At 69.7% G+C, this 56,633-nt stretch carries 48 protein-coding genes (2 of these 48 cut by a window edge); 25 read left to right on the plus strand and 23 right to left on the minus strand.

Going from position 1 to position 56,633, the window contains the following annotated elements; genetic code table 11:
* On the minus strand, positions 1–232 hold the start of the coding sequence (locus HSO01S_RS16060) for an LLM class flavin-dependent oxidoreductase (RefSeq protein WP_066043327.1). 1,112 nt of this gene lie to the left of the window's left edge; the window shows 232 of its 1,344 coding nt (coding positions 1–232); it begins with the start codon at positions 230–232; its stop codon lies beyond the left edge, outside the window.
* Positions 233–234: 2 nt separating this feature from the next.
* Complete coding sequence (locus HSO01S_RS16065; protein WP_066043329.1) at positions 235–1,665, minus strand: O-acetylhomoserine aminocarboxypropyltransferase/cysteine synthase family protein; 1,431 nt, start codon at positions 1,663–1,665, stop codon at positions 235–237.
* Positions 1,666–1,828: 163 nt separating this feature from the next.
* On the opposite strand from HSO01S_RS16065, the gene HSO01S_RS16070 reads away from it, so the two are divergent.
* From HSO01S_RS16070 to HSO01S_RS16095, 6 genes are all read left to right on the plus strand, one after another.
* Positions 1,829–3,022 (plus strand): ROK family transcriptional regulator, encoded by a 1,194-nt coding sequence (locus tag HSO01S_RS16070; protein WP_066043330.1) that lies wholly within the window; start codon positions 1,829–1,831, stop codon positions 3,020–3,022.
* A gap of 156 nt (positions 3,023–3,178) precedes the next feature.
* Positions 3,179–4,702, plus strand: a complete 1,524-nt coding sequence (gene mmsA / locus HSO01S_RS16075) for a multiple monosaccharide ABC transporter ATP-binding protein (RefSeq protein ID WP_066043332.1) — start codon at positions 3,179–3,181, stop codon at positions 4,700–4,702.
* A gap of 56 nt (positions 4,703–4,758) precedes the next feature.
* On the plus strand, positions 4,759–6,081 hold the full coding sequence (gene mmsB / locus HSO01S_RS16080; RefSeq protein ID WP_066043385.1) for a multiple monosaccharide ABC transporter permease: 1,323 nt from the start codon (positions 4,759–4,761) through the stop codon (positions 6,079–6,081).
* A gap of 57 nt (positions 6,082–6,138) precedes the next feature.
* Entirely contained in the window at positions 6,139–7,245 is a 1,107-nt protein-coding gene (locus HSO01S_RS16085; protein ID WP_066043334.1) for a substrate-binding domain-containing protein, read from the plus strand.
* A 190-nt stretch (positions 7,246–7,435) separates the two neighbouring features.
* Positions 7,436–8,950, plus strand: a complete 1,515-nt coding sequence (locus HSO01S_RS16090; protein WP_066043335.1) for a glycoside hydrolase family 1 protein — start codon at positions 7,436–7,438, stop codon at positions 8,948–8,950.
* Between the two features lie 41 nt (positions 8,951–8,991).
* Complete coding sequence (locus tag HSO01S_RS16095) at positions 8,992–9,999, plus strand: LacI family DNA-binding transcriptional regulator (protein ID WP_066043386.1); 1,008 nt, start codon at positions 8,992–8,994, stop codon at positions 9,997–9,999.
* 95 nt (positions 10,000–10,094) lie between these two features.
* Here HSO01S_RS16095 and HSO01S_RS16100 read toward each other — a convergent pair whose 3' ends face one another.
* Entirely contained in the window at positions 10,095–10,991 is an 897-nt protein-coding gene (locus tag HSO01S_RS16100) for a DNA-methyltransferase (protein ID WP_084361760.1), read from the minus strand.
* Positions 10,992–11,038: 47 nt separating this feature from the next.
* On the opposite strand from HSO01S_RS16100, the gene HSO01S_RS16105 reads away from it, so the two are divergent.
* The 3 genes from HSO01S_RS16105 to HSO01S_RS16115 all read left to right on the plus strand — a co-directional run bounded on the left by HSO01S_RS16105 (position 11,039) and on the right by HSO01S_RS16115 (position 13,248).
* Positions 11,039–11,326, plus strand: coding sequence for a GNAT family N-acetyltransferase (locus HSO01S_RS16105; RefSeq protein ID WP_066043337.1), 288 nt, complete (start codon positions 11,039–11,041; stop codon positions 11,324–11,326).
* A gap of 91 nt (positions 11,327–11,417) precedes the next feature.
* Positions 11,418–12,062, plus strand: a complete 645-nt coding sequence (locus HSO01S_RS16110; RefSeq protein ID WP_066043339.1) for a cyclodeaminase/cyclohydrolase family protein — start codon at positions 11,418–11,420, stop codon at positions 12,060–12,062.
* Positions 12,063–12,174: 112 nt separating this feature from the next.
* Positions 12,175–13,248: a TIGR03617 family F420-dependent LLM class oxidoreductase gene (locus HSO01S_RS16115; RefSeq protein ID WP_084361761.1), complete on the plus strand. Its 1,074-nt coding sequence runs from the start codon at positions 12,175–12,177 to the stop codon at positions 13,246–13,248.
* A gap of 27 nt (positions 13,249–13,275) precedes the next feature.
* Here the strand turns inward: HSO01S_RS16115 and HSO01S_RS16120 are convergent, their stop codons facing one another.
* Together HSO01S_RS16120 and lplAB are read right to left on the minus strand one after the other, a co-directional pair.
* Complete coding sequence (locus tag HSO01S_RS16120) at positions 13,276–13,773, minus strand: heme-binding protein (RefSeq protein ID WP_066043340.1); 498 nt, start codon at positions 13,771–13,773, stop codon at positions 13,276–13,278.
* Positions 13,770–14,819: a lipoate-protein ligase LplAB gene (lplAB, locus tag HSO01S_RS16125; protein WP_066043342.1), complete on the minus strand. Its 1,050-nt coding sequence runs from the start codon at positions 14,817–14,819 to the stop codon at positions 13,770–13,772. Before lplAB ends, HSO01S_RS16120 begins: the two co-directional genes overlap by 4 nt.
* 77 nt (positions 14,820–14,896) lie before the next feature.
* Between lplAB and HSO01S_RS16130 the strand changes: the two genes are divergently transcribed.
* Entirely contained in the window at positions 14,897–15,643 is a 747-nt protein-coding gene (locus HSO01S_RS16130; protein ID WP_066043344.1) for an HAD family hydrolase, read from the plus strand.
* Between the two features lie 53 nt (positions 15,644–15,696).
* Positions 15,697–18,216: a glycoside hydrolase family 65 protein gene (locus HSO01S_RS16135; protein ID WP_066043346.1), complete on the plus strand. Its 2,520-nt coding sequence runs from the start codon at positions 15,697–15,699 to the stop codon at positions 18,214–18,216.
* Between the two features lie 16 nt (positions 18,217–18,232).
* Here HSO01S_RS16135 and HSO01S_RS16140 read toward each other — a convergent pair whose 3' ends face one another.
* The 4 genes from HSO01S_RS16140 to HSO01S_RS16155 all read right to left on the minus strand — a co-directional run bounded on the left by HSO01S_RS16140 (position 18,233) and on the right by HSO01S_RS16155 (position 22,768).
* Complete coding sequence (locus HSO01S_RS16140) at positions 18,233–19,186, minus strand: alpha/beta fold hydrolase (RefSeq protein ID WP_066043348.1); 954 nt, start codon at positions 19,184–19,186, stop codon at positions 18,233–18,235.
* A gap of 103 nt (positions 19,187–19,289) precedes the next feature.
* Positions 19,290–20,135 (minus strand): transglutaminase family protein, encoded by an 846-nt coding sequence (locus HSO01S_RS16145; RefSeq protein WP_066043350.1) that lies wholly within the window; start codon positions 20,133–20,135, stop codon positions 19,290–19,292.
* Positions 20,132–21,064 (minus strand): alpha-E domain-containing protein, encoded by a 933-nt coding sequence (locus tag HSO01S_RS16150; protein WP_066043389.1) that lies wholly within the window; start codon positions 21,062–21,064, stop codon positions 20,132–20,134. The genes HSO01S_RS16145 and HSO01S_RS16150 overlap by 4 nt, the downstream gene beginning before the upstream one ends.
* A 6-nt stretch (positions 21,065–21,070) precedes the next feature.
* A complete protein-coding gene (locus HSO01S_RS16155) occupies positions 21,071–22,768 on the minus strand; it encodes a circularly permuted type 2 ATP-grasp protein (protein ID WP_066043351.1) in 1,698 nt (565 codons plus the stop codon).
* 116 nt (positions 22,769–22,884) lie between these two features.
* Here HSO01S_RS16155 and HSO01S_RS16160 point away from each other — a divergent pair, with 116 nt between their 5' ends.
* Positions 22,885–24,789, plus strand: coding sequence for a putative Ig domain-containing protein (locus HSO01S_RS16160; protein WP_066043352.1), 1,905 nt, complete (start codon positions 22,885–22,887; stop codon positions 24,787–24,789).
* A gap of 106 nt (positions 24,790–24,895) precedes the next feature.
* On the opposite strand, the gene rhaI is transcribed toward HSO01S_RS16160, so the two are convergent.
* The 6 genes from rhaI to HSO01S_RS16190 all read right to left on the minus strand — a co-directional run bounded on the left by rhaI (position 24,896) and on the right by HSO01S_RS16190 (position 31,309).
* Positions 24,896–26,062: an L-rhamnose isomerase gene (rhaI, locus tag HSO01S_RS16165; protein ID WP_066043353.1), complete on the minus strand. Its 1,167-nt coding sequence runs from the start codon at positions 26,060–26,062 to the stop codon at positions 24,896–24,898.
* Positions 26,063–26,091: 29 nt separating this feature from the next.
* Entirely contained in the window at positions 26,092–26,421 is a 330-nt protein-coding gene (locus tag HSO01S_RS16170; protein ID WP_066043354.1) for an L-rhamnose mutarotase, read from the minus strand.
* A gap of 112 nt (positions 26,422–26,533) precedes the next feature.
* Entirely contained in the window at positions 26,534–27,592 is a 1,059-nt protein-coding gene (gene rhaS / locus HSO01S_RS16175) for a rhamnose ABC transporter substrate-binding protein (protein WP_066043355.1), read from the minus strand.
* 56 nt (positions 27,593–27,648) lie between these two features.
* Positions 27,649–28,740 carry an ABC transporter permease gene (locus tag HSO01S_RS16180; protein WP_066043356.1) on the minus strand — a complete coding sequence of 364 codons (1,092 nt, stop codon included), beginning with the start codon at positions 28,738–28,740 and terminating at the stop codon, positions 27,649–27,651.
* Positions 28,737–29,729, minus strand: a complete 993-nt coding sequence (locus HSO01S_RS16185; protein WP_066043390.1) for an ABC transporter permease — start codon at positions 29,727–29,729, stop codon at positions 28,737–28,739. The genes HSO01S_RS16180 and HSO01S_RS16185 overlap by 4 nt, the downstream gene beginning before the upstream one ends.
* Positions 29,730–29,785: 56 nt before the next feature.
* Entirely contained in the window at positions 29,786–31,309 is a 1,524-nt protein-coding gene (locus HSO01S_RS16190) for a sugar ABC transporter ATP-binding protein (RefSeq protein WP_066043357.1), read from the minus strand.
* Positions 31,310–31,494: 185 nt separating this feature from the next.
* On the opposite strand from HSO01S_RS16190, the gene HSO01S_RS16195 reads away from it, so the two are divergent.
* Entirely contained in the window at positions 31,495–32,511 is a 1,017-nt protein-coding gene (locus tag HSO01S_RS16195; RefSeq protein WP_066043358.1) for a LacI family DNA-binding transcriptional regulator, read from the plus strand.
* Between the two features lie 314 nt (positions 32,512–32,825).
* The gene (locus HSO01S_RS16200; RefSeq protein WP_066043359.1) at positions 32,826–33,548 is read left to right on the plus strand and encodes a hypothetical protein; all 723 of its coding nucleotides are present in this window, start codon (positions 32,826–32,828) and stop codon (positions 33,546–33,548) included.
* A gap of 81 nt (positions 33,549–33,629) precedes the next feature.
* Here the strand turns inward: HSO01S_RS16200 and HSO01S_RS16205 are convergent, their stop codons facing one another.
* The 3 genes from HSO01S_RS16205 to HSO01S_RS16215 all read right to left on the minus strand — a co-directional run bounded on the left by HSO01S_RS16205 (position 33,630) and on the right by HSO01S_RS16215 (position 36,322).
* The gene (locus tag HSO01S_RS16205) at positions 33,630–34,235 is read right to left on the minus strand and encodes a hypothetical protein (protein ID WP_066043360.1); all 606 of its coding nucleotides are present in this window, start codon (positions 34,233–34,235) and stop codon (positions 33,630–33,632) included.
* Positions 34,232–35,335 carry a hypothetical protein gene (locus HSO01S_RS16210; protein ID WP_066043361.1) on the minus strand — a complete coding sequence of 368 codons (1,104 nt, stop codon included), beginning with the start codon at positions 35,333–35,335 and terminating at the stop codon, positions 34,232–34,234. Before HSO01S_RS16210 ends, HSO01S_RS16205 begins: the two co-directional genes overlap by 4 nt.
* 93 nt (positions 35,336–35,428) lie before the next feature.
* Positions 35,429–36,322 (minus strand): SDR family NAD(P)-dependent oxidoreductase, encoded by an 894-nt coding sequence (locus HSO01S_RS16215; protein WP_066043362.1) that lies wholly within the window; start codon positions 36,320–36,322, stop codon positions 35,429–35,431.
* 58 nt (positions 36,323–36,380) lie between these two features.
* Here HSO01S_RS16215 and HSO01S_RS16220 point away from each other — a divergent pair, with 58 nt between their 5' ends.
* Both HSO01S_RS16220 and HSO01S_RS16225 read left to right on the plus strand, forming a co-directional pair.
* Positions 36,381–37,055 (plus strand): TetR/AcrR family transcriptional regulator, encoded by a 675-nt coding sequence (locus HSO01S_RS16220; protein WP_066043363.1) that lies wholly within the window; start codon positions 36,381–36,383, stop codon positions 37,053–37,055.
* Positions 37,056–37,132: 77 nt separating this feature from the next.
* Positions 37,133–38,038, plus strand: a complete 906-nt coding sequence (locus HSO01S_RS16225; protein WP_066043364.1) for an EamA family transporter — start codon at positions 37,133–37,135, stop codon at positions 38,036–38,038.
* Between the two features lie 237 nt (positions 38,039–38,275).
* On the opposite strand, the gene HSO01S_RS16230 is transcribed toward HSO01S_RS16225, so the two are convergent.
* The 3 genes from HSO01S_RS16230 to HSO01S_RS16240 all read right to left on the minus strand — a co-directional run bounded on the left by HSO01S_RS16230 (position 38,276) and on the right by HSO01S_RS16240 (position 41,345).
* Positions 38,276–39,496, minus strand: coding sequence for a nitrate ABC transporter substrate-binding protein (locus HSO01S_RS16230; protein WP_066043365.1), 1,221 nt, complete (start codon positions 39,494–39,496; stop codon positions 38,276–38,278).
* 120 nt (positions 39,497–39,616) lie between these two features.
* Positions 39,617–40,240 (minus strand): flavin reductase family protein, encoded by a 624-nt coding sequence (locus HSO01S_RS16235; RefSeq protein WP_218003825.1) that lies wholly within the window; start codon positions 40,238–40,240, stop codon positions 39,617–39,619.
* Positions 40,233–41,345 (minus strand): DUF1989 domain-containing protein, encoded by a 1,113-nt coding sequence (locus tag HSO01S_RS16240; RefSeq protein ID WP_066043366.1) that lies wholly within the window; start codon positions 41,343–41,345, stop codon positions 40,233–40,235. Before HSO01S_RS16240 ends, HSO01S_RS16235 begins: the two co-directional genes overlap by 8 nt.
* Before the next feature lie 99 nt (positions 41,346–41,444).
* Between HSO01S_RS16240 and HSO01S_RS16245 the strand changes: the two genes are divergently transcribed.
* From HSO01S_RS16245 to HSO01S_RS16265, 5 genes are all read left to right on the plus strand, one after another.
* On the plus strand, positions 41,445–42,161 hold the full coding sequence (locus HSO01S_RS16245; RefSeq protein ID WP_066043367.1) for a GntR family transcriptional regulator: 717 nt from the start codon (positions 41,445–41,447) through the stop codon (positions 42,159–42,161).
* A 154-nt stretch (positions 42,162–42,315) separates the two neighbouring features.
* The gene (locus HSO01S_RS16250) at positions 42,316–43,068 is read left to right on the plus strand and encodes a DeoR/GlpR family DNA-binding transcription regulator (RefSeq protein ID WP_066043368.1); all 753 of its coding nucleotides are present in this window, start codon (positions 42,316–42,318) and stop codon (positions 43,066–43,068) included.
* A gap of 43 nt (positions 43,069–43,111) precedes the next feature.
* The gene (locus HSO01S_RS16255) at positions 43,112–45,169 is read left to right on the plus strand and encodes a bifunctional aldolase/short-chain dehydrogenase (protein WP_373280214.1); all 2,058 of its coding nucleotides are present in this window, start codon (positions 43,112–43,114) and stop codon (positions 45,167–45,169) included.
* A gap of 10 nt (positions 45,170–45,179) precedes the next feature.
* Positions 45,180–46,607 carry a rhamnulokinase gene (locus HSO01S_RS16260; protein WP_066043370.1) on the plus strand — a complete coding sequence of 476 codons (1,428 nt, stop codon included), beginning with the start codon at positions 45,180–45,182 and terminating at the stop codon, positions 46,605–46,607.
* A 90-nt stretch (positions 46,608–46,697) separates the two neighbouring features.
* Positions 46,698–47,381 carry an endonuclease/exonuclease/phosphatase family protein gene (locus HSO01S_RS16265; protein ID WP_066043371.1) on the plus strand — a complete coding sequence of 228 codons (684 nt, stop codon included), beginning with the start codon at positions 46,698–46,700 and terminating at the stop codon, positions 47,379–47,381.
* Here HSO01S_RS16265 and HSO01S_RS16270 read toward each other — a convergent pair.
* Positions 47,378–48,436, minus strand: coding sequence for an Ig-like domain repeat protein (locus HSO01S_RS16270; protein ID WP_157079120.1), 1,059 nt, complete (start codon positions 48,434–48,436; stop codon positions 47,378–47,380). The two genes, HSO01S_RS16265 and HSO01S_RS16270, sit on opposite strands and share 4 nt — an antisense overlap.
* Before the next feature lie 237 nt (positions 48,437–48,673).
* On the opposite strand from HSO01S_RS16270, the gene HSO01S_RS16275 reads away from it, so the two are divergent.
* From HSO01S_RS16275 to HSO01S_RS16285, 3 genes are read left to right on the plus strand one after another with little or no spacing between them, the layout of a single operon-like run.
* Positions 48,674–49,885 carry a sensor histidine kinase gene (locus HSO01S_RS16275; protein WP_066043373.1) on the plus strand — a complete coding sequence of 404 codons (1,212 nt, stop codon included), beginning with the start codon at positions 48,674–48,676 and terminating at the stop codon, positions 49,883–49,885.
* Entirely contained in the window at positions 49,873–50,532 is a 660-nt protein-coding gene (locus HSO01S_RS16280) for a response regulator transcription factor (RefSeq protein ID WP_066043374.1), read from the plus strand. The genes HSO01S_RS16275 and HSO01S_RS16280 overlap by 13 nt, the downstream gene beginning before the upstream one ends.
* A 43-nt stretch (positions 50,533–50,575) precedes the next feature.
* Entirely contained in the window at positions 50,576–51,403 is an 828-nt protein-coding gene (locus HSO01S_RS16285) for a DUF4097 family beta strand repeat-containing protein (RefSeq protein WP_066043375.1), read from the plus strand.
* Between the two features lie 133 nt (positions 51,404–51,536).
* Here HSO01S_RS16285 and HSO01S_RS16290 read toward each other — a convergent pair whose 3' ends face one another.
* Positions 51,537–56,225 carry a discoidin domain-containing protein gene (locus HSO01S_RS16290; protein WP_066043376.1) on the minus strand — a complete coding sequence of 1,563 codons (4,689 nt, stop codon included), beginning with the start codon at positions 56,223–56,225 and terminating at the stop codon, positions 51,537–51,539.
* 165 nt (positions 56,226–56,390) lie between these two features.
* On the opposite strand from HSO01S_RS16290, the gene HSO01S_RS16295 reads away from it, so the two are divergent.
* On the plus strand, positions 56,391–56,633 hold the start of the coding sequence (locus tag HSO01S_RS16295) for a ribonuclease H family protein (RefSeq protein ID WP_084361765.1). Its footprint extends 312 nt past the window's final position; the window shows 243 of its 555 coding nt (coding positions 1–243); its start codon is at positions 56,391–56,393; its stop codon lies off the right edge, out of view.

Consider the following 56,633-nt stretch of genomic DNA (forward strand, 5'->3'; position numbering starts at 1 on the left):
TCGGCCCGCCGTAGGCGCTCCGAATGCGCAGGTCGAGCGTGTCCGCGTTGCCGAGCGAGAGAGCGTCCTCGATGATCACGAGGTCGAAGCCCGCCTGCTCCAGGGTCTTCGCCGACTGCTGGTAGAGGTCGGGGCGGGTCCAGTCGTGGTTCCACTCCCAGTACGGGTGGCCCCAGCCGTGCGGGCCGAAGCCGCGCGAGAGGAACCAGCCGAAGTGCTGCAGTCGCGACATCCTCAGCCCACCTCGGCGAGATCGGGCGCCGAGGGCGCGGGCGCCGAGACCGCGGATGCCGAGAGCACGGTCGGGGCTGTGGGTTCGGCTGCGACTGCGGCTGCGGCGGGCCGCACTGCACGGCGCACGGCGGCGAGCCCCCGCTCGAGGTCGGCGATCAGGTCGTCCGGGTCCTCGACCCCCACCGACAGGCGGATGAGCCCCGGCCCGATCCCGGCTGCGTCGCGCTGCTCCTGGGTGCGCGCCGCGTGCGTGGTCGACGCCGGGTGGATGACGAGCGAGCGCACGTCGCCGAGGTGCGTCATGCGCGTGAACAGCTCCACCGCGTCGAAGAAGGCCACGGCCGCCGGCAAACCACCCCGCAGCGTGAACGAGAACACCGACCCCTGCCCGTCCGGCAGGTACCGCTCGGCGAGCGCGTGGAACGGACTCGACGCGAGCCCGGAGTAGTCGACCCCCTCGACCTCGGGCTGCTGCTCGAGCCAGCCGGCGAGCCGGGCGGCGGTCGCCGACTGCCGGTCGACCCGGAGCGACAGCGTCTCGATCCCCTGCTGGATGAGGAAGGCGTTGAGCGGGGACGGCGTCGGTCCGAACCGCGAGGCCACGACGTCGCGCGCGTACGCCGCGAATGCTCCGCCGCCGAACCGCTCCGTGAAGCTCGCGCCCCCCAGGCTCCGTGCCGGCTCGACCAGGTGCGGGAAGGCCGGGGTCGCCCAGTCGAAGCCGTCCCCGCTCACGATCACACCGCCGAGCACCGCCCCGTGCCCGGCCAGGAACTTGCTCGCCGAGTGCACGACCACATCGGCCCCGTGCTCGAGCGGACGGAGGAGGTACGGCGTCGCGAAGGTGTTGTCGACGATCAGCGGGATCCCGTGCCGGTGCGCGACCCCGGCCACCAGCGCAAGGTCGACGAGGTCGTTGCGCGGATTTGGGATCGACTCGACGAACAGCGCCCGCGTCTCCGGCCGGATGGCCAGCTCCCAGGCGAGCGGATCGTTCGCCTCGCGCACGAACGAGGTCTCGATGCCGAGCCGGCCGAAGTTCTCCAGGAACAGCCCGCGCGACCCCTCGTAGATGCTCTCGGCCGAGACGAGGTGGTCGCCGGCCTGCAGCAGGGCGAGCACGGCGACCGACACGGCCGCCTGGCCGCTGCCGACCAGGATGGCGTCGGTGCCGCCCTCCAGGTCGGCGATCCTCCGCTCGAGCGCCGAGTTCGTGGGATTGCCGATCCGCGTGTAGGTGAAACCATCCTCCGCACCCTGGAAGCGGTCGCGCGCTTGGCCGAAGTCCTCGAACACGAAACCCGCGGTGAGGTGGATCGGGGTCGCCCGGGCGTTGACGCCGTCGGCAGCCGCGGTGCGGCCGGCGTGCACCTGACGGGTGGCGAAACCCGGGGCGCTGCGGCGCGCATCCGGTGTCCTCGGCTCGGTCATCGGCGTCTCCTCTCGATCGTGGGGACAGGTTCGCACGGGCTCGCGCCCCGCAGCCCTTATACGAAGTTGTGTTACGGCCAGGCGAACGCAGGGGGATCACGAGATGGACTCGATGTTGCGTTAACTAGTTGACGACAACGGTGCGCTGAGGCACGATACGAGGATGACGCCCGGCACCACCTTCTCGCGCCGCTCCGCGAACCCGGGATCACAGGCAGCGCTGCGGAAGCTCAACCAGCAACGGATCGTGCACACGCTGCTGCAGGCCGGCAGCCTCACGCAGGCCGAACTCTCGCGCCAGACCGGGCTGTCGACCGCCACCGTGTCCAACATCGTGAAGTCGATGGTCGAGCGCGGACTGCTCACCACGGCCCCCACCACGAGCTCCGGCCGCCGCGCCCTCTCGGTCAGCCTCTCGGGCGACGACACGATCGCCGCCGGCATCGACATCGGCCGCAGCCACGTGCGCGTGGTCCTCTGCACGATCGACCACAAGGTGGTCGCCGAGCGGTGGCAGCCGCTGCCGCTGGGCCACGAGGCCGACTTCGCCCTCGAGGTCGCGTCCGGCATCCTCGACGAACTGCTCGGCACCTGCGGGCGCAGCCGTTCCGCGGTGATCGGCGTGGGGCTCGGCGTGCCCGGGCCGATCGACAGCCGCAGCCACACCGTGATCGACGGCACGATCCTCCCGCAGTGGGTGGGCATCACGGTCGACGAGATCCAGGACAGGCTCAAGCTGCCCGTGAGGCTGGAGAACGACGCCAACCTCGGAGCCATCGCCGAGATCACCTGGGGGCCGCACAAAGGTGTGGACAACCTCATCTTCGTCAAGGTCGGGACCGGCATCGGCTCGGGCCTCATCCTCGACGGCGAGATCTTCGGCGGCAACGTCGGCATCAGCGGCGAGATCGGCCACCTGCCGATCCACGAGCACGGGCTGATCTGCCGCTGCGGCAACCGCGGCTGCCTCGAGACCATCGCCTCGACCGCCATCCTGATCGAGCTGCTCAGCCGCGAGCCCCAGAACGTGCGCTCGACCGCCGACATCGTGCGGCTCGCCGAGGAGGGCGACAAGGCCACGCTGCGGGTCGTCGACGACGCCGGGCAGGCCCTCGGCCGTGCCCTCGCGGCCATCGCGAACCTGCTGAACCCGCGGATGGTCGTGATCGGCGGCCCGCTCGCCGGCCTCGGCAACCGGATGCTCGAACCGGTCAGGACGGGCTTCATGCGGTACAGCTCTCCCGTGGTCTTCGACACCACCGAGCTCGCCGTCTCGAGCTTCACCGACCGCGCCGAAGCCCTGGGGGCGGCCGCCATCGTCATCCAGGAATTCGAGGCCGTCGGATTCGACACCTAAGCGTTATCTCAACGTTGCGTTCACAACTTGACCGCAAGCCTCCGACGATGCAGACTTTCTCAGTCAGACGAAGCAGTTGGAAACGACGAGGAGGTCGGCTTGTTGGAAACAGGTCCGGACACGAGGGACACACGGGACAATCCCGTCATCCTCGAGATGCGTTCGATCACCAAGGAGTTCCCCGGGGTCAAGGCCCTCTCGGACGTCTCCATCACGGTGCGTGCGAACGAGATCCACGCGATCTGCGGTGAGAACGGAGCCGGCAAGTCGACCCTGATGAAGGTCCTCTCCGGTGTGTACCCCTACGGGACGTACACCGGCGACATCCTGTTCCAGGGTTCGGAGATGCGCTTCCGCGACATCAAGTCCAGCGAGTCAGCCGGCATCGTCATCATCCACCAGGAGCTCGCGCTCATCCCGGAGCTGTCGATCACCGAGAACATCTTCCTCGGCAACGAGCCCACCCGCTTTGGCGCGATCGACTGGGTCACCGCCAAGAAGCGCGCGATCGAGCTCCTCGCCCGCGTCGGCCTGTCGGACGACCCGGACACGCAGATCAAGAACATCGGTGTCGGCAAGCAGCAGCTGGTCGAGATCGCGAAGGCGCTCAACAAGTCGGTGAAGCTCCTCATCCTCGACGAGCCCACCGCGGCGCTGAACGAGGCCGACTCCCAGCACCTGCTCGACCTGATCCTGGGGCTGAAGAGCCGCGGCATCTCGTCGATCATGATCTCCCACAAGCTCAACGAGATCGAGCGTGTGTCGGATGCGATCACCATCATCCGCGACGGCAAGACGATCGAGACGCTCGACGTCAAGGCCGACGGCGTGAACGAGGACCGCATCATCCGCGGCATGGTCGGCCGCACGCTCGAGAACCGGTTCCCGGAGCGCTCGTCGAACATCGGCGAGGTCTTCTTCGAGATCAAGAACTGGAACGTGCAGCACCCGCAGGTCGCCGAGCGCATGGTCGTGAAGAACTCCAGCTTCTACGTGCGCCGCGGCGAGGTCGTCGGCTTCGCGGGCCTCATGGGCGCCGGCCGCACCGAGCTCGCGATGAGCATCTTCGGCCGCTCCTACGGCAACTTCATCTCCGGTGAGATCGTCAAGGACGGCAAGGAGATCCAGATCCGCAACGTCACCGAGGCGATCAACAACGGTCTCGCCTACGTGAGCGAGGACCGCAAGGCGCTCGGGCTCAACCTGCTCGACGACATCAAGCGCTCCGTCGTCTCGGCCAAGCTCAAGAAGATCGCCAAGGCCGAGGTCGTCAACGACATCGCCGAGTTCCAGATCGCCGAGCAGTACCGCAAGAGCCTGCGGATCAAGACCCCCACGGTCAACGAGGGCGTCGGCAAGCTCTCCGGCGGCAACCAGCAGAAGGTCGTCCTGGCCAAGTGGATGTTCACCGATCCCGACCTGCTGATCCTCGACGAGCCCACCCGCGGCATCGACGTCGGCGCCAAGACCGAGATCTACGGCATCATCCGCGACCTGGCCGCCCAGGGCAAGGGCGTCATCATGATCTCGTCCGAACTGCCGGAGCTCCTCGGCGTCTCCGACCGCATCTACACGATCTTCGAGGGTGCCATCACCAATGACATCCCGGCCGAAGAAGCCGATCCCGAAACCCTGATGAGGAGCATGACCTCCATGAAGACGAAGGCTGTGACCAAGTGACCGCATCGACCGAGGCGCCCGCGAAGAAGCGATTCTCATTCCGAGACCTGGGCAAGATGTTCGGGGGCGGCTCCTCGAACGTCCGCCAGTTCGGCATCCTGTTCAGCCTGATCGCGATCATCGTGCTGTTCCAGATCCTGACGGACGGCCTGACGCTCTCCTCCGGCAACCTGATCAACCTGGTCAGCCAGTACGCCTACATCCTGATCCTCGCGATCGGCATGGTGATGGTGATCATCGCCGGCCACATCGACCTGTCGGTCGGTTCGGTGGCGGCCTTCGTCGGCATCGTCGTCGCGACCGCGATGCAGCAGTGGAACCTCCCCTGGCCGCTCGGCATCGTGCTCGGCCTGGTCGTCGGCGCCCTGATCGGCGCCTGGCAGGGCTGGTGGGTCGCCTTCGTCGGCGTCCCCGCGTTCATCGTGACGCTGGCCGGCATGCTCATCTTCCGAGGCGGCAACCAGCTCATCGGTAACGCGAACACGATCCCGGTGCCCCAGGGCTTCACCGAGATCGGCGCCGGCTACCTCCCCGAGGTCGGCCCGGACACCGGCTACAACAACCTCACGCTGCTGCTCGGCCTCATCATCGCCCTCGCCGTGATCTTCATGGAGTTCCGCGCCCGCCGCGTGCAGCGCACCATGGGCTCGCAGCCGGCTCCGCTCTGGGTCAGCATCATCAAGGTCGTCGTGCTCGTCGTCGTGATCGGCTTCGCCTCGGTGCTGTTCGCCGGTGGCCGTGTGGGCACCAGCTTCCCGATCTCGGGCATCATCCTCGGTGTCCTGGTGCTCGTGTACTCCTTCGTCACCCGCAACACGATCTTCGGCCGTCACATCTACTCGGTCGGTGGCAACAAGCACGCCGCCGAGCTGTCGGGTGTGAAGTCCCGCCGCATCGACTTCCTCGTGATGATGAACATGTCGACCCTGGCGGCCCTGGCCGGCATGATCTTCGTGGCCCGCTCGCAGGCCTCCGGCCCGCAGGACGGCATCGGCTGGGAGCTCGACGCGATCGCCGCCGTCTTCATCGGTGGCGCCGCGGTGGCCGGTGGTATCGGCACCGTCGGCGGTTCGATCATCGGTGGTCTGGTCATGGCCGTCCTCAACAACGGCCTCCAGCTGCTGGGTGTCGGCGCCGACCGCGTGCAGATCATCAAGGGCCTCGTGCTCCTCGTGGCCGTCGGCCTGGATGTCTGGAACAAGTCGCAGGGTCGCCCGTCGATCATCGGCTTCCTCACCAAGAACCGGCGGAAGGACAAGCTCGACCTCGAGCCCACGTCCAGCTCGCCGTCCGTCGGCGCCGGCGAGGCCCCCTCGGAGGACCCGCAGGGCCTCGTGCCCACGGCGGGTACCCCCGACACGTCCCGCCCCCGCGGCTGACACCCCTCTACTCAATTCCCTATCACCACAACCCCAACCGAGAGAAAGTACTCAACGATGAAGAAAATGCTCATAGCAACGGCAGCGATCGCCGCCGCAACGGCCCTCGCACTGTCCGGCTGCTCCAGCCGTGACGGCGGATCGACCGGTGGCTCCAGCGACGCCGCTGCCGCCGGCTTCCCCGCCGACTCCCTGATCGGTGTCGCGCTGCCCTCGAAGACCTCGGAGAACTGGGTTCTCGCCGGTGGCCTCTTCGAAGACGACCTGTCGGCTGCGGGCTTCAAGTCCGACATCCAGTACGCCGGCGCCTCCACCACGGTGAAGGACCAGCAGGACCAGATCTCCGCCATGATCACCAAGGGCGCGAAGGCCATCATCATCGGCGCTGCCGACGGTGGCCAGCTCGCCACGCAGGTGCAGGCCGCTGCCGACGCCGGCATCCCGGTCATCGCCTACGACCGCCTGATCCTGAACACGCCGAACGTCGACTACTACGTCGCGTACGACAACTTCAAGGTCGGCGAGCTCCAGGGCCAGGCCCTGCTCGACGGAATGAAGGCCAAGAAGCCCACCGGCCCGTACAACATCGAGCTGTTCTCGGGCTCGTCGGACGACGCCAACTCGGCCGTCTTCTTCGACGGCGCGATGAGCGTCCTGCAGCCGGCCATCGACTCGGGCGACGTCAAGGTCGTCTCGGGCCAGACCGACATCAAGCAGACCGCCACCGCCGGCTGGAAGGCTGAGAACGCCCAGAGCCGCATGGACTCGCTGCTCACCTCGAGCTACGGCTCGACCGAGCTCGACGGCGTCCTGTCGCCCAACGACACCCTCGCCCGCGCGATCATCACCTCGGTGAAGGCCGCCGGAAAGCCGATCCCGGTCGTCACCGGTCAGGACTCCGAGGTCGAGTCCGTCAAGTCGATCATGGCCGGCGAGCAGTACTCGACGATCAACAAGGACACCCGCAACCTGGTCCAGCAGGCCGTCGACATGGTCTCGCAGCTCCAGAAGGGCGAGAAGGTCACCACCAACGACGACGAGTCGTACAACAACGGCGTCAAGGTCGTCCCGGCCTTCCTGCTCGACCCGGTGATCGTCACCAAGGAGAACGCGGCTGAGGCATACGCCAACGACCCGACCCTCCTCCCGCTGACCCAGGGCTAAATCCCCCGGTCTTCGGACACAGCACCACAGCACCACGAACGGCCCGGGCTTCTGCCCGGGCCGTTCGGCTTTTCCGGATCGCGATTTACCGCGACACCGCCGACCTGGGATACTGGGTCGGGAGAGCGCTCTCACGCACGGGGGACGCGCTCCGCACCACGCACACCACGCAAAGGAGCAGTGCAGCCGCATGACCACCCCGCCGTTCCCCCCAGTCTTCCCGCCCGGCTTCCTCTGGGGCTCGGCCACCGCCGCCGCCCAGATCGAGGGCGCCGCCTTCGAAGACGGCAAGCAGGCCTCCATCTGGGACGCCTTCGCCCGCGTCCCCGGCGCGGTGCTGAACGGCGACACCCTCGACGTCGCCGTCGACCACTACCACCGGATGCCCGCCGACGTCGCCCTGATGAAGGAGCTCGGCCTCGGGTCGTACCGGTTCTCGACCAGCTGGTCGCGCATCCGCCCCGCCGACGCCGACGTCAACCCGGCCGGCCTCGACTTCTACTCGCGCCTGGTCGACGAGCTTCTCGCGAACGGCATCCTGCCCTGGCTCACGCTCTACCACTGGGACCTGCCGCAGGCCGTCGAGGAGAAGGGCGGCTGGGCGAACCGCGACACCGCCTACCGCTTCCGCGACTACGCCGAGATCGTCTACGAGGCCCTCGGCGACCGCGTCACGCACTGGACCACGTTCAACGAGCCGTTCTGCTCGTCGCTGCTCGGCTACGCCTCGGGCGTGCACGCTCCCGGCCGCCAGGAGCCAGCCGCCGCGATCGCCGCCGTGCACCACCAGCACCTCGCCCACGGGCTCGCCGTGCAGCGCCTGCGCGAGCTCGGCGCCCAGGAGCTCGGCATCACGCTCAACCTGACCAACGCGGTGCCGAAGGATCCGACCGACCCGGTCGACCTCGAGGCGGCCCGGCGGATCGACGCCCTCAACAACCGCATCTTCCTCGACCCGATCCTGCGCGGCGAGTACCCGGCCGACATCCGCCGCGACCTCGCCGAGTTCGGGCTCGACGAGGTGAGCGAGACCGGGATCGTGCGGCCCGGCGACCTCGAGACGATCGCCCAGCCGCTCGAGTTCCTGGGCGTCAACCACTACCACGACGACCAGGTGAGCGGGCATCCGCTCGAAGGGCCGGCCGACCCCGAGTTCGTGCCCGTCGACCCGCACGCGGTCGCGGGCGGGCGGGCCACCCGGTCGCCGTTCGTGGGGTCGGAGGACGTCACCTTCCCGCTGCGCGGCATCCCGCTCACGGGCATGGGCTGGGAGGTGCACCCGGCCGGGCTCCGCACGCTCCTCGTGCGCCTCGGGCACGAGTACCCGACGCTGCCGCCGCTCTACGTCACCGAGAACGGCGCGGCCTACGACGACACCGTCTCGCCCGACGGCGCGGTGCACGACGAGCTGCGCACCCGGTACATCCTCGATCACATCGCGGCCGTGTCGGCCGCCATCCAGGACGGGGCGGATGTGCGGGGCTACTTCGTCTGGTCGCTGCTGGACAACTTCGAGTGGGCCTGGGGCTACGGCAAGCGCTTCGGGATCGTGCGGGTCGACTACGACACGCTCGAGCGGACGCCCAAGGACAGCGCGCTGACGTACGCGGGGCTGATCGAGGCGGTGCGGGGGGCTTCCGGGGCCGCCGAGCCGACCGTCGGTGCTGCTTCGGGCCGCGCCGCATCCGCCTCCGCCGGGGCCTGAGGGTGATCGGAGGCCCGGCGGGCCGCACGCCGACCCTCGAGATGGTGGCGGCGGCGGCGGGCGTCTCGCGTGCCACCGTCTCCCGCGTGGTCAACGGCTCGACCTCGGTCACGCCCGAGATCGTCGAGGCGGTCAACGCTGCCATCGCCGACCTCGACTACGTGCCGAACCGGATGGCCCGCTCGCTCGCGAGCCGGCGGACCGACGTGATCGCGCTGATCGTGCCGGAATCCACCTCGACCGTCTTCGCCGACCCGTTCTTCGCACCGGTGGTGCGCGGGGTCGCGCGGACGCTGGCCGACACGGACTACACGCTGAACCTCTTGATCGCGTCGGAGTCGCGGCCGGACAAGACCCGGCGCTACCTGCTCGGCGGCAACGTCGACGGAGCGCTCGTGGTCTCGCACCACGTCGACGACCACTCCTACGTCGGCCTCGGCGACCAGCTGCCGATCGTCTACGGCGGTCGGCCGCTCAACCCCGAGCTCGCCGCCTCGTACCACGTCGACGTCGACAACGTCGCGAGCGCCCGCACCGCGACCGAGCACCTCGTGGGCCTCGGGCGGCGACGCATCGCGATGATCGCCGGGCGTCAGGACATGCCTGCGGGCGTCGACCGGCTCGACGGCTGGCGGCAGGCGCTCGAGGCGGCCGGGCTCGACGCCGATCAGGCTCCGGTGGAGTTCGGCGACTTCTCGCAGCTCTCGGGGAGCCAGGCGATGGAGCGGCTGCTGGGGCGTGCATCCGGTGCCCCGTCGTCCGACGGAGTGCCGATCGACGCGGTGTTCGCGGCGAACGACCAGATGGCGGCCGGGGCGATCCAGGTGCTGCAGGCGCGCGGGATCGCGGTGCCGGACGAGGTGGCCGTCGTGGGCTTCGACGACGACTCGTTCGCGGCGAGCTTCACGCCGGCGCTCACGACCATCCACCAGCCGGCCGCCGAGCTCGGGGCCGCGATGGCCGACGTGCTCGTGCGCCGGATCGCGGGCGAGGACCCGCCGCGGCGCACCCTCATCCCGACCCGCCTCATCCGCCGAGCCTCCGCCTGACCGGTCCCCGAAGGTCGCCGACCCGTCAGTTGTTGTCGCTATCGGAGGCGAATAGCGACAACAACTGACGGATCGCGGACAGTCGGCGGGGGGGATCAGAGGTAGCGGGCGGTGGGGAGGCGGGTGCGGATGACCTCGATCGCCTCGGGGTTCTGGTCGACGAGCACGTAGTTGCGGCCCAGGGCGCGCGCGACGGCACCCGTCGTTCCGCTGCCGGCGAAGAAGTCGAGCACCCAGTCACCCTCGCGGCTCGACGCCTGCACGATCCGGCGCAGGATGCCTTCGGGCTTCTGCGTGGGGTAGCCGGTCTTCTCGCGGCCGGTGGGCGACACGATCGTGTGCCACCAGACATCCGTCGGCAGCTTGCCCCGGGCCGCGCGCTCGGCGGTCACGAGGCCCGGCGCCATGTACGGCTCGCGGTCGACGGTCTCGGAGTCGAAGTGGTACCTCTTCGGATCCTTGACGTAGACCAGGATCGTGTCGTGCTTCGTCGGCCAGCGGTTCTTCGACTTCGCGCCGTAGTCGTAGGCCCAGATGATCTCGTTGAGGAAGCTCTCGCGGCCGAACAGCGCATCCAGCAGCACCTTCGCGTAGTGCGCCTCGCGGTAGTCGAGGTGCAGATAGAGCGTGCCGTCGTCGGCGAGCAGGCGCCAGGCCTCGACGATGCGGGGCTCGAGGAACTCCCAGTAGTCGTCGAAGCGGTCGTCGTAGCTCAGCAGGTCGCCCTTGATGCGGTCGTACTGGCGGCCCTTGAACCCGGTCACCCGGCCCGGGCGCTTCTCGGCGGGATCCACGTCTTCGGGCAGCCGGGTCGACGTCGTCGACCGCCGCCCCTGCGACCGGCCGGTGTTGAACGGCGGGTCGAGGTAGATGACGGTGAAGGATGCGTCGGGGAACGACGGCAGCACGGTCAGGTTGTCGGCGTGGTAGACCAGACCCTCGCCCCGGGCGTCGTCGCCGAAATCGGCGAGGGGCGGATGGTCGACAGGCATTGTGCAATTGTGGCAGTTCCAAGATGGCGGGCGTATCGTGCGAGGCGATGAGCACCTCGATCCGCAATGAACCACGGCAGAACCGCTACACGATCGCCCTCGACGACCAGGTGGCCGGCTTCGCCGACTACCGGCTCGAAGGCACGCGGATCATCTTCACCCGCACCGAGGTCGACCCGGCCCGGCGACAGGGCGGGATCGCGGGCCAGCTCGTGGAGTACGCCCTCGACGACGTGCGCACGGGCAGCGCGCTGACGGTCGTCCCGGAGTGCACGTACGTCGCGCACTTCATCGACGCGCACCCGGACTACCAGGAGCTCGTCGACCGGGGCTGAGTCGTGGCGCGCTGAGTCTCGCTGCGCTGACGTGGCGCGCTGGAGGGCGGCGCTGAGTCGTGCCGTCGCCCGTTCGTGGTGGGATGGGGTCATGGCGGAGAACGGGACGGGCGAGGGCGCCGAGCGCGTCGAGACCGGCGATTCGACGGTCACCGAGTGGATGCGCCGGCTGGCGCTCCCGGTCGGCGACCCGGGCGGCGGCGCGGCGTCGGCGGTGATGCTCGGTGTCGCGTGCGCGCTGACCGCGATGGTGGCGCGGTACTCGGGTGGGCGGCGTGGCGGCGGGGACGACGTCGATGGCGACTGGCTCGAGGAGCTGGCGGCGCGCGCCGACGAGCGACGGGCCAAGGCGCTCGCGCTGGCCGACGTGGATGCCGAACGGTCGCGCGAGTACGGAGCCGCGTTCCACGTGCCGGCCGGTCCCGAGCACGACGAAGCGGTGCGCACCGCGGGTGAGCGCGCCGCCGAGTCCTCCGAGACGATCGGCGACCTCGCGCTCGAGGCCCGCCACGACCTGCGGGAGGTGGCGGGCGTGACCGCACGCTTCCTGCTGCCGGACGCGCTCGTGGCCACGGCGGCTCTGCGCGCTGCGATCGTCGGAGCCCGCACCAACCTCGAGGCCGACGCCGGCGGGCTGCCCGAGGCCGAGGTCGCCGAGCACGTCGGGCGGTACGACGAGGCTGTCGAGCACCTCGACCGGCTGGAGACGGAGCTGCGCGAGCGGCTGCGGGGCTGACTCCGCTGGTTGTCGACGCCGGGCCACGATCCTCGGCCGGTCGCCCTGCTCCGTTGTCGATCAGCGACAGGCGGCACGGGACGGTCGCAGCCGGTGTGCTTCGATGAGGACCATGCTCGACGACGAGACCACCGCATCCACCCAGCCCACCGCATCCGCCCCCGGAAGCTTCGCTATCGACGCCGGCGGCGATCTCGCGGTCGGACCGCTCGAGCTCGAGGCCGCCGCGGTGCTGGCCGAGCAGACCGGGTTCGACGGCGTGCTGATGACCGAGACGCGGCACGACCCCTTCGTGGCGCTGGCCCTCGCCGCGCGCGCGACCCGGAGCATCCGATTGTCGACGGCCATCGCCGTGGCCTTCGCCCGCAACCCGATGACCACGGCCGTGCTCGCCAACGACCTGCAGCTCGTGTCGGGCGGCCGGTTCGTGCTGGGGCTCGGCTCGCAGGTGAAGCCGCACATCGAGCGCCGCTTCTCGATGCCCTGGGGGCACCCGGCGAAGCGCATGCGCGAGTACGTCGCCGCCCTGCGCGCGATCTGGGCGAGCTGGGAGACCGGCGGGCGGCTCGACTTCCGCGGCGAGTTCTACGGTCACACGCTCATGTCGCCGATGTTCAGTCCGGGGCCGAACCCGCACGGCAACCCGCGGATCACGCTGGCCGCGGTGGGCACGCTGATGACGGAGACCGCGGGCGAGGTGGCCGACGGGTTCCTCGCCCACAGCTTCACGACGCCGAGGTACCTGCGCGAGGTGAGCCTGCCCGCGCTCGCCCGCGGCCGCGAGCGGGCCGACGGCACCCGCGCAGCCGGCCCCGTCGAGGTCAGCCTGCCCGCCTTCGTCGCCCTCGGCACCACGGATGCGGAGCTCGACACCGCGATCGCGGCCGTGCGCAAGCAGATCGCCTTCTACGGCTCGACGCCGGCGTACAAGGGTGTGCTCGAGCTGCACGGCTGGGACGGCCTGCACGACGGGCTGCACGCCCTGTCGGTGAAGGGCGAGTGGGATGCGATGACGGGCCTGGTCACGGACGAGGTGCTCGCCGAGTTCGCCGCGGTGGGCACGCCGGTCGAGGTCGCAGGGCAGCTCGGCGAGCGCTACGCGGGGCTCGTGCAGCGACTGTCGTTCTCGACCCCGTATGCGGCCGAGCCGGGCCTGTGGCCCGAGCTGCTCGGAGCGCTACGGTAGCTGCTCGGGGCGCTCCGTAGCGGCTCGCTAGGCCAGCGACTGCTCCCCGCGCGACTCGAGGAAGGCGGCCAGGGCATCGGCCGAGGTCTGGTGATCGATGACGTCGGGCTCGCCCGAGGTCGTGATCGTGCCCTCGAACTCGCCGCGCACGAAGATCGGGATCGAGCCGCCATGCGCCTTGAGGAGGTCGTGGTCGATCGACGGATCGTCGAGCTCGGCGAACGGCGTGCCCGCCTCCTCGTGACGGCGCCGCACGAGCAGCGACGGCTCGAGGTAGCGGTCGACCACCGCGGCCTTGCCGGCCAGCCACGGGTCGTTGCCCGGGCCGGTGCTGCCGAAGCGCGCCCGGAACACCAGGTACCCGCCGAGCACGATGTCGACCGCGAGGTCGAGCCCGCGGCTGCGGATGAGGTCGCCGGCGATCACACCGAGGTCGAAGGCGTCGTTGGCCGTGAAGGAGACGACGTCGAACGGCGGCACCTCGACGAGGTCGGCGACGGTGAAGACGGGCAGCTCGGCGCTCACGGAACGCGGCCGATCCACTCGGGGGTCGCGAACTTGGTGCGCACGAGTTCCTCGGCTTTCTCCCGCTCGGCGGGGGTGATCTCGGAGGGGGTGGCTCCGTAGAGCCGGGTGAAGGTCTCGATCAGGCGGTCGATGATCTCGGCGCGCGAGAGGCCGGTCTGGCTGCGGAGCGGGTCGACGCGCTTGGCGGCCGACTTGGTGCCCTTGTCGCTCATCTTCTCGCGGCCGATGCGCAGCACCTGCGTCATCTTCTCGCCGTCCATGTCGTAGCTGAGGGTCGCGTGGTGCATGACGGCCCCGTTGCCCAGACGCTTCTGCGCGGCGCCGCCGATCTTGCCCTTGGCCGATGAGATGTCGTTGAGGGGCTGGTAGAACGCATCGATGCCGAGCGACTTGAGGGCCGTGATGACCCACTCGTCGAGGTAGGCGTAGGAGTCGGCGAAGGTCATCCCCTGCACGAGCGCGGCGGGGGCGTAGATCGAGTAGGTGACGACCGAGTTCGCATCCATGAACATCGCGCCGCCGCCGGAGATCCGGCGAACCACCTCGAAGCCGTTCGCGGCCGCGTTCCCGAGGTCGACCTCGTTCTTCACCGACTGGAAGCTGCCGATCACGACCGCGGGCTGCTCCCACTCCCAGATCCGCAGCGTCGGGGCGCGGCGCCCCTCCCCCACCTCGATCGCCAGCACCTCGTCGAGGGCCAGCTGCATCTGGGGCGACTCGGAGCCGGAGTGGATGAGCTGCCACTCGTACGCATCCCAGCTCGTCGCCCGCGCGAGCGACCGGCGCACCGCGACCGCGACCGCCTCGGGCGAGAAGCCGAGCAGCTGCGCACCCTCGGGCAGTGCCGCCCGCACCGCGGCGGCGATCGTCGCGGCGTCGCTGTCGGTCAGCAGGCCCTCCACGGCCCCGTCGATCAGGGGCAGGGCGTCGTCCGGCTCGAGGAAGAAATCCCCGGCCAGACGGAAGTTTCGGATGCGTCCGTCGACGTCGTCGAGGTCGACCACGACGAGCTTGCCACCGGGCACCTTGTATTCTCCGTGCATGGCTCCAGCGTAGTCACGTGCGCCACTGGAAACGCCCCGATAACACGGTGTTCACGCCCACCCCGTAACGTGGAGGCATGACCGATACCGTCATCCGCGACCGAAGCCGCCTGGCGACCGCCAAGGCGGTCCTGTTCGACCTCGACGGAGTACTCACCCCGACCGTCGACGTGCACATGCGCGCCTGGGCGCGACTGTTCACCGACTACCTCGCGGCCCGCGGCGCCGCCCCGTACACGGACGACGACTACTACCTCCACATCGACGGCAAACCGCGCGTCGACGGGGTGCGCTCGATGCTCGCCTCGCGCGGCCTGACCCTGCCTGAGGGCACGGCGGACGACCCGGCGGGCGACGGCACGGTCTGGGCGCTCGGCAACCGCAAGAACGACGCCTTCGCCGCCGAACTGGCCGAGGACGGCATCGCCGCGTACCCGGGCTCGCTCGAGTTCCTCACCGCGGCGATCGACGCGGGCTACGAGGTGGCCGTCGTGTCGAGCTCGCGCAACGCCGAGCCCGTGCTCGCCGCCGCCGGCATCCGCGACCGGTTCACCGTGATCGTCGACGGCCTGCGGTCGGCTGCCGAGGGTCTGCAGGGCAAGCCCTCGCCCGAGACCTACCGGCGCGCCGCCGAGCTGCTCGGCCTCACCCCGTCGGAGTGCGTCGTGATCGAGGATGCGCACTCCGGCGTGCAGGCCGGCCGCGACGGCGACTTCGGCCTCGTCGTAGGGGTCGACCGGGGTGTCGGGGCGCAGGAGCTGCTCGACTCGGGGGCGGACGTCGTCGTGGACGACCTGGTCGAGCTCGTGCCCTTCCTGCGTTAGGGCATCGCTCCGCTAGCATCGATCGACCCGCCCCTCATCCGAGAAGGATCCCGATGAACCCGATCGCCGCCGACCCGCTCGACCGCTCGCAGTTCCCGCTCGACGAGTGGGCGCTGACCGAGGCCGAGTTCCACACCTCGACCCAGGGCCGCACCGAGACGCTCTTCGCCGTCGGCAACGGCTACCTGGGCCTCCGCGGCAACTTCGAGGAGGGCCACAAGGCGCACGCCGAGGGCACCTTCATCAACGGCTTCCACGACACCTGGCAGATCCGCCACGCCGAGGAAGCCTACGGCTTCGCCCGCGTCGGCCAGACGATCGTCAACGCACCGGATGCGCGGGTCATCCGCCTCTACGTCGACGACGAGCCCTTCGTGATCGCGGATGCGGACATGAGCGAGTACGCCCGCACCCTCGACTTCCGCGCCGGTGTGCTCGAGCGGGTCGTGGAGTGGCGCACCTCGTCGGGCAAGTGCGTCCTCATCCGCTCGCGCCGGCTGGTCTCGTTCACCGACCGCCACCTCGCCGTGATCGACTACGAGGTCACGATGCTCGACTCGGACGCCTCGGTGCTCATCTCGAGCCAGCTGCTCAACCGTCAGGACCGGGTCGACGAATTCGTCGCCTCCCCCGTCGGCGGCGGGACGATCGCCGACCCCCGGAAGGCCTCCGGGTTCAGCGACCGCGTGCTGCTGCCCCGGGTGAAGACCGTCAACGACGGCCGGTTCATCCTCGGCTACCGCACCGCCAACTCGGGCATGACGATCGCCGTCGCGGCCCAGCACCGGCTCGAGACCGAGAACGAGTGGGACCAGACGTCACAGATCGACGACGACATCGCGAAGCAGGTCTACCGGGTGCGCGCGAAGGCCGGCCGTCGCATCCGCCTGGTCAAGACCATCGCGTACCACACGTCCGCGACGGTGCCCACGTCGGAGCTGGCCGACCGCTGCAACCGCACGCTCGACCGCATCGGCGAGGCGCCGATCGAGGAGGTCTTCGAGCGCCAGCGCGAGTGGCTCGACGACTTCTGGCGCCGGTCGGACGTCGTGATCGAGGGCCAGCCGGACCTGCAGCAGGCCGTGCGGTGGAACATCTTCCAGCTCGCACAGTCGACCGCCCGCACCGACGGCGGCGGCATCGCGGCCAAGGGCGTCTCGGGCTCGGGCTACGGCGGGCACTACTTCTGGGACACCGAGATCTACGTGCTCCCGTTCCTGACCTACACCTCGCCGCACGTGGCACGGAACGCACTCCGCTTCCGACAGGGGATGCTGGATGCGGCCCGCGACCGCGCGGTCGAGCTCAACCAGCGCGGCGCCCTGTTCCCGTGGCGCACCATCAACGGCCTCGAGTCCTCGGCGTACTACGCGGCCGGCACGGCTCAGTACCACATCGACGCCGACATCTCCCATGCGCTCTCGCAGTACGTGTCGGCGAGCGGCGACGACGACTTCCTCTACCGCGGAGCCATCGACATCCTGGTCGAGACCGCGCGGATGTGGGCCGACCTCGGGTTCTGGCGTGGGCGCGGGACCAGCGGCGTGCAGACCTTCCACATCCACGGTGTCACAGGTCCCGACGAGTACACGACGGTCGTCAACGACAACCTCTTCACGAACGTGATGGCGCGCGCCAACCTGCGGGCAGCCGTGCGGCAGACGCGCAAGATGCAGCAGGTCGACCCGGCCGCGTACGCCTCGATGATCAAGCGCCTCGACCTCTCGCAGGACGAGGTCGAGGAGTGGGCCGCGGCGGCCGAGGCCATGCACATCCTGTTCGACGCGGATCTCGGCATCCACCCGCAGGACGCGCAGTTCCTCGAGAAGGAGCTCTGGGACCTCGAGAACACGCCCGACTCCAAGCGCCCGCTGCTGCTGCACTTCCACCCGCTGGTGATCTACCGCTTCCAGGTGATCAAGCAGGCCGACGTCGTGCTCGCGCTGCTGCTGCAGGGCGACGAGTTCACGACCGAGGAGAAGCGCGCCGACTTCGAGTACTACGACGCCCTGACCACCGGCGACTCGACCCTCTCGGCGTCGACCCAGTCGATCATCGCGGCCGAGGTCGGCTACCGCGAGCTCGCGCTCGGCTACTTCCGGGCCGCCCTGTTCGTGGATCTCGGCGACCTGCACAACAACACCGCCGACGGCATCCACGTGGCCTCCACCGGCGGCGTCTGGAGCGCGCTGGCGTTCGGCTTCGGCGGGATGCGCGACTACCTCGGCAAATTCACCTTCGACCCGCGGCTACCGGATGACTGGACCTCCCTGGTCTTCCACGTCACGATCCACGGCTCCCTGATCCAGGTCGATCTGCGCTCGGATCGGATGACCTTCACGATCGTCGAGGGGTCGACCGTGACGCTGTGGGTGCGCGGCGAGCGGATCTCGGTCGGTCTCGGCGCGCCGGTCACGGTCGCCCTGGCCGACGACCGCCCCATCATCGAGGGTGCGCCGACCACCTCTGACATCGAGGGCACGGTGCGGGCCGACGGCTCGGTCATCACGGCGTCGATGCCGACGATCGTGTCGGAGCTGGATGAGCCCGAGGGGCTCGTCGGGATGGACTGAGGCCTTCGCCCTCGCGCTACTCCCTCTCGGGGAGGACGCGGGACAGCCAGGTGAGGAGGTCGGCGACGACCTCGGTGCGGTTGGACTCGTTGAGGACCTCGTGGCGGGCCTCGGGGTAGACGTGGAGCTCGACGTCGGTGAGTCGGGAGCGGTGGAGGTAGGCGTCGCGGAGGCGCTCGGCACTACGGGCGCCTCCGAGCGTGTCGTCGGAGCCGACGAGAATGAGGATCGGGACGTCGAAGGCCAGGCGGCGGGCGGGACGGCCGTAGAGACGGAGGCCATCGAGGGGGCCGAAGAGCTTCAGGACCTCTGCCGGGAACATCATGGGATCGGTCGACGCGCGGCGCTGCGCCTCGGGGTCGCGGGAGAGCCACTCGAAGCCGGTGCCCGGCTTGACGCGGGCATTCTTCGGCACTGCCGGGGCTGCGGCGGTGCCGTCGGAGGAGGGGGCGGGGCGGTGGTTGCGGGTGAGGTCGCCGGCGTCCATGGAGCCGGGCATGCGATAGGCGGTGCCCGAGAGGACCACGGCCGCGTAGTGCGCGAGCGCCGGGGAGTTCACGAGCTTCTGCACCATCAGCGAGCCCCAGCTGTGGCCCAGGAGGACGAGGGGAACATCCGGATGCTCGCGCGCGATGCGGATGCCGAGCTGGCGGATGTCGTCGACGGTGGCGCGGAGTCCGCCGCGGCCGAGGCGGCCGAGCAGGGCACGGTCGCCGTTGTGCTGGGCGAGGCCGGTCGCTCCGTGTCCGCGCTGGTCTGCGGCGTAGACCGCGTAGCCCGCCGCATTCAGCTCGGCGGCCACCGTGGCGTAGCGCTGCGCGTGCTCACCGAGGCCGTGGCTGATCTGGATCACGCCGCGGGGGTGCTCGACGGTCCAGCCGTAGTAGGTGATCTCGACGCCGAAGTCGTCGGTGAAGCTGTCGGTGAAGTGGGCTCCACCGGAGTGGGCGGCACCGGGCTCGTGAGGCATACGTGATTGTCGCACGCCGTCCGAGGGAAGGCCCGCGAGACGTCAGTTGTGGTCGCTAGAACGCGCTGGTAGCGGCGACAAGTGACGGATCGAGGGCAGTCGGTCAGGACTCTCGGGTGATCTCGACCTTGACGAAGAGGGAGGAGCGGAAGGGGCCCGAGTAGACGCCACGGAGGGGGGCGACGTCGTTGTAGTCGCGACCGCGTCCGACCGTGACGTGCCGGTCGCCGATGTCGATCAGGTTGGTGGGGTCGAAACCGCGCCAGTCGCCGCAGAACCACTCGACCCAGGCGTGGGACTCGCCGGTGACCGTCTCGCCGACCGCCGCATCCGGTTTCGGATGCAGGTAACCCGAGACGTAGCGCGCCGGGATCCCCACCGAGCGCAGGGCGCCGAGGGCGATGTGCGTGATGTCCTGACAGACTCCGCGCTTGTCGAGCCAGGACTCGCGCGCGGTCGACTGCACGCCGGTCACGCCCTGCACGTACTCGACCTGGCGGCCGATCTCGGTGCAGATCTCGAGCGCCGCGTCGCAGGGGCTCGCGTGCCGGGCCGCGATCTCCTCGGCCATCACGACCAGGTCGGTGGCGGGTTCGGTGAGGCGGGTCTGCTTGGTCTGCTCGACGTAGGTCGTCGAGGCTTGCGCCTGGTTCGCCAGCAGCTCCCAGTCGGCCGAATGCGGGGCGTGCGTGCGGTTGCGCACCTCGACCAGCGAGGTGGCCGTCAGCGAGAGCTCGTTGTGCGGGGTGAGCACCTCGAACGACGAGACGCGGGTGCCCCAGTAGTCGACGTAGTGGTGGCTCGACGACACCGGCGAGATGTCGAGCGAGGAGTGCAGCACGAACTGGCCCTCGGAGCTGACGGGCAGCATCCGCGCCTCGTTGTACGAGGCCTGGACCTCGCCCTCGTAGCGGTAACCGGTGATGTGCCGGATGCGCAACCGGTTCATGCGCTCTCTCCGATCCAGCTCGGTGCGGTGTTGGTCGGGAAGTAGCGCTGCCGCACGGCCTCGGAGGCCGCGCTCGTCGCATCCTGGACGCTGTCCATGTAGTGCGGCAGCTCCTGCAGGATGTCGGTGATCGGCCGGTACTCGAGCTGCGAGCGGATCTGGCCGAGCATCCGCTGGGCGTTGTCGGTCACGCCGACGCGGTTGCTCGCCGGCCCGAGGTCGCGGAGGCACTGCTCGGCGCGGACCACGGAGTAGATGATGGAGCGGGGGAACAGCCGGTCGAGCAGCAGGAATTCCGCAGCATTGCGCGCCGACGGCACGCCGCGATAGGTGCGCAGGTAGGCCTCGTAGGCACCGCAGGAGCGGAGGATCGTCGTCCACGACGGGCCCGACGCCTCGGTGAGCGAGCGGGTGGCGAGCAGCCGAGCCGTCATGTCGGCGCGCTCGATCGAGCGTCCGAGGGTGAAGAAGTGCCAGGCCTCGTCCCGGGATGCGGAGGAGTCCATGATGCCGACCGCGAGTGCCGAGCGGTCGCGCACCCAGCCGAAGAACTCGTGGGTCTTCTCCGCGGCGACGCGCCGCGGCATCCGTGCCCTCGTGGTGTTGAGGCACTCCCAGAGCTCGGTCGACACGATCTCACGGGCGCGCCGGGCGTTCTCGCGGGCGGCACCGAGCGAGTAGGCGATGGATGCCGGATGCGTGCGGTCGACCGCGAGCATCGCCAGCACGTCGGCGCGGGTCAGCGAGCGGTTGTCGTCGGGGACGTCGCTGCCCATGACGCTGAGGAGGGAGCGGCAGGCGAGGTTCTCTTCGATCCACGGGTCTTCGAGCAGCAGCTGCAGGTGCACGTCGAGGATGCGGGCGGTGCCGTCGGAGCGCTCGATGTAGCGGCCGATCCAGAACAGGGACTCCGCGATGCGGGAGAGCATGGCCATCTAGAGCACCTCCGGCGACTGCTGCTGCGTCCGCGCTTGGGTGTGGTGCTGCTGCGCCGGCTGAGCTTGCGACTGCTGTTGCTGCTGCGACTGGTCGTTGCGCGGGGCGTCCTCGGGCGAGTGGTCCGGCACGTGCCCGATGATCGTGATGGCCTGCGTGTTGGCGGCCTGCTCGGCGACCAGGCCCTGGATGTTGTGGCCGTCGCTGGAGGACGAGAGCGGATCCAGGCCCACGACCCAGGTGTCTTTCGACCCGCCGCCCTGCGAGCTGTTGACGACGAGCTGGCCCTCGGGCAGCGCGACGCGGGTGAGGCCGCCGGGCAGCACCCAGACATCTGACCCGTCGTTGACCGCGAACGGGCGGAGGTCGGCGTGGCGCGGGCGCATCCCGTCTTCGACCAGGGTGGGGATGGTGGACAGCTGCACGACGGGCTGCGCGATCCACCCCCGGGGGTCGGCGATCAGGCGGCCGCGGAGGGTCTCGAGCTCCTTGGGCGACGCATCCGGACCGACGACCAGCCCCTTGCCGCCCGAGCCGTCGACGGGCTTGACGACCAGCTCGTCGAGGCGGTCGAGCACCTCTTCGAGGGCTCCCGGGTCTTCGAGGCGCCAGGTGTCGACGTTGGGGATGATCGCCTTCTCGCCCAGGTAGTACTGGATGAGGTCGGGCATGTAGGTGTAGACGAGCTTGTCGTCGGCCACCCCGTTGCCGACCGCATTGGCGATCGTGACGTTGCCGAGCCGGGCGGCCATCAGGAGGCCGGGGCTGCCGAGCATCGAGTCGGCGCGGAACTGCAGGGGGTCGATGAACTCGTCGTCGACCCGGCGGTAGATCACGTCGACGCGGGTGGGGCCGGCGGTCGTGCGCATCCACACCTTGCCGCCCGAACAGAACAGGTCGCGGCCCTCGACGAGCTCGACGCCCATCAGCCGCGCGAGGAGGGTGTGCTCGAAGTAGGCGGAGTTGTAGACACCCGGCGTCAGGACGACGACCGTGGGGTCGTCAACCCCGGCCGGAGCGGAGGCGCGGAGGGCCTGGAGCAGCTTGTTGGGGTAGTCGCCGACCGGGCGCACGCGCATGCTGACGAACAGCTCGGGCAGGGTCTGGGCCATGACCCGGCGGTTGGAGATGACGTAGGAGACGCCGCTAGGCACCCGCACGTTGTCTTCGAGCACCCGCCAGGCGCCCTTCTCGTCGCGGATCAGGTCGATGCCGGAGACCTGGATGCGCACGTTGTTGGGCGACACGATACCCGCAGCCTCGCGGTGGAAGTGGTTCGACGAGCTGATCAGCGAGGCCGGGATGACGCCGTCGCGGACGGCCGCCTGCGACCCGTAGATGTCGGCGAGGAAGGCCTCGAGGGCGCGCACCCGCTGCTTGATGCCGCCCTCGACGTCGAGCCACTCGCTCTGCGCGATCACCCGCGGCACCGCGTCCAGCGGGAACGGCCGTTCCTCCCCCGCGAAGTCGAAGGTGACGCCCTGCGCGAGGTACGAGCTGGCGAGGGCGTCGGTGCGACCGCGCAACTCCTCCTGCGTCATCCTGGCCAGGGCGTTGTAGATGTCTTTGTAGGCGGCGCGGGCCTCGACCGGGTCTTGGGACTTCGGTTCGGGGAACATCTCGTCCCACGCCGGGGCACTGCCACGCCTCCTGGTGGGGGCGAGCGTGGCTCCGTAGCCGTCGAACAGGTCAACCATGCGTGCGAGCCTACTGGTCGGGTGTTGCGGCGGTGTTTCCGGATGAACGGGGCCGGTTGTCCACAGGCTCGTGCGGAGCCGTAGCGCGTTGGGGCCGCATGAGCTAACCTCAGGTCATGGTACTGAGCATTCGTCATCAGCGTTCCGCGGTCGTCGCCGGCGGCCTCGTGGTCCTCGTCCTGGCCGCTCTGGCGGGTGCGGCCTCACCGGCCAGCGCCCGGGTCACGCGGGAGATCACGCTCACCCAGCTCGACAGCGTGACCCCGCCGTCGGCGATCCAGTTGAGCGCCATGGTGATCGACGCGGCGACGGATCGCGGGTACGTGCTCGAAGGGACACGGAATGAGCTGATCGTCTACGACGTCGGCGGTTCCGTGCTCGCTCCGCTGGCGCGATTGAGCCTAGGGCTCGGCCGCGGGCAGGCCGACATCGCGGTGAACGAGTTCACGCATCAGGTTCTGGTGCTCGACGGCGGAGGCGAACGCGTGATCGTCGTCGACGGAGATCCCGCGTCGCCCACGGTGAACACCGTGCTCACCACCCTGCCCACGTCAGGGACGGCCGGGCAGTCCATCGCGGTCGACAAGGGGGAGAACCTCGCCTACGTGGCGAACGTCGGGTCGAGCGATGTCAGCGTGCTCGACCTCGCGACGGGCGGCGTGACGCTCGTGCCGGTCTCCGACCCGCCCGACCAGGTGGTCGTGGAGTCGAGCTTCCATCGGGCGTACGTCACGAGCAATTCGGCCTCGACGATCACGGCGATCGCCGGCGGCACCGCGCAACGGCCGCTTCCTACTCACGGGCAGCCGGTCACTCTGGCCATCGGCGCCGGGTTCGTGCTGGTGGGCACCACGACGACCGGGAGTCCGGACGATCACCGCGTGCAGGCGTTCGACGCGCTGCTCGCTCAAACCGGCCTCTCAGCTCCCTCGGCGCTCGACTCCTTCACCTCCTCGATCTCCGTCGACGACTCACTCGCGCTGGCGTACGTCACCACCGACGCGGGCTCGGTGCTTCCGTTCCAGTTGCCTGAACTCACGAGCGAAGGCGCGTCATCCCTGATCGCCCAGCCCGTCGGAACGGCCACCGTCGACCCGGTCACGCACCGCGTGCTGACCACCACGACGGCCAGGACGGGCGGGCGGATCGGGCTGTTCGACGCCCACGTGAGCCCGCTGTTCGTCACGCCCACCAACTGGCAGGCCCGCGTGGGCACGCCCTGGAGCACCGCGCTCGCGGCGGTCGGCAGCCCGGAGACGATGACGTACGCGGTGGACTCCGGTGTGCTTCCGCCCGGCATCACCCTGAACGCCGTCACCGGCACACTCGCGGGAACACCCACGGTGCAGGGAACGTACGTCGTGAACTTCTCGGCATCGAACGGGATGGCGACCTCGGGGATCACGACGTACACGATCGAGATCCTCGTGGGGCCGCCGGTCACGCCCGCGATCACGTCGGGCCCGCCGCCTGCCGGCACCGTCGGCGTGGCGTATCCGCCGTTCCGGGTGACCGCCAGCGGGAACCCGGCGCCGAGGTTCGGCGTCTCGTACGGAGCCCTGCCGGCCGGGCTCGTGCTCGACGCCGAGACCGGGGTGATCTCCGGGACGCCGACGGCGGAAGGCCGTTCGGAGTTCTCGATCTCCGCCACGAACAGCGCCGGAGTCACCGGCGCGGAGTATCGGGTCGTCATCGCGCCGGCGTTGCCGGTGCCGACTCCCACTCCGACGCCGACTCCTACTCCGACGCCGAGCCCCACTGCGCCGGCACCTCAGCCGACATCCGCGCCGACGCCGGCGCCGTCGCCCGCGGGCGGCAGCAACTCCGCGGCTTCCGGAGGGGGCGCCGGCCGATCGACCGGCGCGGGAAACGCGAGCGGGACGGGGTCGGGGCGCCTGGCGAGTACCGGGGTGGAGGGGCACTCGACGTTCGGGCTGCTGGCCTCGGGAGGGCTGGCGGTGGGGCTCGGCGTGATCGCGCTCCTCATTCTGCGGCCCTGGCGTCGGCACCGCCGGCCCTAGCCGCTAGCCGCTAGCCGCTAGCCGCCAATACTGGCTATACGAATTGCGGCCCGGGACCCCCACCACCAGGGGTCCCGGGCCGCAAACCTTTCAAGGCCGAGCGGGGCTACGCGCCCCAGCTGGCCTGCGCGCCGCCGACGCGGTCGGCCACGATCTTCTGCTGGTACCCCGAGGCCTTGAACGCCGCGATCGGGTCACCGGCGAGACCGCGCGACTCACGCCACGACGCCAGTGCCGGGCGCACGTCCGTGTAGAACGCATCCATCAGGATGCCGTTCGCACCCAGCACGTCGTTCTCGTTCTGCGCGGCGAGCAACGCCGAGCGGTCCACGAGCAGCGCACGCGCCGTCATCTCCTGCACGTTCAGCACCGACCGCATCTGGCCCACGATCTTGTCCTCGACGTTGTGGCACTGGTCGAGCATGAACGCGACCGGCGAATCGACGTCATAGCCGCCACCCCGCACGACCTCGAACAGAATGCGGAACAGCTGGAACGGATCCGCCGAACCCACGATCAGGTCGTCATCGGCATAGAACCGCGAGTTGAAGTCGAACGAACCCAGCTTCCCCAGACGCAGCAACTGCGCGACGATGAACTCGATGTTCGTTCCGGGAGCATGATGCCCGGTGTCCAGACAGGTGAACGCCCGATCGCCGAGCGCCGTGACGTGGGCGTAGGAGGTACCCCAGTCCGGGACATCCGTGTGGTAGAAAGCCGGCTCGAAGAACTTGTACTCCAGCACCAGACGCTGCGACTCGCTCAGCGCGTCGTAAATCTCGCGCAGCGACTCGGCCAGCCAGTCCTGCCGCGACCGGATGTCGCCCTGACCCGGGTAGTTGGTGCCATCGGCGAGCCAGATCTTCAGATCCTGCGACCCGGTCTCGTTCATGACGTCGATGCACTCGAGGTGGTGATCGATCGCCTTACGGCGGATGCCCTTGTCCGACGAGGTCAGCGACCCGAACTTGTAGTCGTCGTCCTGGAAGGTGTTGGAGTTCACCGTTCCGATGTCGACGCCGAGGTCGTTCGCGTACGAGCGGAGCGCCTTGTAGTCCGAGACCTTGTCCCACGGGATGTGGATGGCGACCTTCGGCGCGAGGCCGGTGTACTGATGCACCTGCGCCGCATCCGCGATCTTCTCCTCCGGCGTGCGGGGCGTGCCCGGCGTGCCGAAGACCTTGAAGCGGGTACCCGAGTTGCCGAAGGCCCAAGACGGGAGCTCGATCGCTTGACGCTCGAGCTCAGAGGCGATGTCACTGAACTGCACCATGGAATTCTCTTTCGTGTGGAGATGGCCGGTCAGGCCAGTTGGTCTTCGAGATGGAAGACTTCGACCAGCTGGAGGAAGCCCGTGTCGGGCGCCCCCTCCAGGTCGACGAAGAATCCCGCCATCTCGGCCTGCCACCGGGTGTTGACCTCGGTCGCGGCCATGCCCGCCTGCGCCGCTTCGAGCGATTCGGTCTCGAAGTAGCCGATCAGCAGGCCGTCGGGCCGGAGGAACAGCGAATAGTTGTTCCAGCCGGTGTCTTTGAGCGCCCGCGCCATGTCGGGCCAGATCGCTGCGTGCCGTTCGGTGTACTCCGGGATGAGTTCCGGCTTCACCTGCAGTTGGAAGCACACGCGCTGCATGATCTGGCTTTCTCGAGGGGTACGGAAGGGGCGGGAGAACAAACAAACAAACAAGCAGAGGTGGATGCCGGGGCCGGCCGTCGCCGACCGGCCCCGGACCACCGCTCAGCGACTAGAAGTCGAAGTCGCCGATGTTGGACTTGTCGAACACGAACGGGTCTCCGAGGAGAACCGTCTGGTCGGCGCCGACCTTGAACGAGCCCAGGTCGCCGGCCTCGAAGGAGTCACCCTCCGCTCCGGTGATGGTGCCCTCGATCAGGGCCTTGGCGGCCATGGCCGACAGGTAGCCGAGGTCTTCGGGGTTCCACAGGGCGAAGGAGGTGACGGTGCCGTCCTCGACGTAGTCGCGCATCTGGTTCGGGGTGCCGAGACCGGTCAGAGCGACCTTGCCCTTGTACTCCGAGGTCTGCAGGTAGCGGGCCGCAGCGGCGATACCGACCGTGGTGGGCGAGACGATGCCCTTCAGGTTCGGGTGCGACTGCAGCAGAGCGGCGGTCTTGTCGAACGAGGTCTGGTCGTCGTCGTCGCCGTAGACGGTGTCGACGATCGTGATGTTCGGGTACTCGCTCGCGGCGTAGGTCTTCATCTGCTCGATCCAGGCGTTCTGGTTCGTCGCGTTGGCCGTGGCCGAGAGGATGGCGACCTCGCCCGACTCGCCGATCTGCTTGGCGATCTCGTCGATCTGCACCTTCGCGATGCCCTCGGCGTCGGCCTGGTTGATGAACAGGTCGCGGCACTCGGGGTCGGTGTCGGAGTCGAAGGTCACGACCTTGATGCCGGTGTCACGCGCCTCGTTCAGCGCGTCGCAGATGGCGGTGGGGTCGTTGGCCGCGACGACGAGGGCGCCGACGCCCTGCGTGGTGGCGGTGTTGATGTACGAGACCTGCGCGTCGGGGCTGGCCTCGGCCGGCCCGACCTCCTGGAAGGTGCCGCTGAACGACTCGACGGCCGTCTTGCCGCCCTTGTCGGAGGTGTCGAAGTAGGGGTTTCCGAGGTTCTTCGGGATGAAGGTGACGGCGAGGTTGCCGGTGTCTCCGCCGGCCGCGTCGGTGGACCCGCCGCCCGTGCTGTCGGAGGCGCATCCGGTGGCCAGCAGGGCGATGCTCACTGCGAGGGCAGCGACCGCGCCGGCGCGGGCGGTCTTGCCCTTACCGAGGTTGTGAAACAACATCGTTGTTCTTCCTTTCGATGGGTTGGTGCCGATGTGATTGCATCGACGAGAGAGGGTCACGCCTTGGCTGCGATGGGTCCCCCGTGTTTCTTGCCGCCGGGACCGATCCGCTTCTTGCGGACCCAGGCCAGGAAGCTCGCCGCCACGACCGAGAGGACGAGGAGGACACCTGTGATGATGTTGATGACGTCGGAGGTGACGTTCACCAGACGCAGGGCGCTGGAGAGCACCCCGATCAGGAGCACACCGGCGATCACGCCGTGCAGCGCTCCCCGGCCACCGAACACCGAGACCCCGCCGAGCACGACCGCCGCGATGACCTGCAGCTCGAGCCCGGTCGCGTTGTCACCGCGGGCGCTGCCGAAGCGGAGCGTGTAGTAGATGCCGGCCAGGGCCGACACCGTGCCGGTCAGCACGAAGAGGATGAACTTGGTGCGGTTCACGTGCACACCCGAGAAGGATGCCGCCTCCGAGCTGAGCCCGATCGCATAGATCCCGCGACCGAACGGCGTGAAGTGCAGCAGCACCGCGAAGACGATCGCGAGCACGAGGAAGAGGATGACCACGACCGGGATGGTCGTGCCGCCGATCTTCGCCTTGGCCAGATCGGTCCAGAACTTGGGCCAGTCGGTGACGGCGGTCGTGCCCAGCAGCCCCACGGCGAGACCGCGGTAGAGCGCGAGCGTGCCGATGGTGACGGCGAGCGACGGGAGCCCGACGACGGTGACGAGGAAGCCGTTCAGCGCCCCGCCGAGCGCACCCACCACGAGGCAGATGATCGCGGCGACCCCGATGTCGACGCCGGCCTGGTTGAGCAGGCCGAGCGTCGCACTGGAGAGCCCGACCACGCTGGCGACGCTCAGGTCGATCTCGCCGGTGATCATGACGAGGGTCATCGGCAGCGCGATCAGGAGGATCGGCATGATGTCCAGCAGCAGGTAGCCGAGCGTGACCGGCTGGCTGAAGCCCTTGACGGTGATCAGCGAGACGATCACGACGAGGGCGAGCAGCCCGATGATCGCCGTCTCACGGGTGAAGAGGATGCGGCGCCAGAGCGGCTGACCGTAGTCCTTGTAGACGCGGGCGGCCTTCGCCGGCGCGGCCTGGGGGTTCGGGGTGGGGTTCGGGGTCGCAGTCGCGGTGGTCATTTCGTTTCCTCCCTCGACTCGAGGAGCTTGCGGGATTGTCGGAGCGCGAGCACGCGGTCGAGCACGATGGCGCCGATGATCAGGGCGCCGACGACGGCACGCTGCCAGAAGTCGGGAACACCGAGGATGGGCAGGGCCCGGTTGATCGTGAGCAGCAGCACCGCACCGATCGCCGCGCCCCAGACCGTGCCCGAGCCACCCACGATGGCGACGCCACCGATCACGGCCGCACCCACCGCATCCAGTTCCCAGCCGGTTCCGGCCTGCGAGTTGACGGTGCCGTAGCGCGCCGCGTAGAGCACGCCGGCCAGGCCCGCGAGGGCGCCGGAGGCGACGAACGCGATCAGCAGCCGGCGCACGACGCGGAGGCCGTAGAGCCCGGCGGCCGCCGGGTCGGAGCCGATGGCGTAGAACTCGCGACCGCCACGGGTGTTCTTCATGTACCAGGCGGCGGCGACCAGCACGACGAGCGCGATGATCGTGAGCAGCGGGATCGACAGGAACTGGCCGGTGCCGAGCGCCAGGAAGTCCTTCGGCATGTCGGAGGCGTTGATCCGGTCGCTGCCGGCCCAGACGACGTTGATACCTCTATATGCGTAGAGCGTTCCGAGCGTGATGACCATGGCGGGCACCTTCGCGAACGCGACCAGTGCGCCGTTGATGAGGCCGAGCAGTCCGCCGAACACGATGCCCGCGAGGAAGACCACGATCATCGGGATGCCCGGGATGTCGATGAACAACCGGCCGGTCAGGTAGGCGGTGAGTCCCAGGACGGAGCCGACCGACAGGTCGACGCTCTTGGTGATGATGACGATCGCCTGGCCGACCGCGACCAGCACGAGGATGGATGGGGTCAGCAGCAGGTCGCGCCAGCCGTCGGAGGAGAACACGAAGCTCGGGTTCTTCACCGTCGTGACGACGATGACCAGGAGGACCGCGATCAGGATGCCGGTCTCGCGCGCCTTGAAGAAGTGGCCGAGGCCGCGCACGAACGGGGAGGACTGCTTCGGGGCATCCTGGTTCCGGGGTGTCAGTGTTGCGGTGCTCACGAGACGTGCTCCTCGGCGTGGGTTGCGGCGAACATGACCGACTCGGCGGTGGCGTCTTCGCGGGGGATCTCTGCGGTGATGCGGCCCTCGCGCATGACGAGCACGCGGTCGGCCATGCCGAGGACCTCGGGGAGCTCCGACGAGATCATCAGGATGGCCATGCCCTGCCCGGCGAGCTCGGAGAGGAGGCGGTGCACCTCGCTCTTGGTGCCGACGTCGATGCCACGGGTGGGCTCGTCGATGATGAGGACGGTGGGGTTCGTCGCGAGCCACTTGGCCAGGACGACCTTCTGCTGGTTGCCTCCGGAGAGGGTTCCGGCCTCGGTGTCGAGCGCGTTGGTCTTGACCTCGAGCCGGCTGTCCCAGATGCGGGCCGAGCCGTTCTCGGCGCCGCTGGTGAGGATGCCGAGCTTCGAGAGCTGGCGGCGGATGGCCATCGTGGTGTTGCGGGCGACCGACGACTCGAGCACGAGGCCCTGCTTGCGGCGGTCTTCGGGGACCAGCGCGATCCCGAGGTTCATCGCAGCGGTCGGGCTGTTCGGCGGAACCGGGCGGCCCTTGATGCTCACGCTGCCGGACTGGTAGCGGTCGACGCCGAAGACGGCGCGGACGACCTCGCTGCGGCCGGCGCCGACGAGCCCGGCGAGACCGAGGATCTCGCCCGAGTGCAGGTCGAAGCTGATGTCGTGGAAGACGCCGGGCTGGGTGAGCCCGCGCACCTCGAGCACGGTCGGGCCGATCGTGGTCTCCTGCTTGGGGAAGAGCTCGGTCACGTCGCGGCCGACCATCCGGCGCACGATCTCGTCGACGGTCACGGCGGTGGTCGGGTCGGTCGAGATGTAGGCGCCGTCGCGCATCACGGTGATGGTGTCGCAGAGGTCGAAGACCTCGTCGAAGCGGTGGGAGATGAACAGGAGCGCGCGGCCCTCGTCGCGGAGGCTGCGGGCGACGGCGAAGAGGCGGTCGACCTCGACGCCGGAGAGCGCGGCGGTCGGCTCGTCCATCACGAGCACCTTGGCGTCGAGCGAGATGGCCTTGGCGATCTCGATGATCTGCTGGTCGGCGATCGACAGGCCCTCGGCGGGGCGGTCGGGGTCGATCCGCACGCCGAGGCGCTCGAACAGGCCGACGGCCTCGGCCCGCATCGCCTTGCGGTCGATACGGCCGAAGCGGTTGGTGGGCTGGCGGCCCATGAAGATGTTCTCGGTGACCGACAGGTCGGGGAAGAGGGTCGGCTCCTGGTAGATCACGGCGATGCCCGCGCCCTTGGACTCGGCGGTCGACTTGAAGTCGACGGAGTCGCCCTCGAGGAGGAGGTCGCCCGAGTCGCGCTGGTAGAGACCGGCGATGATCTTGACCAGCGTGGACTTGCCGGCACCGTTCTCGCCGACGAGGGCGTGGATCGAGTTCTTGCGGAGAGCCAGTGAGCCGGAGCTCAGAGCCACGACGGCCCCGAACGACTTGGCGACCTCGCGGAGCTCGAGCGCGGGTGAATCGGAGCCCGGTGGTGGGATCGACATTGACCTAGACCTTGCCTCTGCTTTGAGGGATAGTGAATCGTTTTACTGAGAGTGGTCACACACTACGACACGGTTTCGAGCGTCGTCAACTTCGCTGGTTGAATCGTGATAATCCGCTCGGTGGCGCTAGTCTCATGAAACGTTCAACAGCGAACGCAACATCCGTCGACCACAGTGAGGTGTGTATGGCCGCCGCCAACGTCAGGGACGTCGCCGCTCTCGCGGGTGTGTCTGTCGGCACGGTCTCGAACGTCCTCAACCAGTCGAAGCCCGTCGCCCCCGAGACCGCCAAGCGGGTTCACGAGGCCATCGACAAGCTCGGCTTCGTGCGCAACGATGCGGCACGCCAGCTGCGCGTGGGCCAGAGCCGCACGGTCGGCATCATGGTGCTGGATGTCTCGAACCCCTTCTTCACCGACATCGCGCGGTCGGTCGAGGACACGCTCACCCAGTTCAACCGCTCCCTGATCCTCGGCAACAGCGGCGACCTGGCCAGCCGCGAGCTCGCCTACCTCGACCTCTTCGAGGAGCAGCGGGTCTCCGGCCTCCTGATCACCCCGGTCGGCAACGTGCTCTCGCGGCTCGAGCGCCTGCGCGACCGCGGGTCGCCCGTGGTGCTCGTCGACCGGCACGACAACGCGCGCAGCTTCAGCTCGGTCTCGGTCGACGACCAGCGCGGCGGCTATCTCGCCGCGGCGCACCTGGCCGACACCGGGCGCACGAACATCGCCTTCGTCGGCGGCACGAGCCAGCTGCAGCAGGTGGCCCAGCGCTCCGGCGGGGCTCAGGATGCGCTGCGTGAGCGCGGGGTGGCTCCACTCCGCGTGCTCGAACTCGACTCCATGCGGGCCGAGGCGGGGCGGATCGGGGCCGAGCAGCTGCTGGCGCTGCCGGCATCCTCACGCCCCGATGCCGTGTTCGCGGCGAACGACCTGATCGCGCTCGGAGTGCTGCGGGCACTGACCCACGCCGGGGTGCGGGTGCCGGACGACATCGCGATCATCGGCTACGACGACATCTACTTCGCGGCGAACGCGGCCATCCCGATCTCGTCGATCCGGCAGCCGGCGTGGGAGATGGGGCGCACGGCGACGGAGCTGCTGATGGCCGAGATCGAGGCTCCCGGGCGGGGCGAGTACCAGCACGTCGTCTTCCAGCCCGAGCTGATCGTGCGCGACTCGACGGTGCGCTCGGCGGACTAGGGGGCGGTGGGGGTCGCGGGCCGGATCGCAGGACCGCGATCGTTCCAGCGGGTGTTGCTTTAAACATGAGCATCATTCATGCTTGCAAGATGAAGACATCGAGTTTGCGTGTAGCCGCCGCGCTATCTCTCGCTGCCGCGATGGCAGTGGGGATGTACCCATCGGCCTCTCCCGCCGCCGCCCGCGGCTGCGTTCTCGGTCCCTCACTTGGGAGGGCAGCCCAAGCCGCCGGGATCAGCTGCCCAGAAATCGACGGCGGGTCTGGAGCCGACCAATGGGGGGAGGCGCGGGGAAGTGCCTGTAATTTCGGCTGGGTGTCCTCCGCGCTGCCCGCAGGGTTCCTCGACTTCCTCAGCAAGACATCCGTGAGCCGGCGGTCGACTCCACTCGACGAGTCCGTGACCCTTAGCGGCTCGTACTACCGCTCGAAGGGGAAGCTTGTCGGGGCGATCGGCTTCGCCACGAAATACGACGGCACCTTCAGTATGACGATCGACGTCTGGGGTCGGCCGGGCTCCGGCTTCGCGCATGAGTCCGCATACTTCAACTGCGCCACGTCGAGCGAGGGACCGATCTACCAGGCCGACGCGGGCTCGTCGCCCAAGCTCATGGCCGCGCCCGGAACTGCGCCAGGCTCCTCAGCGAGCATGAGCATCGCGACCCAGGGGTCTCTGACCGCCCTAGGCACCGCCAACCACCTCTTGAGATTGGATGTGACCAACACCCGCGCCACTCGCAACTTCGTCGACGTTCAGCTGGATCTGGCGGGGTACGAAGTAGAAGGATTCCCGACGCTGCCGAAGGGCACCACCTGCGAGCCGGCAGAGGGTCTTGTCTGCCACATCGATGAAATTTTCCCCGGTCAGAAGGTGACGCTTGTGGTCCTCTTGCGATCCACAGGCGACTTTGATGGCGGAACCGATGTCGATGCTGCCATCTCGAGTTTCGGATGGGTCAAGGCTGGAGAGAATGCCGGCACGCTGCCCCCGAAATACCGAGCACTTGTCACGGACTTCTATCGCATAGAGGGCCCATGAGCCGCGGTGTCGAAATTGTTAGCGGCACGTCGTGTTCCAGCCTGAGATGATCGTGCGCGACTCGACGGTGCGTTCGGCGGACTAGGGGGCGGTGGGGGTCGCGGGCCGGATGGCTTCGATCTCGCGGAGGCGGTCCCGCAGCCAGTACTCGTCGGCCGCCCCGAAGAAGTCGGTGACGACCGCGAACGGGACCACGACAGCGCCGGACACCGCGTGCACGATGACCAGGACAGCGTGCCGCCCCGTGAAGACGACCTCGTCGCGTGCCACGCCCTGCGTGATGCCCGAGATCCAGCGCCAGTCGACCGCGACGACGAGCCGGTCGCGTCGGGCGCCTTCGAAGGCCCGGAGTCCCCAGCCGTCGAAGACGAGGGTGAGACCCTGATTCGGGTGCACCTGGGATCCGCCGATGGCGACAAGAGCTCTCGACATCACGTCCATCCCGAGCGAGTTGACCGTGACCGCGCCGGGAAACCTCTGGCGCATCCGTGCGGTGCGCGAGCCTCCGATCGCGGCGAAGACCACCACGAGCATCCAGATGCCCAGCGAGACGGCGACCGCGACCAGGATCGTCGTGCCCAGCGGCCACGGATGGTCGCTGACCTGACGCCCGACCACGGCGAGCAGCACGAACACCGGCACGACCACCAGGCCGAGGAGGCTCTTCGCCCACTGCCGTCGCGTCATGGGGCAGCGAGGGCTCGCACCCGAGCCAGGGCCTCGGCCTCCTGGGGCTTCGTGAGCTGTCTCGAACCGACTGGACGGATGACGAAGCCGGTGCGGGGATCGACCTGCGCGAGCCGGGTCTCGCCCATCCGCTCGAGGGTGTAGCCGGCCTCGGCCTCACGGCGCGACGCGCGGGCGCCGAGATACAGCAATCCCAGCGACACCAGCGTGCACGCCAAGATCACCAGTGTGACCGACAGGAAGGAGCCCCTCGAGGTGTCGGAGCTGGTGAAGGCGATGACGGCAAAGAGGGCTGCGGCGGTGACGAGGCCCACGACGGTCACGACATTTCGGACGCGCGAGTAGAACGTCGACGAGAGACCGGGCACCAGCTCGAGGCGGGGCGGCGTGACGTAGGAGTGCGCGCTGGGCGAACCGCCGGGCATCGCGCCGACCGAGGTGCCCGACGACGACGCCGACGGGCCGGCTCCGGACTGGTCGGCACCCGTAACGGACGCCTGCCACGCGGCGGTCGCTTCGCGCTCCTCGACCTCCGCCCGCAGGCGCGCGATCCCCCGCGCACTGGCGAACAGGTAGGACGCGGTGATCACCGGGAAGGGCACGACGACCCGGCCCGCATCCGTGTGGATCTCGACCAGCAGAGCGGAACGAGCGCGCGAATTGACGCTCGCGGTGCCCTCCCCGATCACAGCGATGCCGCTCCAGGGAACCTCGAGGACCGGCTCGATCTCTGGCGAGCCCCGGTAGACGTGCATCCCGACACCGTCGAAGACGACCGCGGTCGACTCCGCCGGGGGCGCCACCGGCAGCACGCCGATCGTCGCGAGGTCCGCCAGCGCAGCCTTCGTGTCATCGCTCTTGAATGCGGAGAACACCACGGCATCCGGATGCGCGCGGGCCGCGGCGTCGTGCCGTACGTCGCCGGGCCACTTGACCGCCAACAGGATCAGTACGACCGCTGCCGCCACCGCGGCTCCGACGCCGGCCGCTGCGACGACGGGGGGATCGTCGAACTTCAGCGAAAGAAAGGCACCGGCGATCGCACCGATCGGGATCGCCAGCAGAAGCCGGAGACCGCGCACCCACCTGCTCGGAATCATGGGTTCATCATGGCAGCAGCAGCGGCAGCAGCGGCAGCAGCGGCAGCAGCGGCAGCAGCGGCAGCAGCGGCAGCAGCGGCAGCAGCGGCAGGGTCAGGCGCCGGCGCTGGGGGCGTCCGGGGGGAAGGGGGCCGGGTAGGGCTCGGCATAGTCGGCCGACCGGCTGACGGCCGCCCACTTCTCGTCCTCCGCCAGAGTGCGGCGACCGTGGGCGACCGCCATCTCGGTGGCGTTCACGCCCAATGGCAGGTGGAACGGGAGGTCGTCGCGCTTGGCGACCTGCACCAGGATCTCGGCGGCACGCACCGGATCGCCGGCGGGGCCCTGGGTGGTCTGGCGCATCCGGCTGTTCATCGCACCGACCGTCTGCTCATACCCTTCGGGCACCTCTGCCACCGTCATCGACGAGCCGGCCCAGTCGGTCGCGAAGCCGCTCGGCTCGACGAGCAGAACCCGCACCCCGAACGGCGCGGTCTCGGTCTGCAGCACGCGGCTGAAGCCGTCGATCGCGAACTTCGCGGCCTGGTAGGAGGCGATTCCCGGCGAACCGCCGACCCGCCCGCCGATCGATGAGAACTGCATGAGAAGGCCCCCGCCCTGCGCACGGAGGATGGGGATCGCCGCCGTCGAGACGTTGTAGACCCCCCAGAAGTTCGTCTCGAACTGCTGGCGGAAGTCGGCCTCGTCGGTGGTCTCGATCGGCGAGACATTGGCGTAACCGGCGTTGTTGACGATCACGTCGAGGCGACCGAAGTGATCGTGGGCGGCGGCCAACGCTGTCCGGGCCGCGTTCGCGTCCGTGACGTCGAGGGCGAGAGCGAGCATGCGGTCGGGGTAGCGGGCGACGAGGTCGTCGAGCTGCTCGGGGCGGCGAGCAGAGGCAGCCACCCGGTCGCCGGCGGCGAGGGCGGCTTCGACGAGGGCGCGGCCGAAGCCGCGGGAGGAGCCGGTGATGAACCAGGTCTGAGGCGAAGGTGTCGTGGTCATGCGCTTATTACAACACTGTTGTGTTAATAATGCAACCGCGTTGCATTAGGATACCGGTATGGCAAATCAGAGGTTCCAGCGCGCCCGCTCGAGCGAGGCGAAGGCGCAGCGGGGGGCCGACATCCTCGCAGCGGCCCGCGTGATCGGCGAGCAGCACGGGATCCGCCGGGTCACCCTCACGGACATCGCCGACGCGGTGGGGATGCACAAGTCGGCGCTGCTCCGGTACTTCGAGACCCGGGAGCAGATCTTCCTGCGGCTGACCGCCGAGGGGTGGCGGGAGTGGGGGCCGGCCCTCCGCGCCGAACTCGACGATCTGGACGGCACGGATAGCCCGGGTGCCGGTGCGCCCGGGTCGGTCGCGCGGGTGGTCGCGCACTCGCTCGCCATCCGGCCGCTGTTCTGCGATCTGCTCGCCCAGGCTCCACTCAACCTCGAGCGAAACGTCTCGCTCGACTCGGTTCTCGCCTTCAAGCTCGTGACACTCGAGGAGGTCGACGGCATCTCGACGTCGCTCCGCCGGATACTGCCGGAACTCACCGAGTCGGACGCCGTCGACGTGATCGCCGCCGCGACGTCGCTCTCGGGCGCGTTCTGGCAGATGGCGACGCCCGGGGCGACGGTGGAGAACCTGTATCGGGAAGACCCGCGTCTCGTGCACGCCGTCGTCGAGGTGGAGCCGCGGGTGACGCGCATCCTGACCGCTCAGCTCACCGGGTTGACCGGACACTGACGATCGAGCGCCGGCCGATGGTCGGCCAGGCCCAGGGAGCGGCGGCGGGGCGGGGTGGCAGCCAATAGGGTCGAGGGATGAGCGACGAACGGCGGGACGCGCGGCGCACGAGCGTCGGGGCCGCGACCCAGCTGGGTACCGAGGTGAGCATCAACCTCGGGTCGGCGCTGGCCGGGCTGGTCATTCCGCTGGTCGGGGTGTTCGCTGTGGTGGCGGCACGGCAGGTCGTGATGGCGGCCGCGATGCTGCCGTTCTACCGGCCGACGCGCGCCGGTTTCACGTGGCGGCGGCTCTGGCCCGCGATCGCGCTCGGCGTGGTGCTGGCGGCGATGAACCTGTCGTTCTACCAGTCGGTGCACCTGCTCGGGCTGGGGATCGCGGCGACGATCGAGTTCCTCGGGCCGCTGACGATCGCCCTGCTCGCGAGCCGGCGGCTGCTCGACGTCGTCTGCGCGGTCGCGGCGGGCGCCGGCGTCGTGCTGCTCACCGGGTTCGACGGCACGATCAACGTGCTCGGCGTCGTGCTGGCCCTGACCGCCGCCGCCTCGTGGGCCTTCTACATCGTGCTGACCCGACGGGTCGCCACCCGCCTGCCGGGGCTTGAGGGCATCACGGTCGCGGGGGTCGTGAGCCTCGCCATCCTGCTGCCGTTCGCGATCGTCACCTTCGACCCGGCCGCGTTCGACTGGGGCGTGATCGCGCTGCTTGTGGGGGTGGGCATCCTGTCGTCGGCGCTGCCCTACAGTCTCGACACGTTCATCCTGCGCCGCATCACCCCGCGCCTCTACGCCATCATCACGGCCTTCGGCCCCGTGGTGGCCGCGCTCTTCGGCTGGCTCATCCTCTCGGAGCAGTTCTCCCTGCTCGAGGTCATCGCGATCGCCATCGTGTGTGCGGCCGCCGGCACCGCCATCGCCACCCAACGCGACCCCGCCCCCACCCCCCTCGACCCGTCACTCATTGCCGCTACCCGCCTCGAATAGCGACAACAACTGACGTCTCGCGGACCTGTGGCGACCCTCTCGAGCGAATGCCCCTCGAACCAACGCCACAGGCCGTACTCGACGACCCACGGTGAGGCCGTCGCCGCGAAGCGACGACAGCCGAACACATCGCGTCGCGCCGGGCAAGGACCGGCGCGACCCGGTGGAGCCGCGCCGCAGGCACGGCCCCACCGGCAGCTAACACAGCCCGCAGCTCACGCCCAGGCTGCCAGCACCCTAAAAACCGATAGAAGGATCGATGAACTCATTAGTCACGATCGCCCCCGGCGTCAGCCCCTCCGCCGGCGGCGTGCCCTGCTCGTCGAAGAGCGGCGTCGTGATGTCGATGATCTTCTGCACCCGGTCGAGGTCGAAGTTGCCGACGGTCGCGTCGTCGCCGTTGCCGACGAGTCCGAGCTCGACCTGCGCCTTGACCGAGTAGTCGGCCACGCCCTGCGTGTAGACCCAGCCGTTGTCGAACTGGTCGACGGCCTTGAGGATGAGCGTGTTCGTCGCCGCCGGGTCGGTGTAGTAGTCGACGGTGGCCTGCTGGATGACCGGCACCAGCTTCTTCAGGCACGGCGAGAGCGACTCGAGGTCACCGGTGCGCACCGAGAGCGCCGAGGCGTAGATCGGGTAGCCGGCGTCGTGGATCAGCTGGAAGGCCACCGGCTTCGCCCAGTCGGTGATCTCGTTCTGGTACACGTACGGTTCGACGGTCGCGAAGCCCTGCTGCGCATCCTTCCCGTCGGCCGCGATGAAGCTCGCGGGGGTGCCGTCGTAGCTGCCGTCGACGTGGGCGGCGGGCAGGATGCCGGAGCCCATCAGGTACTCCATGTACGCGGCGCCGCCGAAGTACCGCACCACCGCATCCGTCTTGCCGAGGTCGGCGATCGTCTTCACGTCGGGGTAGGTCGCGGGATCCCACATGATTATCTGCGGCCCCACCTCGAACGGCGCGAAGACGGCCGTGGTCGGCATGTCGGCCGAGAGCTGCACAGCCTCGTCGGTGTTGGCGTAGCCGAGCGTGATCTCGGGGTCGGTGTACTGCTGGCTGGTGACGGTCTGGAAGCCGATCGCCGGGCCGCCCGAGCGCACCTCGACGTTCACCCCGGTGTACTGACCGCTCGCGAACAGCGGCCCGGAGACCGACTTGTTCTGGGCGTCGATCGTGGCGTCGGGTCCGATCAGTTGGTACAGGTTGCCCTGCTCGGCCTCGGGGTTCCAGTCGGTCTGGATGACGATGTTGGCCGGGCAGTCGCCCGAGAGGTCGATCGGGCCGACGGTCAGGCCGGCCGCGGCGGCGGCACCGGGGTCGCCGTTCGAGGTGGTGCCCGAGCCTGCGGCACAGCCGCTCAGCAGGGCGACGGATGCGGCGAGCGCGCCCGCGGCGACGGCAGCGCGCCGGATGGTGGCGGCCCGGCGGATGGCGGGTGCGCGACGGATGGTGGGGGTCATTCGGATTCTCCTTGGCTGGATGGGACAGGGCTGGTGCTGTGGTGCAGTCGAAGGGATGCGGATGGGGAGGCGGAGGCGGATGCGGCGGCGGATGCGGCGGCGAAGGTGACCGCCCCGCACTCAGAGCTCGTCGATGTCGGTCGCGACAGCCGCCCCGCGCACGGCGAACCGGTCGCGCGTGGTCGTGTAGAAGCTGGCGCCGAACCGGGCCACCGGCGCGTAGTCGGCGAGGCGGACGCGCCAGGCATCCGTGTCGATCAGGTCGTCGCGGGTGTGGAGCGAGACGATCCGCCCGATCACGATCTCCCGGCTCTCGGTGAGCAGCGTCTCGTGCAGCACGCACTCGAACGCGACCGGGGCCGCCTCGATCGTGGGCGGCACGACCTTCTGCGACGGCCGGGTCGACAGGCCCACCGCCTCGAGCTCGCTGACCCCGTGCGGCAGCTTCTCGGCGCAGCGGTCGGCCGCCTCGGTGAGCGCCTCGTCGACCATGTGCACCACGAACTCGCCGCTCGACTCGATATTGCGCGCGGTGTCGCGCCGGCTGTCCGCGCTGCGGTTGAGGCTGACGAGCAGGAGCGGCGGCTCCTCCCCCAGCATGCAGAACATGCTGAACGGAGCCGCGTTCACGACGCCCGCCGCATCCACGGTGGTGACGAAGGCGATCGGCCGGGGCACGATCAGGCTCGCCATCAGCTTGTACCGCGGGTATTCACCGATCTCGGCGAAGTCGACGTCAGGCACGATGACTCTCTGCCCACCAGCCGAGCAGCAGGTCGCGGAGTGCCGCCCCCTCGTCGCCGGGGTACCGCACCCGGTCCCACTCGGCCGTGGCGAGCGCGAGCGTGTCCGCATCCAGCGTCACCTCGACGGCGTCGTAGACGACCGGGGTGTTGACGAACCCGGGGCGGTAGGACGGGTCTCGGGTGAGCGCGCGCTCGGTGCGGATGACCGGCTGCCGGAACTGCTCGACCGTGCGCTGCGTGTCGTAGGCGCGCAACTCGGGCACGGCGTCGAGGTCGGCGGCCGAGGCCCGCCAGCGCTGCACCCGCACGGGCTTGATCGAGAAGTTGCTGGTCTTCATCACGTCGGCGCCGCAGATGTTGGGCACCGCGAGCACGTCCATCACGGCGAGCAGCTCGACGTGATCGCCCGGCACCGACGACTGGCGGTGGATGACGGGCATCCCGTCGTCGACGCTCGTGGCCATGAAGAAGTTGAACGAGTCGTGCACGTCGTCCGGCGTCAGGCCGTACTCACGCTGGGCCTCGGCCTGGATGTCGGCGCAGTTCGTGTGCGCCGCGAAGCCGTACGCGGTCTCGTAGAGGTTCGCGCTGCAGCGCGGGAAGACGACGTCGTTGCAGTGCGCCGTGTCGGCGAGCAGGAACATCATCGCCCGCTCGCGCGGCGGCGACGACCAGAGGAAGTCGCCCGGCCCGGGGTTGATGCCGTGCAGCGTGCGGGTGCGGCCGGTGTGGAAGAACTCGCGGTAGTCGTGCAGGTTGAAGCAGTTGAAGTCGACGCACTGCGCGCCGTCGATCTGCTCGATGCGCAGCAGTTCGCCCGCGGCGACCTCGATCGCCTTGCCGGTTCCGGGCTCGAGCACCCACTCCTCCAGCAGCTCGCGCTCGGCGGGCACCGGATGCGCGAGGCGGCTCCGCCAGTCGTCGACCCGCCCCGAGACGGCGGGCACCGGCAGGCGCGAGACGGTTCCGGATGCGCGCTCCCGCACGGCCCGCGCCACCAGCCCGGCGAGGTCGGTCGCCTCACCCGCCGCGAGGCTGCGGTCGAGCAGCTCGCGCTGCTGGGCGTTGAGGTGGAGCGTGAGGCGGGTGAGGAGATCGGTCATGTCCTACAGTATGCGGTACATCAGGTTTCGGTATACGTAAACTCTACGTTTCGTGCACGTTACAGCGGCCGTGTGCGTCGGTTGTCGTATACTCGCCGCATGTCCGACAGCGAGACCAGCCAGGAGAACCGGGGCCAGCTGGCGTACGCAGCCCTCCGTGAGGCGATCATGGAGAACGCCTTGAAGCCCGGGACGAAGTTGCCCGAGGGCGACCTCGGCGCGCACTTCGGGGTGAGCCGCACGCTCATCCGGGCCGCGCTGGCACGACTCGCATCCGAGGGCCTGGTGGATGTCGGCAAGACGAAGTCGGCGACGGTCGCGCAGCCGAGCCGCGAAGAGGCCGAGGAGGCGTTCGCCGTGCGCCGCGCCCTCGAGCGCGAGGTCGCCCGGCTGGTGGCCGCGCGCTGGAGCCCCGCGCTCGAGAAGACGCTGCGGGCGCACATCGAGCAGGAGCGCAGCGCCTCGGAGGCCGGGCAGCACAAGCTGTCGGTGCGGCTGGGGGCCGAGTTCCACATCCTGCTCGCCGAGATGACGGGGAATGCGCTGCTGCGGCGGTACGTGTTCGAGATCCTGGGCCGCACGACGCTGATCATCGCGGTGCACGGCCAGGCGCATCCGCAGGCCGACAGCCTCGCCGAGCACCTCGAGCTGATCGAGGCGCTGAAGAAGGGCGACCGGGCCCTGGCCGAGGGGATCGTCGACCGGCACATCATCGCGGTCGAGGATCGCGCGCTCAGCCGGGCCGAGGAGGAGCCTGCGGCGCTCGCCGACATCCTGACCCGCTTCGCGCCTGCGCCTGCGCCCGCCTCCCGCTGACACCCCCGACTGTCCTCGACCCGTCACTCCTTGTCGCCATCGGCCGGGAATAGCGACAACAAGTGACGGATCGAGGACAGTCGGGGGGAGTCTCGGACGGTTGCGGACGAGGGGGCGTCCGGTAGCCTCGGCCTGGACGCGAGAGGAAGGTCGGATGGCATCGGTGATCAGCGCGGAACGGCGCGAACGGCTGCTCGCGCGCCTCGACTCCGACGGCGTCATCCGCCTCGAGGAGTCGGCGCTCGAGCTCGGCGTCTCGACCATGACCGTGCGCCGCGACCTCGAGGGGCTCGAGCGCGAGGGCATCCTGGTCCGCGTGCGCGGCGGCGCGGTCGCGACCGTGAAGGCCCAGCCCTTCGCCGAACGCCAGGGCGTCGACGACCTGGCCAAGACCGAGATCGCCCGCAAGGCCCTCGACCTGGTGCCGGCCACCGGCACCATCGCCGTCGACGCCTCCTCGACCTCGGGCCACCTGGTCGCCGCCGTGCGCGGCGCCGCAGACCTCGTCGTCGCCACCAACTCGGCCCACAACCACGCGCGGGCCCGCACCCTCCGGGGCGTCCGCGCGATCCTGCTCGGCGGCGAGCTCGAGCCGCAGACCGAGAGCTTCGTCGGCCCGATCGCCTGCGGGGCCGCCGCGATGCTCAACTACGACCGCTTCTTCACCTCGGCGAGCGCCGCCGACACAGAGCGCGGCACGAGCGAGACCATCATCGAAGAGGCCCAGGTCAAGCGCGAACTCGTCCGCGCCTCGCGGGAGACCGTGCTGCTGATCACCTCGGCCAAGCTCGGCCGCCGCGCGACCGCGGCCGGGATCCCCTGGTCGGACATCTCGATCGTCGTGACCGAACTCGACCCCACTGACCGGCAGCTGGACGGATTGCGAACTCTCGTCGAACTGCGTTGACGCTCCGCATCCCGCCTGTTATGTTTTGTGAAGTTCACACGACATGACATCCGATGGAGCATCCATGACCTCGCAGGCCGCCGCCGATCTGATCGCGCGCTCGAACCGTCTCGGTTCCGACCCGAAGAACACCAACTACGCCGGCGGCAACACCTCCGCCAAGGGTGTCGAGACCGACCCGGTGACCGGTGAGGATGTCGAGCTTATGTGGGTCAAGGGCTCGGGCGGCGACCTCGGCACCCTCAAGGAGTCGGGTCTCGCGGTGCTGCGGGTCGATCGCCTCCGCGCGCTGCAGAACGTCTATCCCGGCGTCGACCGCGAGGACGAGATGGTCGCCGCCTTCGACTACACGCTCTTCGGCAAGGGCGGCGCGGCCCCCAGCATCGACACCGCCATGCACGGTCTGGTCGACGCGAAGCACGTCGACCACCTGCACCCCGACTCCGGCATCGCCATCGCGACGGCGGCCGACGGCGAAGAGCTCACGCAGAAGATCTTCGGCGACAAGGTCGTCTGGGTGCCGTGGCGCCGCCCCGGCTTCCAGCTCGGGCTCGACATCGCCGAGATCAAGCGGCAGAACCCGAACGCGATCGGCACGATCCTCGGCGGTCACGGCATCACCGCCTGGGGCGAGACGAGCGAGGAGAGCGAGAAGAACTCGCTCTGGATCATCGACACCGCCGCCGCCTATATCGCCGAGCACGGCCGCACCGAGCCCTTCGGTCCCGCACTCGAAGGCTACGGCGCCCTGCCCGAGGCCGAGCGCCGCGCGAAGGCCGCCGCCCTCGCCCCGACCATCCGCGGTCTCGCCTCGACCGACAAGGCCCAGGTCGGCTCGTTCACCGACGCCGGCGTCGTGCTCGACTTCCTCGCCAGCACCGAGCACCCGCGCCTCGCCGCGCTGGGCACCAGCTGCCCCGACCACTTCCTGCGCACCAAGGTGAAGCCGATGGTGCTCGACCTGCCCGCCGACGCGTCGATCGAGGACTCCGTCGCCCGCCTGAAGGAGCTGCACGCCGAGTACCGCGCCGACTACCAGGCCTACTACGACCGCAACGCCACCGCCGACAGCCCCGCGCTCCGCGGTGCCGACCCGGCGATCGTGCTGGTCCCGGGCGTCGGGATGTTCTCCTACGGCGCCAACAAGCAGACCGCCCGCGTGGCCGGCGAGTTCTACATCAACGCCATCAACGTGATGCGCGGCGCCGAGTCGCTGTCGACCTACGCTCCCATCGACGAGGCCGAGAAGTTCCGCATCGAGTACTGGGCGCTCGAGGAGGCCAAGCTGCAGCGCCTGCCGAAGCCGAAGTCGCACGCGACGCGCATCGCGCTGGTGACCGGTGCCGCATCCGGGATCGGGAAGGCCATCGCCACCCGCCTCGCCGCCGAGGGCGCCTGCGTCGTGATCGCCGATCTCGACCTCGAGAAGGCCCAGGCCGCTGCGGCCGAGCTCGGCAACACGGATGTCGCGATCGGGGTGCGCGCCGACGTGACGAGCGAGGCCGACATCGCCGCCGGCATCCAGGCCGCCCTGCTGCAGTTCGGCGGGCTCGACCTCGTGGTCAACAACGCGGGACTGTCGATCTCGAAGCCGCTGCTGGAGACCACCGAGAAGGATTGGGACCTGCAGCACGACGTGATGGCCAAGGGCTCGTTCCTGGTCTCGAAGGCCGCCGCGCGCGTGCTGATCGAGCAGGATCTCGGGGGCGACATCATCTACATCTCGTCGAAGAACTCCGTCTTCGCCGGCCCGAACAACATCGCCTACTCGGCGACCAAGGCCGACCAGGCCCACCAGGTGCGGTTGCTTGCCGCCGAGCTCGGCGAGTACGGCATCAAGGTGAACGGCATCAACCCGGACGGCGTCGTGCGTGGCTCGGGCATCTTCTCCAGCGGCTGGGGCGCGAAGCGCGCCGCGGTCTACGGCGTGCCCGAGGAGGAGCTGGGCGCCTACTACGCCCAGCGCACCCTGCTGAAGCGCGAGGTGCTCCCCGACCACGTGGCCAACGCGGTGGCCGTGCTCACCGGCAGCGACCTCACCCACACGACCGGGCTGCACATCCCGGTCGACGCCGGTGTCGCCGCGGCCTTCCTCCGCTAGGCTCGCGCGCATGACCGCAGCAGTCGCCGCCGTCGACCTCGGCGCCACGAGCGGCCGCGTGATGCTCGGGTACGTGGGCCACGACGAGCTGCGGCTCGTGCCGGTGGCCCGCTTCCCGAACAACCCGGTGCGCATCCTCGACGGCCTGCACTGGAACATCCTCGAGCTCTACCGCAACGTCGTCGTCGGCCTCGGCTCGGCGGTGCGCGAGGAACCCGACATCCGCAGCATCGCGGTCGACTCCTGGGCCGTCGACTACGCGCTGATGCGGGGCGGGCGGATGCTCGGCAATCCGTACCACTACCGCGACGAGCGCACGGCGGCCGGTGTCGCGGCGACGCACGCGCTCACCGGGCCGGCCGAGCTGTACGCGGCGAACGGCCTGCAGTTCCTCAGCTTCAACACGCTCTACCAGCTGGCGGCCGAGCGCGTGGCCGGGTCGCTCGACCAGGCCGACTCGATGCTGCTGATCCCGGATCTGGTGAACTTCTGGCTGACCGGCGCCTCGCGCGCCGAGCAGACCAACGCCTCGACCACCGGGCTGCTGAACGTGCACAGCGGGCAGTGGGACGAGGAGCTGGTCACGCGGCTCGGCCTGCCCCGCGGCATCCTGCCCGAGGTGATCGCCCCGGGTTCGACCGTGGGCTCCCTGCTGCCTGCGGTCGCGGCCGAGATCGGCGCCTCGCCGTCGCTCGCCGTGAGCGCGGTCGGGTCGCACGACACGGCGTCCGCCGTGGTCGCGGTGCCGGCGACCGGGGACGACTTCGCCTACATCTCCAGCGGCACCTGGTCGCTCGTGGGGGTGGAGCTCGAGCATCCGGTGGTCTCGGAGGCGAGTCGCGAGGCGGGCTTCACGAACGAGGGCGGGGTCGACGGCCGCATCCGCTACCTCACCAATGTCTCAGGGCTCTGGCTGCTCTCGGAGTCGGTGCGAACCTGGGAGCGCTCGGGCGAGCAGATCGACCTGCCGAGCCTGATCTCGGCGGCGGCCGCCGTGCGGGGACCGGTCGCCGTCTTCGACGCCGGCGACCCCCGGTTCATCGCCCCCGGCGACATGCCGGCGAGGATCGCCGAGTGGTGCGCCGAGAACGGGATCGCCGCTCCTCAGAGTCGCGCCGAGTTCGCCCGGAGCATCCTCGAGAGCCTCGCCGAGGCCTATGCCGGAGCGATCGAGCGCGCCTCGGCCCTCTCGGGGAAGCGGATCGAGGTCATCCACGTCGTGGGCGGCGGATCGCAGAACACGCTGCTCTGCCAGCTGACCGCCGACCGCACCGGGCGGCCCGTGCTGGCCGGCCCGATGGAGGCCACGGCGATCGGCAACGTGCTCGTGCAAGCGCGGGCGCAGGGCCTGATCGCGGGCGACGCGTCGCTCGAGGGGCTCCGCGCGCTCGTGGCCAAGACCTTCTCGCCTGTTCGCTACGAGCCCAGCGCACACTGATCCCACGCTCAGGTTCGGTGCGCCCGGACCGTGTCAGAATTGCACGCCAGGCCATTTCCGAATCGGCTACAGAAGGTGCGACCCGACGACATGCGACGTGAACTGAACATCGTCAGCTACAACCTGCGAAAGCACCACGCGAGCGGCGAGCTGATCGACCTGTCGAAGCTCTACGACATCGACATCCTTTGCCTGCAGGAGTGCGACACCGCCGACATGCCCGAGCGCATCCAGCACCTCGTGCTCGCCGACTCGACGAAGACCAACCGGCTGGGGCTCGCGATCTACTACCGCGAGTCGCGGTTCGATCTCGTGACCACGCGGGTCTTCGCCCTGCGCAAGTCGATGCACGACCGCGTGATGGCGCCGGCGCACGAGCGGCTGCTCGCCGCGAAGCTGTTCGACAAGGAGCTCGGGCGCGAGCTGCTGGTCGGCTCGTTCCACGCCGCGCCGCTCACCGCCACGAACTCGCTGCGTCGCAAGCAGATCGCGGCCGCGCACGGGGCGCTGCGGATCATGGGCCCGGGGCTGCCGACCGTGATGGTGGGCGACTACAACTACCCGTGGTTCCGCAACAACCTGAGTGAGCGGATGGAGGAGTCGGGCTACCTGCTCTCGTTCAGCGACAAGCCGACCTACGCCCGGTACAAGTACTTCAAGGGTCACTTCGACTTCGTGACCTCGGCGCACACCCGTATCGACTCGATCGACACGCTCCCGCAGGGTGAGAGCGACCACCTCCCCATCCTCATCGTGGCGGGCGTCGAGGACTAGCCCCGCCCCACCCCGCCTCGGGTCCGTCGGCCCGCCCGGGTTGCCAGCAGCAGCGCGGCAACGCCGAACCCCGTGATCGACAGGGCCAGCGAGACCGGGATCGTCGGGGCGGCCCCCGTCTCGGCAAGCGCCGTCGTGCCGTCGGCCGCCGCTGGTGCATCCCGATCATCGGCATCGGGTGAAACAGCGTCGGGCTGGGCGACGCGCACCTCGCGGATATCGCTGGTGGAGGCACTGGCTCCCGCGAAGTAGGTGTCTCCCGAGTAGACGGCGGTGATCTCGAAGGGGCCAGGGCCGACGGGTCGATAGCGGATGGAAGCATTCGATGAGGTGAACAGCCACATCCGGCCGATGGACTCACCCGAGACGAAGAAGTCGATGTAGCCCACGGGCCGTGTCCCGTTCTTCCCCTCGAGGGGCAGCCCGCGCATCAGGACACCCGCACTGATGGTGATCGGCCCTCCTTCGGCGGCCGGCCCTTCTTGGGTGGCGACGAGACTCACGCTCGTCTCACCGGGAGTGATGGTGATGAGCGCGCGCGCTACCGAGGGTTCGAGCAGAGAACCGTCGGCGGGGAAGAAGTCGGCATTGATGGCGAACTGGCCGGGCGCCAGGATGTAGGGCCCAACGTAGCCGTCGCTCCCCCGAACGGCCCAGAGGTAGCTAACCTTTCCGTCGACGAGCTGCTCGTAGCCGGTCGAGGCACCGTCGTAGATGCGAAAGCGTACGGCGCCGACAGCCGGCGCCCCGTTCTCGTCGACCACCTCGACCGTGTAGACCAGCGGGCTGCCGAAAGGCATCGTCGTCGGCGTGAGGATCGTGGTGGTCGTGGCGAGCGGGCGCTCGGGGGCCGGGGCGACCTCCGGGTCGGCCGACGGCTCGGGTGCGGCCGGGGTCTCCGGGTCGGCAGACGGCTCGGGCGCGACCGGGGTCTCCGGGTCGGCGGACGGCTCGGGCGCAGCCAGGACCTCCGGCGCAGCCGACGGCTCGTCGACCGAGATCGTTGTCGATCCGGGTGCGGGGGGCGATTCCGCGAACGCGGCTGACGCAGGCACGAGCAGGCTCACCAGCAACGTGAGGCCAGCGACGAGGCCGGCCGGCCTCCCTCCGTGTCGACGTCGGTCGGCAGTGGACTTTCTGAACATGATTCCCCCCGGGGCTCGGCGCGACGAAGTCGTCACATTCAGGAGTGTCCGGTCGAGAAGAATTGTTCCCTGCGGGGGTTAACCCCCGGAGGGATCGGGTGGGGGGCTCCCTCGTGGGGGCGGGAGGGCGCGCCCTACGGTGGAGACGTGCGAAAGAAACTCGTCTTCCTCTGGTCCGCCGCGGCCGATCTCGCGATCGACGGCGTGCTGGGCACGGTGTGGTTCACCCTGGTCTTCACGCTGCTCGTCACCGGCATGAGCACGATCCCCGCGCTCGGCGTGGGCGTCGGTCTCCTGTGGCTGACCGCGTGGCTCGCCACCGGCATCCGGTTCGTCGAACGGCGCCGGGCCGAGGCGATCTACGGCATCACCATCACTCCCCCGCCGCGCCGGCTGACACCAAACACCGGCTTCCTGGGCTGGCTCGCCCAGGTGTTCCTCGACACGTTCTCGGCCGCGACCTGGAAGGGCGTGCTGCACCACTTCATCACCATGGTGCTCGGCTCGGTGTTCTTCGGGATCATCTCCGGCGCGGCCGGTCTGCTCGTCGACGTGAATCGCGGGGCACTCCTCCCCGGGCTCGCCGGCCCCGTCGTGACGGCGATCGCCGCCGTTCTCGCGCTCGCCGTCCTCGTGCTCTACACCGCCGTCGCCGGCCTGGCCGATCGGGCGCTCAGCAAGGCGCTGCTCGGCACCAGCCGCACGATCGCCCTCGAAGAACGCGTCGACGTGCTCCAGGATGCGCGGCGCGGGGCCGTCGACGCCGCCGCGGCCGAGCGGCAGCGGATCGAACGCGATCTGCACGACGGCGTGCAGCCGCGGCTGGTCTCGGTCGCGATGACCCTCGACATGGCCCGCGCGAAGCTCGCCGACGACGACCGCGCCGGCGCCTCGGCGCTGCTGGACGACGCCCACCGTGAGACCAAGCAGTCGATCACCGACCTGCGCCACCTGGCCCGCGGCATCCACCCCGCCGTGCTCACCGACCGCGGCCTCGACGCCGCCCTCTCGGCGGTGGCCCAGCACTGCACCGTGCCGACGACCGTGCGCGCCGACCTCCCGGTCCGGCCCTCGGCCGAGACCGAGGCCGTGCTCTACTTCGTCGTCTCAGAGGCGCTCACGAATGCGAGCAAGCATTCCCGGGCCTCCGGATGCTCGGTCAGCGTCATCCAGACACCCGCCGGTGTGCGTGCGGTCATCCTCGACAACGGCGTGGGCGGCGCAGCGGCCGGGCGCGGAGGCGGCGTCGGGCTCACCGGCATGACCGATCGCGTCCGCGCGGCCGGCGGAACCCTGACCATCTCCAGCCCCGAGGGCGGCCCGACCATCATCACCGTGGAGGTGCCATGCGCATTCTGATCGCCGAAGACTCCGTGCTGCTGCGCGCCGGTCTCGAACGCCTGCTCGCCGACGCCGGGCACACCCTGCTGCCGTCGGTCTCGACCGCCGAGGATCTGCTGCGGTCGGTCGCCGCCGATCGTCCCGATCTCGCGATCGTGGATGTGCGGATGCCGCCGACCTTCACCGACGAGGGCATCCGCGCGGCCGTGCTGCTGCGCTCGGGTGCCGGGCCCGCCCTCCCGGTGCTCGTGCTCTCGCAGTACGTCGAGGAGCGCTACGCCGCCGAGCTCATCGCCGGCGCCTCGGGCAGTCTCGGCTATCTGCTGAAAGACCGGGTCGCGGATGTCTCCGACTTCCTCGAGGCGGTCACGGCGGTCGGCTCGGGCCAGACCGTGCTCGACCCGGAGGTGGTGGCGCAGATCGTCATCCGCTCCCGGCGCAGCGACGAGCTGGCCGGGCTCACCGCCCGCGAGCGCGAGGCGCTGCAACTGATGGCCGAGGGGCGCTCGAACAGCTCGATCGCCGGGCGGATGCACGTGACCGAAGGCTCGGTCGAGAAGTTCATCTCGTCGATCTTCGGCAAGCTCGGGCTCTCGGCCGAGGAGAGCGGCAACCGCCGCGTTCTCGCGGTGCTGAAGTACCTGGGCGCCGATTCGCGGGCGTAGGCCCGTCCCCCTTTTTCTCCCTGACACTCACGAAGGACTGATCATGACGAACCCTCCTGTCTCCACCTCCCGCTCCAAGAACCGATCCCTGCGCATCGCGCTGCTCTCCGTCGGCTCGGCGCTGGTCGCCGGCCTCCTCGTCACCGGGTCGGTGCAGTTCGCCGCCGCCTCCACGGGGGAGGACGAGTCGGGCCGTTATCTCGTCGAGGAGGCGTTCACCGCGCTCGACATCGACGTGAGCGCGGCCGCCGTGACCGTGCGGTACGACGACGTCCCCGAGGCCGTGCTCGACTTCTCGGCCGGCCAGAAGGCGCTGCGCTTCGAGCACGAGGTGCGTGGCGACACGCTCGAAGTGCGCGTGGTGAACCGCGGTTGGTGGGTGTTCGGCCTGATCTCCGGCCCGTTCTCGGGGCTCGATTCGCCGCGGCTCGACGTGGTGCTGCCGAAGTCGCTCGCACCGGTCGCGCTCGACGTGCAGTCGTCGGCGGGCGACGTGGATGCGTCGGGCACGTTCGCCGCGACCGACCTGGAGACCTCGGCCGGCAACATCGACGTGGCCGGAAGTGCGGAATCGCTCCGGCTGAGCACGTCGGCCGGCAACATCGACGGCGCCGACCTCGAGGTGAGCGGAGACGTCTCGACCCACACCTCGGCAGGCAACGCCGATCTGTCGTTCGAGACGCTGCCCGCCGGACTCCGGATGCAGGGCTCGGCCGGCAACATCACCGCCGAGCTGCCCGCGGGAGAGTACGAGATCGACGCCTCGACGTCGTTCGGCACCGTCGACCGCGGGGTGCCGAGCACGCCGGGTGCCGACCGGCACTACTCGTTCGCGACCGACGCGGGCGACATCCACCTCCGGGCGCGCTAGGCCCTAGCCCTTCGCCGAGAAGTCACCTTTACGTCCATATCCCACGGGTTGGACGTAAAAGTGACTACTCGGCGAGGTGGGGGTGGGGTGGGGGCGGGGTGGGCGCGAGGTGCGGGGCCCACCCCACCCGGGACTAGCCGGCCGCGCAGGGGGTGAGGGACTCGACCTCGGGGGCCAGGGTGTTCGGGCCTCCGAGGAGCGTCACCCGGTCGGCACCCAGATCGCGGATCTGCTGCAGCGTCTCCGCCGGGATGCACGTGCCCGGGACCGTGAACAGCGGCGCACCGACCCGCGGGGCGAGCGCGGAGCCGGAGAGCGCATCCGGGAACTTCTCCCCGGTCGCGATCAGCACCCGGTCGGCCCGGTCGAAGAAGTGCGCGTCGATGGCCCGCGACGACTCGTACCGGTCGGCTCCCGCGAGACGCTCGGTCGGTGCGATCGCGTTCGCCGAAGCGAGGATGCCCGGGCTGACCGAGTTCTCACCGCCGGCGATCACGATCGAGGTGACCCCCAGGTCGCGCAGCAGCTGCTGCGTGGCCGCATCCAACTCGCCCGCGGCACCGTCGACCAGGATCACCGGACCCTGATCGCCGATCGCCGCGCCCGCCGAGAGGGCGTCGGGGAAGGTCGTCCCGGTCGCGAGCACCGCCATCGGGGCCGTGCCCGGGAACGCGTCGCGGGCGACGATCCGGGACGACTCGAAGCGGTCGGCGCCCTGCAGTCGCGAGACCGTCCCGAAGGCCGAGAGGGCCTTCTCGACCTCGAGGCTCACGGTCGAGGCGCCACCGACGATCACGATGCGCTCGGGGTTCAGGCGATCGAGCTCGGCACGCACCGAGTCGGGGAGGGTGCCGGCCTGCGTGAGCAGGATGGGCGCATCCGAGACCGCGGCGGCCGGAGCGGCCGAGAGCGCGTCGGGGAACACCTCGCCCGAGGCGACGTACACGACCTTCGACCCGTCCGGGAAGGCGTCGCGGGAGGCCGCGGCCGAGACCGCGTACCGGTCCTCGCCGTCGATGCGATCGGCCGCCGGGCGCACGCCGCCGGACTCGCCCGGGGGCAGCACCGACAGGGCGACCAGGCCGGCCTGCCCGTCCTGCCACTCGGTCGACAGGGCGACGTAGCGCGCGGTCTGACCGACCGGCACCGACCCGAAGGCCGAGCCCGCGGCGAGCGGGGCGACGTCGCGGAAGGTGATGCCGTCGTCGCTGACCGAGACCGTCGCGGCCGGGGTGTTCCGGCCGTCCCAGACGGTCGTGACCGTGCCGATCTCCTTCTCGGAACCGAGGTCGGTGACCATGCGGCCACCGGCGCCCGGGGTCCAGGAGGTCGCGGCATCCCCGTCGACGGCGAGCTCGGGCGAGGTCATCCCCGCGGGCAGCACCGAGGCCGGGAAGGTCAGCGTGCTGAGCGCGAGGTCGCGCACCGGGTAGGGCGCGGTGCCGGCAAAGGTCACCGTGGCGGCACCATTGCGGGCGGCACCGTCCAGCGGCACGGTACGGACGGCCTGGTTCTGCAGGTTCGTCAGCTCCACGCTCGCGGGGGCCGTGCTCGAGAGCTCGACCGTGCGGGCGTCGTCGACGGTCGCGGTGAGCGTTCCGCTCCTCGCCTCCGCCGTCGGCACCGACGCACGCGGCGTCAGCACGACCGCCGAACCGGCCGGAATGGCCAGGTCGAGGCTCGACGAGTTCTCTTCGAGGCGCTGGGTGCCCTCGAAGAGCGGCACCGAGTCGCCCGAGTAGGGCAGGTCGATCGTGGCCGTCACGGCGGCGCCGGTCAGGTTGAACGCGGTGAGGTAGCCGTCGATCGAGCTCACCTGCACGCCCTCGGCGGCCGTGGTGGGCTGGGGCGCGGCCTGCTGGGCGGCGGTGGCCGCGGCATCCCCGGGCACCATCTCGATCAGGAAGGGACCGGTCCCCTTGTCGGCCAGGCGCACCTTGTGCTCGTTTGCCTTCTCCGTCGACACGAGGATCGGGGCGTCGGTGTCGCGCACCACGAAGCCCGCCTCACCCTCGACGTTCAGCCACTTGCCCGTGCTCGAGGTGATCCGGTCGCCGACGTAGCGGAACGAGGCGGCGTCCTGCCAGGTCTCGCCGTCGAGCGAGGTCTGGATGCGGTACTCGCGTCCCGCCGAGGCCTCCCAGCCGAGCTGCACCTTCGACACGTCGACCGCGTCGCCGAGGTCGACCTGGATCCAGGAGTCGGCACGGAGGCGGTCGTCGCGGGAGACGGCCCAGCGGGTGTTCCCGTCGCCGTCGGTGACCGCGGAGGCGGGCTTCCCCGTGTCCTCGCTCGACGCGGTCGCCGGCTTGCGGGCGGCCAGGTCGACGCCCTCGGGAGAGAGGGCGCGGAAGTGGTAGAGCGAGTAGCCGTAGGTCGGAGCACCCTCGACACCCTGCATCCGCACGTAGCGCGCCTCGACCGGCGCGGCGACCTCGGAGCCCGGGGGCGTGAGCTCGACCGTGTCGGTGCGGGCGACGTTCGCGTCGGCGCTTCCCGTGTAGGCCTTCTGGGTGGTCCAGGTCTGCCCGTCGGTCGAGGTCTGCACGAGGTACCGGTCGCCCGCGCTGGCCTCCCAGGCCAGGCGCGCGGCCGAGACGGTCTGCTCCTGGCCGAGGTCGACCTGGATCCAGGAGTCGGTGCGCGTGCGGTCGGCGGTCGAGACGGCCCAGCGGCTCGACGCATCCGCATCCGTCACCTTCGAGGCGCCGCGGCCGTTCGCCGTGTCCTCGCTCGAGGCCTGGGCGGGCTTGCCCGCGGCCAGGTCGGAGGTGACCAGGGGGTCGGAGCCGTAGACGTGGAACGAGAACAGCGAGTAGCCGAACTTCGCATTGCCCTGCTGGCCCTGCATGCGGATGTAGCGTGCCGTCACCGGGTCGAAGGTGAGCGTGTCGACGCGCGCCGCCTTGGCGTCGAGCGGGTCGGCGGGGCGCACGACGGGCAGCGGTGCCGAGGTGACCTCGCCCTCCGCGGTCGTGTAGGTGCGGGTGCCGTCGAGGCCGTCGTAGCCGTTGAGGTTCAGGTTGCGCACGGTGACGCTGCCGTCGTCGGATCCCGCTCCGGTGGAGGCGTAGACCGCCGCACCGGTCGGGAGGGTGGCCTGCCCGGCGTAGCCGTCGCCGATCCGGAACACGGATGCGGTGCCCTCGAAGCCGTCACGCGGACCGGTGTAGGTGGTCGTCACCCGGTCGTCGACCTTCGCCGAGGTCTTCGGGTAGAGGTACGGGTTCGAGCCCGAGATGTTGAACAGCCAGGAGTCGTGGCTCGGCACCCAGGGGAACTTGACGAAGCCGTCGTGGCTGGAGGCCGCGGCCCACGCGTCGGAGGACTGCTGCACCGTGAGGCCGGGGACCGCACCGAAGTCACGCACGCCGGAGAGGTGCTGGAAGAACTCGTCCTCGGGAGTGGGCTGCACGACGCCGTCGGCCGACTCGGCGGCCTCGACGTGCAGGAGGTAGGAGATGCCGATCTCGGCGCGCGCCTCGGGCTCGTACTTCGGCTCGCCGGAGAACTTGGCGAGGCGGTAGACGGGCTCGTAGGCCTGATAGTCCTCGAGCGCCGAGGCCAGTCCGGCCTCCGCCCGCACCGCGTCGGGGTCGCGCTGCACCTGGCCGAGGAAGGCCATCGGCAGCACGTCGCGGCCGTAGAGGTACTCGCGGTCGTTGACCATCGGCATGAAGGGCTCGCCCTGCGCCGACATCACCATCTTCACCGACTCCCAGAGCTCGGCCGAGTTGGGCTGGTGGGTGAGGATCTCGGGCAGCGGCTGGTCGTTCAGGATGAACTGGATCGCATTGCGCCCGCCCGAGCGCCAGATGTCGGACTGGTAGTGCGGGCCGAACGATCCGTGGTTCTCGACGATGTAGGTGTCGTGGATCGTGTGCATCGTGTTGCTGGAGACCGGGGCTCCGGCGACCACGGCCGGGTTGTTGAGGTCGGCGGTGGGCTGGCCGGCGGCGTTGCGGCCCCAGTCGTTGAGCTGCTGGGACCACCGGGCGGCGTCGGGGTTCTCGGGCGCCCAGGCGAGGCCGGGTGCGAGGGCCTGGGTGTAGACGCCGGATTCCTCCTGGGCCGTGTCGCCCAGGTACTTGCCGGTCGGCCAGTCGGCGGTCCAGCTGCCGGAGAGCGGGTCGTTGCCGTAGGCGAGGTCGGCCGTGTAGGCCGACTGCCCGGTCGCGATCGTGGTCAGGTTCGCCTGGGTCTGCGCATCCAGCTGGTCCCAGAGGAGCTTGCCTGCGTCGAGGAAGTAGGACTGGAAGGTCGAATCCCAGAACAGCTGCTTGCCCCAGTTGCCGGCCGGGTTGACCAGCCGGTTCGAGGCGGCGTAGCGGGTGATCGTGGAGAGCGTCTTCTGGCGCAGCTCCTCCTTCGAGATGCCGGCGAGCTGCTCGTCGTACTCGCCGTGCGTGAGGAGCACGGCGTTGCCGAGCACGACGCCGAAGTTGAAGTCCTTGAGCTGGTAGGCGTTGATCGCCGGATCCCAGACCGTGTTCACCCAGCGGGTGTGGCGGAGGAGGGCCGCGTAATAGTCGGCGGCGATGGAGTCGGGGGCGTCGTAGGCGGGGGGTGCGGCGTCGGCGGGGGCGGGCTGGGCTGCTTGGCCGGTGTGGGCTGCTCCGGCTGCGGTGCCGGTCGCGGTGCCGCCGGTCGCTGCAGCGGCCGGGGCCGCGACGGCGAGGAGGGGGATGGCGACGCAGACGGCGGCAGCGGTGCCGATCGCCTTGCGGAACGCCCGGGAGCGGCGGGAGCGGCGGGAGCCGCCATCCGGGTCGGTGAGGGCCTCGGTGCCCCGGGCGGGGCTGAGGCGGGCTGGTCGGGTCATGTCGTCTCCTGTGAGAAGTACGCGCCTCGAGGGTGGAGTGCTGCGCAGGTCGGACTCATGACACCCGCCGCCATAGGACAACGTTGTCATGTGGGTTTCGACGAGACTATCCACAGCGTCCCCTCCAGGTCAACCACCCTTCGACAGGACGGTAATCTTGGTGCGATGACCATCACCGCTTCCGCCGACGGCTCCGCGCTCGGCAATCCCGGGCCCGCGGGCTGGGCCTGGTACGTCGACGACGACACCTGGGGGGCCGGCGGCTGGCCGCACGGCACCAACAACATGGGCGAGCTGAAGGCGGTGCTCGAGCTCTTCCGCGCCACCGCGCACGTCGACGACGATCTGCACGTGCTCTGCGACAGCCAGTACGTGATCAACACGATCACGAAGTGGATGCCGGGGTGG

The sequence above is a fragment of the Herbiconiux solani NBRC 106740 genome (assembly GCF_001571005.1).
Lineage (GTDB): Bacteria > Actinomycetota > Actinomycetes > Actinomycetales > Microbacteriaceae > Herbiconiux > Herbiconiux solani.

Excerpts from the sequence above, each read along its gene's own strand:
- HSO01S_RS16065 (WP_066043329.1), bottom strand. The coding sequence starts at position 1,665 with ATGACCGAGCCGAGGACACCGGATGCGCGCCGCAGCGCCCCGGGTTTC.
- HSO01S_RS16070 (WP_066043330.1), top strand. The coding sequence starts at position 1,829 with ATGACGCCCGGCACCACCTTCTCGCGCCGCTCCGCGAACCCGGGATCA.
- mmsA (WP_066043332.1), top strand. The coding sequence starts at position 3,179 with ATGCGTTCGATCACCAAGGAGTTCCCCGGGGTCAAGGCCCTCTCGGAC.
- mmsB (WP_066043385.1), top strand. The coding sequence starts at position 4,759 with ATGTTCGGGGGCGGCTCCTCGAACGTCCGCCAGTTCGGCATCCTGTTC.
- HSO01S_RS16085 (WP_066043334.1), top strand. The coding sequence starts at position 6,139 with ATGAAGAAAATGCTCATAGCAACGGCAGCGATCGCCGCCGCAACGGCC.
- HSO01S_RS16090 (WP_066043335.1), top strand. The coding sequence starts at position 7,436 with ATGACCACCCCGCCGTTCCCCCCAGTCTTCCCGCCCGGCTTCCTCTGG.
- HSO01S_RS16095 (WP_066043386.1), top strand. The coding sequence starts at position 8,992 with ATGGTGGCGGCGGCGGCGGGCGTCTCGCGTGCCACCGTCTCCCGCGTG.
- HSO01S_RS16100 (WP_084361760.1), bottom strand. The coding sequence starts at position 10,991 with ATGCCTGTCGACCATCCGCCCCTCGCCGATTTCGGCGACGACGCCCGG.
- HSO01S_RS16105 (WP_066043337.1), top strand. The coding sequence starts at position 11,039 with ATGAGCACCTCGATCCGCAATGAACCACGGCAGAACCGCTACACGATC.
- HSO01S_RS16110 (WP_066043339.1), top strand. The coding sequence starts at position 11,418 with ATGGCGGAGAACGGGACGGGCGAGGGCGCCGAGCGCGTCGAGACCGGC.
- HSO01S_RS16115 (WP_084361761.1), top strand. The coding sequence starts at position 12,175 with ATGCTCGACGACGAGACCACCGCATCCACCCAGCCCACCGCATCCGCC.
- lplAB (WP_066043342.1), bottom strand. The coding sequence starts at position 14,819 with ATGCACGGAGAATACAAGGTGCCCGGTGGCAAGCTCGTCGTGGTCGAC.
- HSO01S_RS16130 (WP_066043344.1), top strand. The coding sequence starts at position 14,897 with ATGACCGATACCGTCATCCGCGACCGAAGCCGCCTGGCGACCGCCAAG.
- HSO01S_RS16135 (WP_066043346.1), top strand. The coding sequence starts at position 15,697 with ATGAACCCGATCGCCGCCGACCCGCTCGACCGCTCGCAGTTCCCGCTC.
- HSO01S_RS16140 (WP_066043348.1), bottom strand. The coding sequence starts at position 19,186 with ATGCCTCACGAGCCCGGTGCCGCCCACTCCGGTGGAGCCCACTTCACC.
- HSO01S_RS16145 (WP_066043350.1), bottom strand. The coding sequence starts at position 20,135 with ATGAACCGGTTGCGCATCCGGCACATCACCGGTTACCGCTACGAGGGC.
- HSO01S_RS16150 (WP_066043389.1), bottom strand. The coding sequence starts at position 21,064 with ATGCTCTCCCGCATCGCGGAGTCCCTGTTCTGGATCGGCCGCTACATC.
- HSO01S_RS16155 (WP_066043351.1), bottom strand. The coding sequence starts at position 22,768 with ATGGTTGACCTGTTCGACGGCTACGGAGCCACGCTCGCCCCCACCAGG.
- HSO01S_RS16160 (WP_066043352.1), top strand. The coding sequence starts at position 22,885 with ATGGTACTGAGCATTCGTCATCAGCGTTCCGCGGTCGTCGCCGGCGGC.
- rhaI (WP_066043353.1), bottom strand. The coding sequence starts at position 26,062 with ATGGTGCAGTTCAGTGACATCGCCTCTGAGCTCGAGCGTCAAGCGATC.
- HSO01S_RS16170 (WP_066043354.1), bottom strand. The coding sequence starts at position 26,421 with ATGCAGCGCGTGTGCTTCCAACTGCAGGTGAAGCCGGAACTCATCCCG.
- rhaS (WP_066043355.1), bottom strand. The coding sequence starts at position 27,592 with ATGTTGTTTCACAACCTCGGTAAGGGCAAGACCGCCCGCGCCGGCGCG.
- HSO01S_RS16180 (WP_066043356.1), bottom strand. The coding sequence starts at position 28,740 with ATGACCACCGCGACTGCGACCCCGAACCCCACCCCGAACCCCCAGGCC.
- HSO01S_RS16190 (WP_066043357.1), bottom strand. The coding sequence starts at position 31,309 with ATGTCGATCCCACCACCGGGCTCCGATTCACCCGCGCTCGAGCTCCGC.
- HSO01S_RS16195 (WP_066043358.1), top strand. The coding sequence starts at position 31,495 with ATGGCCGCCGCCAACGTCAGGGACGTCGCCGCTCTCGCGGGTGTGTCT.
- HSO01S_RS16205 (WP_066043360.1), bottom strand. The coding sequence starts at position 34,235 with ATGACGCGACGGCAGTGGGCGAAGAGCCTCCTCGGCCTGGTGGTCGTG.
- HSO01S_RS16210 (WP_066043361.1), bottom strand. The coding sequence starts at position 35,335 with ATGATTCCGAGCAGGTGGGTGCGCGGTCTCCGGCTTCTGCTGGCGATC.
- HSO01S_RS16215 (WP_066043362.1), bottom strand. The coding sequence starts at position 36,322 with ATGACCACGACACCTTCGCCTCAGACCTGGTTCATCACCGGCTCCTCC.
- HSO01S_RS16220 (WP_066043363.1), top strand. The coding sequence starts at position 36,381 with ATGGCAAATCAGAGGTTCCAGCGCGCCCGCTCGAGCGAGGCGAAGGCG.
- HSO01S_RS16225 (WP_066043364.1), top strand. The coding sequence starts at position 37,133 with ATGAGCGACGAACGGCGGGACGCGCGGCGCACGAGCGTCGGGGCCGCG.
- HSO01S_RS16230 (WP_066043365.1), bottom strand. The coding sequence starts at position 39,496 with ATGACCCCCACCATCCGTCGCGCACCCGCCATCCGCCGGGCCGCCACC.
- HSO01S_RS16240 (WP_066043366.1), bottom strand. The coding sequence starts at position 41,345 with ATGACCGATCTCCTCACCCGCCTCACGCTCCACCTCAACGCCCAGCAG.
- HSO01S_RS16245 (WP_066043367.1), top strand. The coding sequence starts at position 41,445 with ATGTCCGACAGCGAGACCAGCCAGGAGAACCGGGGCCAGCTGGCGTAC.
- HSO01S_RS16250 (WP_066043368.1), top strand. The coding sequence starts at position 42,316 with ATGGCATCGGTGATCAGCGCGGAACGGCGCGAACGGCTGCTCGCGCGC.
- HSO01S_RS16255 (WP_373280214.1), top strand. The coding sequence starts at position 43,112 with ATGACATCCGATGGAGCATCCATGACCTCGCAGGCCGCCGCCGATCTG.
- HSO01S_RS16260 (WP_066043370.1), top strand. The coding sequence starts at position 45,180 with ATGACCGCAGCAGTCGCCGCCGTCGACCTCGGCGCCACGAGCGGCCGC.
- HSO01S_RS16265 (WP_066043371.1), top strand. The coding sequence starts at position 46,698 with ATGCGACGTGAACTGAACATCGTCAGCTACAACCTGCGAAAGCACCAC.
- HSO01S_RS16280 (WP_066043374.1), top strand. The coding sequence starts at position 49,873 with ATGCGCATTCTGATCGCCGAAGACTCCGTGCTGCTGCGCGCCGGTCTC.
- HSO01S_RS16285 (WP_066043375.1), top strand. The coding sequence starts at position 50,576 with ATGACGAACCCTCCTGTCTCCACCTCCCGCTCCAAGAACCGATCCCTG.
- HSO01S_RS16290 (WP_066043376.1), bottom strand. The coding sequence starts at position 56,225 with ATGACCCGACCAGCCCGCCTCAGCCCCGCCCGGGGCACCGAGGCCCTC.